Consider the following 50,575-nt stretch of genomic DNA (forward strand, 5'->3'; position numbering starts at 1 on the left):
GTGGGGTGGGGCATGGGTGCTCCTGGGTCGGGGCGGGTGTCGGGGCGCAGCGTAGGCGCTCCGCCGGCTGCGGTGGTATTCGGCGCCGTCGCACATCGACACAGTCCCGCACCCCTCCGGGGCACCGCAGAAACCGCGTGCTACGAAGTCTTTGCTAACTCGCGGGGACCCCATGAACCACCCCTCACCTGCACGGAGTCCCCTTTGTCCACTCACGCCCGCGACGGGTAACCCCGAGTTCACCGAGGTTCCCTTCCTCCGCGTTCTACGCGCGTGGTGTCATGCACCTGCCCGCCACCCCCCATGTGGGCATCAACTCGACTAGGAGTCACTCATGTTGAGGACGTTCCTCGGCCGCGCGGGTGTCGCGCTGGCAGCCGGCGCCACGCTCTTCGTCACGGCCGTCCCCGCCGACGCCGCGACCTACACCGCGTTCGCCTTCTCGCAGGCGGGCACCACGCAGCCGACCATCTACGACTTCATCAACTCGGCCACCTCCTCGCTCGACATGACGATGTACGAGCTGGAGGACACCACCGCCGTCAACGACCTGATCGCCCTGGAGAAGAAGGGCGTCACCGTCCGGGTGGTCCTGGACCGCGCGCACCAGTCGGCCAACGGCTCGGCGTACACGGCCCTGACGAACGCGGGCGTGGGCGTGGTGTGGTCGCCGTCGAGCTTCGTCTACACGCACCAGAAGACGATCACCGTGGACGCCACCAAGTCCCTTGTCCTGACCGGCAATCTGACCTCGCAGTACTACGCGACCGGCCGCGACTACGGCGTCTTCACCGACGACACCCGTGATGTCGCCGCGATCGAGAAGGTGTTCAACGCGGACTACGCCGGAACCTCGATCACCCCGACCGACGGAGACCATCTGCTCTGGTCCCCCACCGACTCACGCAGCCGCCTGCTGACCGTCATCAACGCGGCCACCAAGACTCTGGACGTCGAGGAGTTGGAGTTCAGCGACAGCACGGTGGTCAACGCGATCGTCGCCCGGGTGAAGGCGGGCGTGACCGTGCGGGTGGTGCTGGAGACGCCGTCGAGCTACGCCAGCGAGGTGTCCGCGGTCGAGGCGGCCGGCGGCACGGTCGTCGGCTACTCCGACCCCGACGGGTTCTACATCCACGCCAAGGCCATGGTCGCCGACTACGGTCTGTCCACCCAGGAGGTGGAGGCGGGTTCGATGAACATCAGCAGCAACTCCCTTTCCAACAACCGGGAGTTGGGCATCATCCTCACCGGGACGGGGGTGGCCCAGTCCGTCGCCACCACCATCGAGACCACGTTCAAGAGCGACTACGCGGGCGGTACCGCCGCCTAGGGCCTCCGTGTGTCGTCGGTCGACTCCGAGGTCGGGGGCCTCGGAGTCTGCCGCACAGCCCGTAGGGCGAGGGCGAGTTCGGTGATGCCGCGGGGGTCGGTCAGTGAGCGGCCGGTGCGTTCGGCGATGCGGCGCAGCCGGGTGCGCACGGTGTTGGGGTGGACGTAGAGCTGCTTGGCGGCCTCCTCGGCGGAGCCGCCGCCGTCGAACCAGGCCTCCAACGTGTCGAGCAGCAGGGCGCGTTCGTCGACGGGCAGGGCCTCGATCGGGCCGAGGACCTTGGTGGCGACGCGGGCCATGACGTCGGGTGCTCCGGCGGTGGCGACGGCGAGCGGCGCGTCGTCGAAGACGGTCACGGCGCTGCTGCCCGCGTCGCCGCCGCGCAGGGCGACCTTGGCGAAGCGCAGGGCGTCTCCCGTAGGTCCAGGTCGTCGTAGGCGGGGCTCACCCCCACGCGCCGCTCGGCCCGGTCCCGCAGCACCTCGATCAGGGCGCGCAGGTCCCGCGGGGTGCGCAGGTGCACGATGCCTAGCTGGAGTTCGGGGCGCAGTCGCCAGGCGGACCTGACGGCGCGCCGGGTGAGGAGGGCCGCGATGTCGGGCAGGGCCTGTCTGCCGATCCCGGGTACCTCGGCGGCGACCACGACGAACGGGCCCTCGCGCGGGACGCCCAGGACCTCGGCGGCGGACCACACGGCGTCGGCGTCCATGCTCCGGCCCTCCAGGAGCGCCTCGACCAGTGCCGAGCGCTCCTGGTCGCCGGCGAGGAGGCGTTGGGCGACCGCGTCGTGGTAGCCGGAGACCATGGCCTCGGTGATGCCGTCCTGGATCTCCCACATGGCGGAGGCGGCGGCGACCAGAATGTCGTTGCCCACCAGGGCGGTTGTGGTGGCCTCGGCGACCACGGTCTCCCAGAAGTACTTCACGCCGAGGCGGTAGGCCGTCATCACGCTGGGCAGCGGCACGTTCTGCCGGGCGCGTCGGCGGCCGATGCCGGCCGCGGCCTCGGTGTCCAGCGGCACCTGTCCGGTGAGTGCCTGGAGGGCGTTGCCGACGTGGGTGCGGCAGGCCTCCTCGGGGTCCAGCCAAGGTGAGCCCAAAAGCCGCCACGGGGTGATCTTGAAGCCTTGATCCCCTGCGGCTCCTGTACCACCGTACCCCGGTGCGCGTCCTGGATTCCGGAGTTCTGATCTTCGCAGCGTTGTGGGCCGGGGAGGATCGCGCGTGCGCGTGTGGCGCCTTCGAGGGCTGGCGTCGGGTGGGGTGGGGATGGCCTCGATCGAGCGGACCGCGTACCCGCGGTTCAAGCGGCCGATCACCGCGCGTGAGCTGCATGTGTTCTTCACGCCCAGCGAGGAGGAGCGGGTCTGGGCTGAGGAGGTCACGGACTGTGACGAGCATCAACTTGCTCTGCGGGTGGCGCTGAAGTCGTATCAGCGGATGGCGTGCTTCCCGAAGGTGTATGACGTGCCGGACCAGGTGGTGGAGTTCGTGCGCCGGGCGGTGGGGCTGCCCGAGAGCACGCTGCCGGTGTACGCCTCCGGGCGGACAGCCGAGCGGTACCGGTCGTGGGTGCGGGAGCGGTGCGGGGTGCGTTACGACGGCCCAGCAGCGCGCACGCTCGCTGAGGAGACGATGCGGGCGGAGGCGTCGAAGAACAACCCGGCGGACCTGATCAACATCGCGCTGGAGAAGCTGGTCGAGGCCGGGCTGGGGATACCGCGGTTCTCTACGCTGGACGCGATGGCATCTGCGGTGCGGGGTCGGGTGAACGAGGAGATCCTGGCAGGCATCCAGAACCGGATGGCCGCGGAAGAGCGGCGCCGGGTGCTGGGGATGCCGGATGTGATCGGGCTGGACCGCAAGACGCTGTTCAACGCGCTCAAGCAGAACCCGGGCCGGGCGAGCTGGTCGAACTTCAAGATGCTGAAGGACCACCTGGAGTGGGTGGACGGGCTCGGGGATGCCGGCAAGTGGCTGGAGGGGGTCGCCTCGGCAAAGGTCGCGGACTTCGCCGGCGAGGCGGAGGCCCAGGACGCCGCCACCTTGAAGGACTACACCGTCAGCAAGCGAGTGGCGTTGACCGCGTGTCTGGCGGCCAAGGCCCGAATGCGCGCCCGGGACGACCTGGCCACGATGTTCTGCAAGCGCATGGCTGCGAAGGCGAAGAAGGCCCGCGAGGAGCTGGCCGAGATTCACTCCCAGCAGCAGGAGATCGTGGAAGCACTGATCGGCAACTACCGCACCCTGCTCCAGCATGTCGACAAGGACGGGCCCGCGCAGACCGCCCGGGCGAGGGCCGCCGCGCTGACGAAGCAGGCACTGGACGCGCTGGAGGGCCTGGAGGAGGAGGCCAGCCCTGCCGAGGTCGCCGAGCGGCTGGAGGGTAAGGTCTCACCCGCTTCGTTGCGCCAGCCGCGTGAGCGACCACGCGCCCAGCGCACCCAGCGCCGCCGCCGGCAGGACCCGTGGAACAGGCTCGCTCCGCCGCCGTACGCACCAGACCGCCAGGGCGACGACCGGGGCGAGCAGGGGCGACGGCCTGCACCGTTCCCACGAGGCCGTCGCGCAGTGCCGGAGGCAGCGCGGTCGCCGTGTCGAGGAGTCCCTGCTGGGCCGCGCGGACGATGTCGCGGGTGGCGACGGCCGGCAGCACGGCCACGAGCAGGTTGGCCAGCGACACCAGCAGCCGCCACAGATCGACCGCCCGCCGCACGGTCCGTCGCGGCGGATCGTCGATCACCGGAACCGGGACCGGGACCGGCCGGCTGCCATGGCCTTCGATCCCACTGGTCACGTCAGCTCCTTGTCCACGGGCCGAAGGCCGGAAGGGACCGATGCTCGCGCCGTGACGCGGTCCGTGCATCCGTCAGACGGCTGCACGGGTTTCTGTGACGACGGTAAGGGAGTAAGGAAGTAGCGGATGCAGTCGTATGACAGATCGCGGCAGGGAGGCGCGACTCTAGCCTTCCTGGCGAACCATGGCCTCGGGCGAAGAACGAGGCGACACCCTCGTCTGTGGAAGGTGACCATGTTCACTTCACCCAATGTGCTCCTCTGGCGCGGTCTGCTCGCCGTCGCCCTCGGCGTGGTCTCCGTCGCATGGCCCGGCATCACCGTCGGCGCCTTCGTCGTTCTCTTCGCGGTCTACGCCTTCCTGACCGCGGCGACGGACAGCGCCCGCGCCTTCACCTCCGACAAGGTGGGACCCGTCGTCGGCTGGCTGCTGCTCGCCGCGCTCTCGCTGGTGGCCGGCGTGGTCGCGCTGGCATGGCCCGGCATCACGGCGCTCGCGCTCACGATCTGGATCGCCGCGTGGGCCCTGACGACCGGCGCCATGGAGACAGCCATGGCCTTCCAGCGCGACGAGACGGCGGGTGAGCGGACGCTGTATCTGCTGACCGGCGCGGTGTCGATCGTGTTCGCCTTCTCCCTGTTCGTCCGCCCGGACATCGGCGCCGTCTCCCTCGCCACCGTCTTCGGCCTGTTCAGCCTCGTCTACGGCGTCTCGGCGGTCTTCGCCTCGTTCGAGGAGCGGCGCCGCCGTCACGACGCGAGCCGGCGCGAACCGGTCCGCGCCTGAACTGCGGGCGGCTGACACCCGCGTGGCGCCGGCCGACGGAAACGGCGCCACGCGGCACCGGAGCGGTTCGCTTTCAGTCGAACTTCTCGACCACCGTCTCGAACTGCCGCACCATGGCCGACAGCGACCGTCCGTCGAGATGGTCCATGACCCGCTTGCGGGCGCTCGCGAGGTGGATCGGATAGGCCGACTCGAGCCGCTTCAGCCCTTCCGGGGTGAGGGTCGCGACATTGCCGCGAGCGTCTCCCTCGTAGCGCCGTTTCACGACCTGGCCGCGGCTCTGCAGCGCGTCCACGACACGGGTGATACGGCTCGCCGACAGCGCGGTGGCCGCCGCGAGATCCGCCATGCGGAGTTCCTGGTTCTCGGCCTCGGACAGGCTCATCAGGACGACGTACTCCGTGAGCGTCAGTCCCGTGGACCGCAGCAGATCGTCGTCCAGCGAACGCGGCAGCGAGACGATGACACGCATCAGGGCACGCCAGAAACGCTCTTCCTGTGCGGTCAGGGGTTCCTCGGCAGCGGCCATCCGTGCAGATGAGCGTGCTCAAGCGAGGAACCTCAAGCGGTTGCTACCCGCGGTGCCCACCTGCTCGCCCGGTCCTGTGCCGGTCAGCCGCGCTCTCGGTACAGATCGCGCAGCATGGCGATCTCGGCTCCGTGGTGCAGCACTTCCTGGTTGACCCACCACACGATGTCGATGAACGGCTCCTCCGCGTCGCTGCCGTGCGGATAGGTGCAGTACCCGACGGTGTCGAGCGCGGTGTCGTCGACGCCCAGCACCGCGCCTTCCGCCAGGCGCCGGCGGCGGCGTCGAAGGCCGCGACCGCACCGGCGGCGTCACCGACGACGGGGTGGTCGTCGCGGGTCAGTGTGCGGGTGCCGGCCGTGTGGTCGGCGCGGAGGGTGAGCATCTCGGTGAGATGGCTCAGGCGCCAGGCGAGGGTGGTGAAGGGGGGCGGCCAGGGGTGCGGGTACGACGCGGCGTCGCGGCCCCAATCGCCCTGTCCCGCAAGGAGAGTTGCCCGTTCTCCGGGACCGTCCGCACGTCGTCGCACCGACCAGCAGTCGGGCACCGGTTCCCAGAGGTACTCCACGTCCGTCATAGGCCCGACCCGGGTGTCCGTCCCGTCTCCGCTGTCCATGACGGGCCCTGCCATACGGCCGGACAGGCGCTCGCACGCGAAGTCGAACTGGTCGAGCAGCGGAGCGAGACGGGGTGGGATCACTGGGCACTCCTGGGGGCGAGCCGGTCGGTCGTCGACCCGGAAAGCTAACAGCGTTCCCGCCGGACCACCCCTCAATTACTGGCTGCGGGCGCGCAGTCGGCGCAACATGCGCGGATCCTCGAAGCCGACCGAACGGGCGGCGGTGTCGATCGTGGCGCCGTGGCCGATGAGGTGCTCGGCGCGTTCGAGGCGCAGGGTCTGCTGGTAGCGCAGCGGGGTGAGCCCGGTGGCCCGGGTGAAGAGGCGGGTGAGGGTGCGTTCGCTGACGCCGACCGCCGAGGCGAGGGCGGGCAGGGGCAGCGCTTCGTCGAAGCGGGTGTCGATGAGGTCCTGGGCGCGGTGCACGGTGTCGTCGAGGTGGGAGCGGTGCCGGAGCATCGCGCTGGTCTGCGGGTCGTGGCCGTTGCGACGGGCGTAGACGACCATGTCGCGGGCGATCTGGGCGGCCACGGCGGGTCCGTGCCGGGTGGCGACGATGTGCAGGGCGAGGTCGATGCCGCTGGCGATGCCGGCCGAGGTGATGACCCGGTCGTCCGTGGTGAACAGGACGTCGCGGACGACCGTCGCCTTCGGGTGGCGCCGGGCGAGTTCGTCCTGGACGTCGTGGTGGGTGGTGCAGTGGCGGCCGTCGAGGAGTCCGGCCCGGCCGAGCGCGTCGGCTCCGGCGCAGACGCTGGCCACCGTCCCGCCCCGGGCATGGTGGTCCCGGACGACCCGCAGCGCGGTGGCGCCGATTTCGGGCCCGTCGGCCAGGGTCACGGCGCGCCAGCCGGGTACCACGACCAGGTCCTCGGGACCCAGCTCGGGCCAGTCGAGCCCGGCCGCCAGCGGCAGCCCCTGGGCGCTGGTGACCTGGGGCCGCTCGGCGACGTAGGAGAGCGTGTACGGGTGCCCGAAGTCGGCCGCCGTAGAGAAGACCTGCGCGGGGCCGGCCAGGTCCAGCAGGTGGACTCCGGGTACCAGGAAGAAGACGACGTGGCTCACGATCCGGTCATCATGCCCGATGGGTCGCGGCGGCTTCCAGTTCGTCGACCGTCGCGATGGTGGCGAAGCGGCCGGCGAGGGCGTACTCGGTGCGCCGGATGATCTCCTCGGCGGGGAGGGTGCGGGGGTCGGCCAGCAGCTCGGCGACGGTCTGGTCGGCGGGCGCGTCGCGGTGCGGGATCGGGTTGGTGGCCGTCGCGTCGGTGACGAAGGTGACCCGGTAGCCGAAGTCGCTCGCGACGCGGGTGGTGGTCTCGACGCACTGTTCGGTGCGGATACCGCAGACGGTGAGCTCGCGGACGCCGTGTTCGGTGAGGAGCTGTTGCAGGTTGGTGGTGGTGAAGGCGTTGTGCGAGGTCTTGTGGAGGAGCGGTTCGCCGTCCGCGCGCTCCAGTCCGTCGATGAGGCGGACATGGCCGAGGGCCGGGTCGAAGACGTCGCCGCTGCCGGGCTCGGAGTGCAGTACCCACACCACGAGGTCGCCGGCCCGGCGGGCGAGCTGGACCAGACGGTTCGCCTGTTCGGCGATCTTCGGGTCGGAGATGGTCTCCCACAGCGGGCGGGCGCGGAAGGACTCCTGGACATCGATGACGATCAGTGCTCGGGTCATGTCCCCAGACTGCGCCGTGCGGGTGGGGCGGCGACAGGCCGCATCGGGTCCGGGACCGGACCGATCCGGTCACCGGGAGGCGGCCTGTCGTGCCCTCCCGTCTACCCCAGTTCGACGAGCAGGTCGCCGCCCTCCACCTGCTGGATGCGGTTGATGGCGAGGCGGGAGACCCGGCCGGACTTGGGCGCGGTGATCGCCGCCTCCATCTTCATGGCCTCGATCGTGGCGACGGTGACACCGGCCTCCACCTCGTCGCCCTCCTCCACCGCGAGGGTGACCACGCCCGCGAACGGGGCTGCCACATGGCCGGAGTTGGCGCGGTCGGCCTTCTCGGTGACGGGGACGTCGGCGGCGGCTGCCGTGTCCCGCACCTGGACCGGGCGGAGCTGCCCGTTCAGAGCGGACATCACGGTGCGCATCCCGCGTTCGTCGGCCTCACCGACGGCCTCCAGCTCGATGAGGAGCCGGACGCCCGGTTCCAGGTCGACCGTGTACTCCTTGCCGGGTCGGATGCCGTAGAAGAAGTCCTTGCTGTCCAGGACGCTGGTGTCGCCATAGGTCTGGCGATGCGTCTCGAACTCCCGCGTGGGGCCGGGGAAGAGGAGGCGGTTGAGGGTGGCGCGGCGGTCCTTGTCGAGGGCCGTGCGGTCCTCGGGGCTGAGTTCCTGTACGGGCTTGGGGGCGGCGCGGCCCTGGAGCGCCTTGGTACGGAACGGCTCGGGCCAGCCGCCGGGCGGAGTGCCCAACTCGCCGCGCAGGAAGCCGATCACGGAGTCGGGGATGTCGTAGCGGTCGGGGGACGCCTCGAAGTCGGCGGGGCTGACACCGGCGCCCACCAGGTGCAGGGCGAGGTCGCCGACGACCTTCGACGACGGGGTGACCTTGACGAGGTGGCCGAGGATGCGGTCGGCGGCGGCGTACATCGACTCGATGTCCTCGAAGCGGTCGCCGAGGCCGAGCGCGATCGCCTGGGTGCGCAGGTTGGAGAGCTGTCCGCCGGGGATCTCGTGGTGGTAGACGCGGCCGGTCGGCGAGGCGAGGCCCGCCTCGAAGGGGGCGTAGATCTTGCGGACGCTCTCCCAGTACGGCTCCAGGTCGCCAATCGCCTGGAGGTCTAGGCCTGTTGGACGGTCGGAGTAGTCGGTGGCGGCGACGATCGCCGACAGCGACGGCTGCGAAGTGGTGCCCGCCATGGAGGCCACCGCGCCGTCGACGGCGTCCGCGCCGGCCTGGATCGCGGCGAGGTAGGTNCGTGGGTGTGGAGGTGCACCGGGAGGCCGAACTCGCGGCGCAGCGCGGAGACGAGGGTCGCGGCAGCGGGTGCGCGCAGCAGGCCCGCCATGTCCTTGACGGCCAGGACGTGAGCGCCCGCCTCAACGATCTGTTCCGCGAGCCGGAGGTAGTAATCGAGCGTGTACAGGCGCTCGTTGGGGTCGGACAGGTCCGAGGTGTAGCAGAGGGCGACCTCTGCGATCGACGTTCCGGTGGCGCGTACGGCGTCGATGGCCGGGCGCATCTGGCCGACGTCGTTCAGGGCGTCGAAGATGCGGAAGATGTCGATGCCGGTGGCGGCGGCCTCCTGGACGAAGGCGTCGGTCACCTGGGTCGGATACGGCGTGTAGCCCACGGTGTTGCGGCCGCGCAGCAGCATCTGGAGGCAGATGTTGGGGACGGCCTCACGCAGGGCGGCGAGCCGGTCCCAGGGGTCCTCGGCGAGGAAGCGCAGCGCCACGTCGTAGGTGGCGCCGCCCCAGCACTCCAGGGAGAGCAGTTGGGGCACGGTGTGGGCGACGACCGGGGCCACCGCGAGGAGGTCCTTGGTGCGGACGCGGGTGGCGAGGAGCGACTGGTGGGCGTCGCGGAAGGTGGTGTCCGTAACGCCGATCGTCGGGGATTCGCGCAGAAGGCGGGCGAAGCCCTCGGGGCCGAGTTCGGCGAGCAACTGCCGTGATCCGGCCGGGGGTTCGCCGGTCGGGACCGGCGGCAGCTTGGTGGTGGGGTCGATCAGGTCGGGGCGTTCGCCGTGCGGCTTGTTGACCGTGACGTCGGCGAGGTAGGTGAGCAACTTGGTGCCGCGGTCGGCGGAGTGACGGGCCGTCAGCAGGTGCGGGCGCTGCTCGATGAACGAGGTGGTGATCCGTCCGGCCTGGAAGTCCGGGTCGTCCAGCACCGCTTGGAGGAAGGGGATGTTCGTGGCCACACCGCGGATGCGGAACTCGGCGACGGCACGCCGTGCGCGGTTGACGGCGGTGGTGAAGTCCCGTCCCCGGCAGGTGAGTTTGACCAGCATGGAGTCGAAGTGCGCGCTGATCTCCGTACCGGCATGGGTGGTTCCGCCGTCGAGCCGGATGCCGGAGCCGCCGGGCGAGCGGTAGGCGCTGATCCGGCCGGTGTCGGGGCGGAAGCCGTTGGCGGGGTCCTCGGTGGTGATACGGCACTGGAGGGCCGCGCCGTGCAGGGTGACCGTCTCCTGGGAGAGGCCGAGGTCGGCGAGGGTCTCGCCCGAGGCGATGCGCAACTGCGCCTGGACGAGGTCGACATCGGTGACCTCCTCGGTCACCGTGTGCTCGACCTGGATGCGCGGGTTCATCTCGATGAAGACGTGCTTGCCGTGCGGGTCAAGGAGGAACTCGACGGTGCCCGCGTTGCGGTAGCCGATCTCGCGGGCGAAGCGGACGGCGTCGGCGCAGATGCGGTCGCGCAGTTCCGGGTCGAGGTTCGGCGCGGGGGCCAGCTCGACGACCTTCTGGTGCCGGCGTTGCAGCGAGCAGTCGCGCTCGAAGAGGTGGATGACGTTGCCCTCGCCGTCGGCGAGGATCTGCACCTCGATGTGGCGGGGGTCGACGACGGCCTTCTCCAGGAACACCGTGGCGTCGCCGAACGCGGACATGGCCTCGCGGGCGGCGGCCTCGATGGACTCGCGCAGGGTGGCCGGGTCCTCGACCCGGCGCATGCCGCGTCCGCCGCCACCGGCGACGGCCTTCACGAACACCGGGAAGCCGATCTCCTCGGCGGCGCGCACCAGTTCGTCGACGTCCGTCGAGGGCTCCGAGGAGCCGAGCACCGGCACACCGGCCGCGCGGGCGGCGGCGATCGCCGTGGCCTTGTTGCCGGTCATCTCCAGGATGTGGGCGCTGGGACCGACGAAGGTGATGCCCGCCTCCTCGCAGGCGCGGGCGAGTTCGGGGTTCTCGGAGAGGAACCCGTAGCCCGGGTAGACCGCGTCCGCTCCCGCGCGCTGGGCCGCGCGGACGATCTCCTCGACCGAGAGATAGGCGCGGACCGGATGCCCGGGCCGGCCGATCTCGTAGGCCTCGTCGGCCTTGAGCCGGTGCAGCGAATTGCGGTCCTCGTGGGGGAAGACGGCGACCGTGCGCGCGCCCAGCTCATAGCCGGCGCGGAACGCCCTGATCGCGATCTCGCCACGGTTGGCGACCAGCACCTTGCGGAACATTCCCGATCCCTTCAGCCTGCCGGTGACGTGCACCATGGTGTCGGCGCCGCCCCTATAACGCCATGTGAGCCGGGACACTAGTCGCAAACGTGTCGCGCGAGGCGCTCCACCGGGCCGTCGGTAAAGAAATCGTATGGTCTAGTCCAAAGTGAGCTTTGGTCCAGTCCAATCCATTGACGTGACCGCGACAGCGCCAGAAGCTGATGGCCTCCCCCACTCCCACCGGAGGCACAACGTGACACGTCTTCGTGCATGTCTGGTCGCGGCGGCCGCCGTGACGACCGCCGCCGCGGGCACGACCGCGCTGGTCGCGACCAACGCCCAGGGCGCCACCAGCGCGGCCACCGCGCTCAGCAACCGCTGGTACGCCGCGGCCCCCTACCTGATGCCGACGGACAACAACCCGCCCGACGCCGGCACCATCATGGACGCCACCGGCCTCAAGGCCTTCCAGCTCGCCTTCGTCCTCGCCCCCAACGGCGGCGGCTGCACCCCCACTTGGGGCGGCACCTCACCGGTCTCCTCGGACACGGCCGTCCAGTCGGTGATCAACGCGATCCGCGCCAAGGGCGGCGACGTCTCCGTCTCCATCGGCGGCTACGGCGGCACCAAGCTCGGCCAGGCCTGCTCGGACCCGGCCTCGACGGCGGCGGCCTACCAGCAGGTGATCTCCAAGTACGGCCTGCACGCGATCGACTTCGACCTGGAGGAGCCGGAGTACGAGAACACCGCGGCCATCCACAACGAGATCGGCGCGGCGAAGATCCTCCAGCAGAACAACTCGGGTCTGTACGTCTCCGTCACCACGGCCGGCACGGCGGACGGGACCGGCTGGTTCGGCAAGCAGATGTTGCTGGAGGCGAAGTCGCAGGGGTTCACGCCGAACAACTTCTCCATCATGCCGTTCGACGGCGGCTTCAACGGCGCGGCCTCGCAGACCAGCGCGCTCACCAACTTCAACTCCATCCTCCAGTCCACGTTCGGCTGGGACCAGGCGACCGCGTACGCCCATGAGGGCTTCTCGGGGATGAACGGGCGCAGCGACACCGGCGAGTACTTCACCCAGGCCGACTTCCAGACGGTCCTGAACTACGCCACCAGCCACAACATGGACCGCTTCACGTTCTGGTCGCTCAACCGCGACCGTCAGTGCAGCCCGGTCGACAACGGCGGTACCACGTCCGGCACTTGCTCCAGCGTGGCGCAGAACGCGTGGGACTTCGCCAAGTACTCGGTGCAGTTCGCGGGCGTGACCCCGCCGACCACGACACCGACGCCTACTCCGACTCCTACGCCGACCCCCGGCACCTGCAAGACGGCATGGAGTTCCACGGCCGTCTACACGCAGGGCAACGAGGTGTCGTACGGCAACCACAACTGGGTGGCCAAGTGGTGGACCCAGAACGAGGTGCCCGGTGCCTCCCAGTGGGGCCCCTGGCAGGACGAGGGCGCCTGCTGATCCGGCGGGATCGGCAGGACGTGGGCCGCGACGTCGAGCAGGCCTTGGGAAGGGACCGCTTGGCGTCGCTGTCCGTTGCTAGCGAAGGATGTTGACCGCCCGCGCGACCACCAGGACGACGATCGACACGGAGACCGAGGACTGGCCCATCATCAGCATCTTGGCCCAGCGCGAGAGCGGCATCACGTCGGTCGGGCTGAAGGCCGTGGAGTTGGTGAAGGACAGGTAGAGGTAGTCCAGGAACGCCGGTTCCCAGTCCGGTGGCGCGGTCTCCGGGCTCTGCATCTGGACGAAGAGGAAGTCGGCGTAGGGATGGCTGCCCATGACCCGCGCCATGGGCCCGCCGCGGTCCCACTCCCAGTACCACAGGGCGAACACGATGATGTTCGTCAGCCAGATGCCCCCGCCGGTCAGCAGCAGCGGTCCGGCGGCCAGTTCGTCGGTGCCCCTGACCAGCCCGACCACCAGCCGGACCGCCGCCCATCCGTTGGCCAGGGTGATCACGCCCGTGAGGACCAGGCTCGGCCAGCGCAGCCACCGGGTGCCGGGCTCGATCCGCCGGGGGTTGGCGACGAACAGACCGACCATCAGGACGAGTTCCAGGGCCGGCAGCAGCCAGTACGGCCGGAAGGCGAGCCGGAGCGGCAGCATCAGCTGCACGGCGACCGCCACCAGGATCACGGCCGATACCGCCCACCGTGTCTCCCCGTGCGTCACCCGTCGCCACGCGGGCACCACATCGCGACCGCCGTCCTCCAGCAGCCGCTCGATCCTGGCCAGGCGGCTCGCCGGGTCGTCTCTGTCGTCCGTCATGACACCGATTGTCCCCGGACGGGGGGCGGTTCCATGACGCGCCCCACCCTGGATGGGCCGATCGCGGTCAACCCCGCAGCGGTTCGGCCAGGCGCCCCAACAACCCCGCCACCAGCGCCGTCCGCCCGGGCACCGTGTCGGGGTGGATGAACTCCCCCTGCGCATGTGCCCCGTCGCCGACCGCCCCCATGCCGCACAGCACCGGCAGCCCCAGCGCGGCGACGAAGTTGGCGTCACTGGCGCCGCCGACGGCGGTGTCGCGCAAGGGGGCGCAACCCTGTTCGCGGGCGACCTCGCGGGCGAGGTCGAGGAGCGGGGCGGAGGCCGCGTTGAGGGTCATCGGGGGCCGGTTCCAGGCGTGGTCGATCTCGATGCGGACGCGTGGGTCACTGACCTTGATGGCGTCCAACTCCTGGTCCACCCGGTCCTGTTCGGCCGCGCTGCTCACCCGGATGTCGACACCGGCGGTCGCCTGCCCGGCGACGACGTTGACGGCCGAACCGCCCCTGATGAGCCCGGTGTTGATCGTGGTGCCCTTGTCCGGGGCGGCCACCGCGGCAGCGGCGACCACGAACTCGGACAGCGCGGTGATCGCGCTCGCCCCGTCCTGGGGCGCGAGCCCCGCGTGGGACTCGACACCGGTGACCGTGACCTGGAAGATCCCGGTGCCCTTGCGGGCGGTCTTGACCGCGCCGTGGGCACTCGGCTCCAGCACCAGCGTGACGTCGGCCTTCCGCGCGACCTCCTCGATCACCGGCCGCGAGGACAGCGAGCCGATCTCCTCGTCGCCGTTGAAGAGGAAGGTGACGGTGGGCAGGAGCGCACCGCTCTCCCGGGCCAGCTTCAGGGCCCAAATGCCCTGCGCCAGACCGGTCTTCATGTCGAAGATGCCGGGTCCGCTCAGCCTCTCCCGACCGTCCTCGGCCGGCCCCGGCTGTACCCATCCGGCGAGCGTCCCGGTCGGCCACACGGTGTCGTAGTGCCCGACGAGCGCGACATGCCCGGCGCCCGTGCCGCCGTAGGTCAGGGTGAGCGTGTCGCCGCACTCGCCTCCGAGGTGGCGCTGCTCGTGGTCGGGGCGGCCGAGCCGCTGGACGGTCAGGTCGCGCAGCAGATCCAGGCCGGTCGCGAGGCCGGGAAGGTCGTAGCTGCCGGTCTCCTGGTGGACGAGGGTCAGGATGTCCTCGACGATCCGCGAGGAGACGTCCTGGGCGCGGGTGGTGAGGGCGGCGGGTGCGGGTGACGCGGTCATGATCTGCCTTCTTGTACGACGGTGGGGGCGCGGGTTCAGCCGATGCCGAGCGGGATGCCCAGCAGGTACCAGGCCACGAAGAACGCGACCCAGACGACGACGATCGGGATCGTGCTCCGCTCTTCTCGGCGACGGCGATGCCGAACATCACGGTGAGGATGGTGGCCAGCGGCGGGAAGGCCGCGTAGTTGTCGACGGCTCCTTCGACGGCCATGGTGAGGCCGTCCCCGCTGAGCAGGTTCCGCACCGTGACGGTCTCGTGCGTGCCGGGGTGCACGGCGCTGAGACCGGTCGCCGCCAGGACGGCGCTGAGGACGGCGACGACGCCCGCGAGGATCCAGAACAGCCAGAATGGGTTGGGGAGTCGGTTGCCGATCTTCTCTATCGCCGTCAGGCCCCGGAACGCGGTGCGCAGGACTCTCGACCGGGGCTCGGTGGACGAGGGCTGAGGTTGAGCGGAGGTGACACTCATCGGTACCTCTTGGCGCGATGGGGGGATGTTCCTGCGAACAATGGCACTCAGGTGAGAGATTCTCTATAGCCTGGGCGTAACAGTGGGATTAAACGGCACCTTAGAGTGAGGTCATGACCCGTCCCCTCCTCGACGAGCTCGACCGGCGCCTCATCGGCGCGCTGCATCTGGCGCCCCGGGCCACCTGGGACGACATCGGCGAGATCCTGGCCGCCGACGCCGGCACGCTCAAACGCCGTTACGACCGTCTGCACGAGGCCCACATGGTGCGCGTGATCGGACAGGCCGACTGGGGCGTCCACTCCACGGCGATGCCCGTCCATGTCTTCCTGGACATCACCGGCGAGAGCCCCCTCGCCGTCCTCCACCGCCTCCGCGACCTGCCGCATCTCCAGTTGCTGGCGCAGATCTCGGGCGACTACCCGCTCTACGCCGTCGTGCACGCCCCGTCGGAGGCGGCGACCAGCGAGGCGATCGACCGGTTGTTCTCCGTTCCCGGCGTCCGGCGGGTCAACGCCCTGCCCGCGCTCAGCACCCTGCGCCGGGGCCGGACCTGGGACCCGCAGTTCCTGGACGACACCGAGCGCGCCGACCTGCTGAAGCTCGCCGGTGCCCGCCCCGAGGGCACGGCGACCGCGACGCCCCCGGCGAAGCCGCTCAGCGAGGCCGAGCGGAATGTCGTGGCCCAGTTGCTCCAGGACAGCCGCGCGTCCGCCGCGAGCATCGCCCGCACCGCCGACCTGGCCACCTCCACCGCGCACCGCGTGGTCCGCCGGGTCCTGGACGAGGGCTGGGTCAAGCCGCGGCTGGAGATCGTGTCGGAGTGGCTGGGCTTCCGGACGGCGTTCATCCTCCGGCTGCGGGTGGCGCCGGGCGCGACCCCCGACGTCATGCGCCGGATGGACCGGCTGCCCCAGACGCGGCTCGCCGCGCATGTCGCCAGCGACATGTCGGTCCTCGCCACCGGCCTGGTCACCGACCGCTCCGCCCTGGCGCTCTTCGTCGACGACGAGCTGGCCGGCATCCCCGGACTCCTCGGCGTCAGCGTCGCCGTGATGCTCGCCGAACCCCGCCGCTACTGGCTGGACCGCGACCTGACCACCGGCCTCGGCGCGTTCCACGCACCGACCCTGCTGTGAGCGAACGGCGGGTGGCCCGGCACCGAAGTGCCGGGCCACCCGCCGCGCTCAACTCCCGGTCCGCACACGTCAGCCGGTGCCGAACGCTCCCGTGCTGTAGGCGCACTCCGTGTAGATGTAGCCCGACCTGAGCTTGGCCGTGTCCGAGGCCGGCGTCGCGCTGGAACTGTCGGGACGGTGCACGAAGTACGTCGTGCCGGTCGGCAGACTGATCGTCTTCTGCGGGTAGTTCTTGCCGGAACTGCACGGCTTGAAGCCGGACAGCAGGGTGGTGGTGAGGGAGTACGTGGTGCAGCTTCCGCAGCCCTTGAGGCTGAAGCTCCCGGTCACCGGGCCGGTGTACAGGACGGTGATGTCGTCCGGGCTGTCGTTCTTGACCGTGACGGAGATGCTGCCGCCGGACGCGGTCGTCGGCAGCTTCTTGCCCGCGGCCGGCACCGTCTGCGCGATCTCCGCGGCGATCGCTATCTTCTTGGCCCGGGCCCGGTTCTTGTCGTGCGGGTTGTCCTTCACGAAGGCGTTCATCGTGTCGAGCGCCGAGTCGAAGTCGGCGTCCTTGTACTGCGAGACACCGCACTGGTAGGTACCGGCGGCGGCCTGGCTGTCGGCGCGTCGGGCGTCCGCGCCGAGCGCGTCGGCCACGCCCGCCTGATCGCCCTGGAGGCTGCCGATCTGCCCGGAGAGGGACTTCAACTGCTCGACGGCCGCGCAGGGTTCACTGCCGCGCACCCCTTGGGCCGTCTTGTCGACGGCGGACTTGACGGCCGGTTCGACCTGCTTGGCCTGCGCGGACTGCGGGAACGTGGTCAGCAGGTACCCGAAGTTCGTCGGCCAGTCCGCGCCCTTCGCGCCGAGCGCGGTGGCGGCGCACTCGTACAGGGAGGTGGCCAGCCGGTCGTCCGGCCAGGTGGTCAGCGTGCCCAACTGCTTCTTGTCGATGGTGCCGGGGACGGTCCGCAGATACTTCAACTGGGGTATCGCGTCACAGTAGTTCTTCTGCGTGTAGGCGCCGGCGACCGTCGTGTAGAACGTCTTCAGCCGGTCGGGCACCTTGCCGGCCGCCCGTGAACCGGAGTGCGCGGTGCTCAGATCGTCGTAGACGCCGAGCGCCTGGCGGTAGCGGGGTTCGGCCGTGGAGAACGGCAACGTCCCGTTCTCCGCCACGAGTTGGTCGGCCGTCTCCAGCCGGTCGAGGAGCATCTGCTCGGTCGCCTCGTCACGTGCGTTGTCGTACAGCACGACTCCCCCGGCCGGTACGGCGAGCAGGACCAGGCCCAGCACGAGTGCGAGGGGCAGGGGTGCGGGCCAGGCGATGCGGGTGCGCAGGCCGACCAACGCGCCGTGGACGGCGGCGAACACGAGGAACACGACGTACAGGGCGACGAGGACACCGGAGACGCCGTCCGGGTCCGCGGGCAGCGCCACCAGCAGCAGTACGATCGTCGCGACCCAGCACGCCGCCATCAGCAGCCAGCGGCGCGTCAGCGCGTAACCGAGCCCGAGACCACTGAGGTTGAGAAGTCCGACCACGGCGGATCTGAGTCCGTCCGCTGGCGCGGGCGGCGGAGCGGACGGCATGGGTGGGACGGCGAACCCCTGATAACCCTGATAACCGCCGTACTGATCACCGGACATGATTCTCCCCCCGAACAACTTCGCCCCCGTTACCGTGACTTGTCAGTGTACGGTCGGGTTCACCGCGTGGACAGTGGGTTCCGTGCCGCCCCTCCGCCGCGCAGCACGCGTGACAGTCCCAGCGCCGCCGTCCGTACCGCCGGGGCGAGTTGGGCGGGCCGGAAGCGGTTGCGCGGTACGGCGACGGAGAGCGCGGCGACGGCGGTGTCACCGGCGAAGACCGGGGCCGCGATACAGCTCACGCCCTCCGCGGCCTCCTGCTCCTCGTAGGAGAGACCGGAGACCTGGATCTTCTCCAGGGCCGTGCGCAGCCGGGCCGGGTCGGTGATCGAGTGCGGGGTGAGGCTCGGCAGCGGCCGGGACAGCACCTCCTCCGTCAACTCGGCGCCGGAGAAGGCCAGAAGGGCCTTGCCGACGGCCGTGCAGGTCAGCGGGAGGCTGCCGCCGATGCGGGAGGGCAGCCGCAACGCCTCGTGGCCGTGGATGCGTTCGAGGTAGACCACCTCCATGCCTTCGCGGACACCGAGGTGGATGGTCTCGCGGGTGGCCTCGATCAGGTCCTGGAGGAACGGCAGGGCCGTCTCGCGCAGATCGCGCCGGTGCGGCACCAGCGAGCCCAGCTCGAACAGCTTCGCGCCGAGCAGATAGCGCGGGCCCGAGCGCTCCAGCCAGCCCAGCCGGACCAGGTCGGCGGCCAGCCGGTGGACCGTGGGCTTGGGCAGTCCGGTGCGCTCCGAAAGTTCCGACAGACGGTACGGTTCGCCGCTCGGGCTGAAGCAGTCGAGGATGAGCGCGGCTTTCTCCAGCATGCTGCCGTTCTTCTCCTGCATGCTGCCGCTCTCGTTGTTCCGTGTCACGGAACAAACATTGTCCCCTTGCGGGGATGCTGTCTATACCGACGGGTGTACCCGCACCGCACCGATGGGTGTATCCGCACTGCCGCTCCCCCAGGAGGTAACCCGTGTCCACCGTGCCCGACGGCGCCCGCCCGGACGCCGTGTCCCCGGCCGTGGTCAAGGCCGCCGACCTGCTGGCGGAGGCCACCCGTACCGGGGTCGCCTGTCCGCCGGTGAGCGATCTGCTCGACGGTGGCGACCTGGAGACCGCCTACGCCGTGCAGCAGCTGAACGTCCGGCGTGGGGTGGACGCCGGCCGCCGGATCGTCGGCCGCAAGATCGGTCTGACCTCCCCCGCCGTGCAGCGTCAACTGGGCGTGGATCAGCCGGGCTTCGGCGCGCTGTTCGCGGACATGGCGGTGCCGGACGGCGGCGAGGTGCCGCCGGGCCGGCTGCTCCAGCCGAAGGTGGAGGCGGAAGTCGCGCTGGTCCTCGGCCGGGATCTGCCGGAGCGCGAGTGCACGATCGTCGATGTGCTGCGCGCGGTCGACTTCGCGCTGCCCGCGCTGGAGATCGTCGACAGCCGGGTGCGGAACTGGGAGATCTCCCTGGTCGACACAGTCGCGGACAACGCCTCCTGCGGTCTGTACGTCCTGGGCGCCACCCCCGTACCGCTGACCGCCGTGGACCTGCGCGCGGTCACGATGACCATGAGCCGGGGCGGCGAGACCGTCTCCGAGGGCACCGGCGCCGACTGTCTCGGCAGCCCCCTCACCGCGGCGGTCTGGCTTGCCTCCGCCCTCGCCGAGCGGGGCGACCCGCTGCGCGCGGGCGACCTCGTGCTGACCGGCGCCCTCGGCCCGATGACGCCCGCCGCCCCGGGAGACACCTTCGAGGCACTCATCTCGGACCTGGGCTCGGTACGGGTCCGCTTCGCCACGGAAGGGAACGGCAAGTGACGACCAAGGTCGCCATCATCGGCTCCGGCAACATAGGTACCGACCTCCTGATCAAGGTCCTGCACCTCTCCGACACCCTGGAGATCGCCGCGCTCGCCGGCATCGACCCGGACTCCGACGGCCTGGCCCGCGCCCGCCGCCTCAAGGTCGCGACGACACACGAGGGCGTCGAAGGACTGATCAAGTTGGACGAGTTCGCCGACGTCGACCTCGTCTTCGACGCGACCTCGGCCGGCGCCCACCGCCACCACGAGGAGGTGCTACGGCCCCTGGGCCGCACCCTCGTCGACCTCACCCCGGCCGCCCTCGGCCCGTACGTCGTCCCGCCGGTCAACGGCGAGGCCCACCTCGACGCCCCGAACGTCAACATGGTCACCTGCGGCGGCCAGGCCACGATCCCGATCGTCGCCGCGGTGGGCGCGGTCTCACCGGTCCACTACGGCGAGATCGTCGCGTCCATCGCCTCGCGCTCGGCCGGGCCCGGCACCCGCGCGAACATCGACGAGTTCACCGAGACCACCTCACGGGCGATCGAGGCGGTCGGCGGCGCCGCGCGCGGCAAGGCGATCATCGTCCTCAACCCGGCCGAACCCCCGCTGATCATGCGGGACACCGTGCACTGCCTGGTCTCCGACTGCGCGACCGAGGCGGTCACCGCGTCCGTCGAGGAGATGGTCGGCCGAGTCCAGGCGTACGTGCCCGGCTACCGGCTCAAGCAGAAGGTGCAGTACGACAAGGTGGCGGCCGACGACCCGCTGCGCAGCCTCGCGCCGGGCACGGGCGAGCTGCTCAAGGTGTCGGTGTTCCTGGAGGTCGAGGGCGCCGCCCACTACCTCCCCGCCTACGCCGGGAACCTCGACATCATGACCTCGGCCGCCCTGCGCACCGCGGAACGCATGGCATCACGCACCGGCAAGGAGACCGCCAAGTGACCCCGTCCCTCTACGTCCAGGACGTCACCCTCCGGGACGGCATGCACGCCGTGCGCCACCGCTACACCGTCGACCAGGCCCGCGCGATCGCCGCCGCCCTCGACAGCGCCGGAGTGGCCGCCATCGAGATCGCGCACGGCGACGGTCTTGCCGGCTCCAGCATCAACTACGGCGTCGGCGCCCACACCGACTGGGAGTGGATCGAGGCCGTCACCGACGTCGTACAACAGGCCGTCCCCACAACGTTGTTGCTGCCCGGCATCGGAACCGTCCACGACCTCAAGCAGGCCCACGCCCTGGGCATCCGCTCGGTACGGGTCGCCACTCACTGCACCGAGGCCGACATCTCCGCCCAACATATCGCGGCGGCGCGGGAGTTGGGCATGGACGTGGCCGGGTTCCTGATGATGTCCCACATGGCCGAGCCGGCCGAACTCGCCCGCCAGGCCAAGCTGATGGAGTCCTACGGCGCCCACTGCGTGTATGTCACCGACTCCGGGGGCCGGTTGACGATGGACGGGGTACGGGACCGCTTCCGCGCATACCGCGAAGTCCTCGCCCCGGAGACCGAGTTGGGCATCCACGCGCACCACAATCTCGCACTGGGCGTGGCCAACACGGTCGTCGCGGTCGAGGGCGGCGCGATCCGCGTCGACGCCTCCCTCGCGGGCCAGGGCGCGGGCGCCGGCAACTGTCCGCTGGAGGCGTTCGTCGCGGTCGCCGACCTCATGGGCTGGAAGCACGGCTGCGACCTGTTCCCCCTCATGGACGCGGCCGACGATCTCGTACGACCGCTTCAGGACCGCGAGGTACGGGTGGACCGCGAGACCCTCAGCCTCGGCTACGCGGGCGTCTACTCCAGCTTCCTGCGCCACGCCGAGACCGCGGCGGCCCGCTACGGCCTCGACACGCGCAGCATCCTGGTCGAGGCCGGGCGGCGGGCGATGGTCGGCGGCCAGGAGGACATGATCACGGACATCGCGCTGGACCTGGTGGCGGGTGCGGAGGGCTGATCCCGGTCAGGGGGCGATGTCCATCCGCTGGGTGCCGATGACCGACAGCAGCCGCAGGGCGCTCTCGGACGGTGAGCCGGGGACGGTGGTGTAGATCACGACCCGCTGATCCCGGTCCGCGATGTCCAGGACATCGCAGTTGACGGTGACCGGGCCCACCAGCGGGTGCTGGAAGGTCTTGCGGAAGGTGGGCGCGGCGGTCACGTCGTGCGAGTTCCACAACTCGGTGAACTCCTCGCTGCCGGCGAGGAGTTCGGCCACCAGATCGGTCAGCTCCGGGTCGTGGGGGTAGCGGGCGGCGGTGGCCCGCAGATCGTGGGCGGCGCGGCGGGCGAACTCGTCGGCGTCCGACACTCCGTACAGCCGCCGCCCCTCCGGACGCGGTCCGAGGAAGACCCGGCGCACCAGGTTGCGGTCGCGCCGGGGAAGCGCCGAGAAGTCCTCCATGAGGGCGGCCGCGAGTTCGTTCCAGGCGATCACCTCGTACGTCGCGGACATCACGAACGCGGCGGCCTGCGGCAGCCGGTGCACCAGGTCGAGGATGCTCTGCCGCACCTCGCGCGAGGGACCGGGCGGGAGGCTCGGCGGCACGCCGGCAAGGTGGTGGAGGTGGTCGCGCTCGGCGTCCGTCAGGCGCAGGGCGCGGGCGAGCCCGGCCAGTACCTCGCGCGAGGGATGCGGGCCGCGGGCCTGCTCCAGCCGTGTGTAGTACTCGGTCGAGATGTACGCCAGTTGCGCCGCCTCCTCGCGGCGCAGACCGGGGGTACGGCGGCGCGGTCCGGCCGGCAGCCCCACATCGGCGGGGGTGATCCGCTCACGCCTGCTGCGCAGGAAGTCGCCAAGTTCTCGTCGATCCACACCCCCAGTGTGTACGGGCGCCGGCCTCTCCAGCCAGGTACTGCCGATGCCTGGATGAGCCGTGGAGATCGGCGCAGGCTCGCTGCCATGGACAACACACCCACTCCTCCCTTCCCCGGCCTGCTGGCCGACAAGGTCGCCTTCGTCACCGGCGCCGGACGCGGAATCGGCGCGGCGGCGGCACGGCTGTTCGCCCGCGAAGGCGCCCGAGTGCTGCTCGCGGCCCGCACGGAGGCCGAACTGAAGGCGGTCACCGAAGAAATCCGGGCGGCCGGCGGCACCGCTGACTACGTGGTGTGCGACCTGGCCGACGCGACCAGTGTCCGCACGGCCGTCGACCGCACCGTGGACCTGTACGGCCGACTCGACGTGGCCTTCAACAACGGCGCCACGATCCAACGCCCCGGCCCGATGGACGAGTTGCCCGAGAGCGACTTCGACCACGTCTACGACGTGAACCTCAAGGGCGTCTGGCTCGCCATGGTCGCCCAGGTCGCAGCGATCCGGGCCACCGCCAGAACCGGCGCCATCGTCAACAACTCCTCCGTCGGCAGCCTGATGGGCAACCCCGAACTGCCCGTCTACGGCGCGATGAAGCGCGCGGTCAACAGCCTCACCGAGTCGGCCGCCGTCACCTACGGCCCGGAGGGCATCCGCGTGAACGCCATCGCCCCCGGCAACACCCTCACCGAGATGATCCGGGCCTGGGAGGCGGAGTCCCCCGGCCTCCAGGACCGCCTGACGGCGCACACTCCCCTGCGTCGCGCGGCCGACCCCGACGAGATCGCCCAGGCGGCGGCCTGGCTGCTCAGTGACCGCGCGTCCTTCGTGACGGGCACGGTCCTGCGGGTCGACGGGGGCGCGCGGGCCTGAGGATCTCGGGCCTGAGTGTCCGGCTCCGCTAGACGGCGGGCTCCCGGCGGTTGTGGCGACGGATGACCAGCCACGTTATCCAGCCGACTCCGATGATGAACCCGAAGCTGATGATGCGGTAGAGCACGACCGTGGCGATCGCGGTACTGGTCGCGACGCCGCCCGTGACCAGTCCGAGGATCAGCGCGCTGTCGATGAGGCCGAGGCCGCCGGGGATGATCGTGAGGGTCCCGGCGGCCATGCCCGCGCAGAAGGCGAGCAGCAGTTGGGCGTTGCTGATCTGCGTGTCGCTGATGGCGTGGAAGCACAGCCACAGACAGCCCGCGTCGAGCAGCCAGTTGAGGACGGCGAAGACGGCGGCGGCGACGGCGTGCCGGGGTTCGAGCCGGGCGGTGCGGAGCTGCTCGACGAAGCCGCGGACGCGGTCCAGGCCCTGGGTCTCGGGGACGTGCCGCAGCCGGTTGACCCGGGCCAGCGCGGCGCGGGTGGCCGGCTCGACCTTCTCGGGGTGGCGGGTGATGCGCCGGATGCCGACGGTGAGCAGCAGGACGGCCAGGCCGAGGGTGACGAGGCTGTGCCACTGGAGGCTGCCGTCGGAGGCGATCGCGGAGATCGCGGTGACGACGGCCAGGGCCGCCGCGGAGAGCAGGCCGGACAGCGCGATGCACCAGGACGCGACGGCGGGCGTGGCTCCGAAGCGGCGCATCTGCTGGTAGTTGAAGTGGGTGGAGAAGGCCGGGCCGCCGGGCAGCGTGACGCTGAGCGAGTGGGCGGCGTAGGCCAGGGCGACGTGCTTCTGGATCGGCACGATCACCCCGGCCGAGCGCAGCAGTCGGCGTTGCATGCGCGCGTAGCAGCCCATGGCGGCCACTTCGGCGACGAGCGCGACGGCGAACCAGTTCAGCCGGGGTGCGCGCAGTTGCGACAGCGCGGCGGCCAACGACGGCCAGCCCAGGACCAGTTCGACGCCGAACAACGCGAGCAGGACCGTGATCACCACTGGTCGCAGCCAGCGTCGGGTGCGATGCGGCGCCGCGTCGGCCGGTTCGATGGCGGTGGTGTCCGGAGCGTGCACAGGCAGGACCGTCGATTTCGTGAAGGGGGCTTCAGCCGTCGGGGACTCCGGCTCCGCCCGATGCGGGGCCGGTGTTCTCCGAGCGGGCGAGGGAGCGGGTGCCGGGGCGGAACGCGTCCAGTTTATGCATGATGGTCCGACCGGCCCGCGGTTGCCCCCGGATGCCGATACCGAAGGGGCCGAGGCCGCACGGGACTTCTGGACCGAGTCCGCGTGCTCGTGGCCCCGGCCGGCTTCCGTCGTCGGCGCCGCATGCGCCTGGCCTCGAACGGCCTCCGCCGGGGCGCCGCGTGCTCTTCGTCGCGTCCCGCCTCCGCCGTCGGCACCCTACTCTGCTCGCCGCCTCCGGCATCCGACGATGGAAGCGCATGCCCTGGCCCCGGCCCCGGACGGTCTCGTCGGCACCGCATTCTCCTCGTCGCGTCCGGCATCCGCCGCAAGCACCCCATGCCCTGGACCCGGCCGGACTCCCCGTCGGCGCCGCATGCCCGTTGTCGCGGCCGGCTTCCTACGCCTTAGGCTCCGCGTGCTGCTGCTCGCGGCTGTTCTCCGCCGCCGTCGCCGACTCCCCGTGCTCCTGTTCACGGCCGGCCTCCGCCACCGTCCGCTCGGGCTTGTCCGCGGTACGCCGGCCCGGCAGTACCGCGAGGACGATCATCGTGCCGGCGGCCATGATGATCCCGCCGACGAGGCTGGTCTGTGCGACACCGTGGGCGAAGGCCTCGTGTACGGCGTCCACCAGGGCCTGTGCCTGCTGCGGTCCGGCGGACGGTGTCTTCGCGATCTGCTGGGCGACCGCGAGTCCGCCGCCGACCGAGTCCTTGGCGGTGTCCAGCGCGGCGGCGGGCAGCTGGCCGCCGACCAGGTCGGTCAGCCGGTCCTTGTAGGTGGTGCCCAGCAGCGAGCCGAGGATGGCGATGCCGAGGGAGCCGCCCAGCTCCAGCGCGGTGTCGTTGGCGCCGCCGCCGACGCCCAGCTCGCTCTCCGGGAAGGAGCCCATGATCGTGTCCGTGGCCGGGGAGACGCTCAGCCCGATCGCGAAGCCCAGCAGCAGCATCGTCGGCAGGAAGGCGCCGTAGCCAGAGGTCTTGTCGACCTGGGTGAGCAGCAGGACGCCCACGGTGCCGAGCACCATGCCGGTCACCACCATCGGCTTCATGCCCAGCTTGGGGGTCAGCCGCCCGGTGACCGCGGCGCCGGCGAACACGGCACCGGCCAGCGGCAGCAGTCGTACGCCCGTCTCCAGCGCGTTGTAGCCGAGGACGAACTGCAGGAACTGCGTGGCGTAGTAGATCGCGCCGAAGGTGCCGAAGAAGAAGAACAGGACCGCCGTCATCGAGCCGCTGAAGGGACGGTGGGCGAACTTGCGGACGTCGAGCATGGGGTGCGGGTGGCGCAGCTCCCAGGCCACGAAGGCGGGCAGTCCGACGGCGGCGACGACGGCCGCGGTGACCGGACCGGCGCCCCAGCCGAAGTGCGGGCCCTCGATGATCGCGTAGACCAGGCTGCCGACCGAGACGATCGAGAGCAGACCGCCCACGTAGTCGATGCGGTCCGTCGTGGCCGCCTTGGACGGCGGTACGAGGACCAGGGCGCCGACCACCGCGACGAGGGCGATGGGGACGTTGATCAGGAACGTGGAGCCCCAGGCGTGGTCCTCGAGGAGCCAGCCCGCGACCAGCGGGCCGACGGCGATGGCCAGGCCCGAGGTCGCGGTCCAGGCCGTGATGGCCCGCGCCCGCTCGCGCCTCGGGAAGATCGCGACCAGCAGGGACAGCGTGGCCGGCATGACCACGGCCGCGCCCACCCCCATCACCGCGCGGGCGGTGATGACCAGTCCCGTCTCGTGCACCAGGCTGCCCATCACCGATCCGCCGGCGAAGATCACCAGTCCGGTGACGAGTGCGCCGCGACGGCTGTACTTGTCGCCGATCGAGCCCAGCACGAGCATCAGAGCGGCGTACGGGACGGTGTAGCCGTCGATCACCCACTGGAGATCGCTGCTGCTCAGGCCCAGGTCCGTGGTCATGTCGGGGGCGGCCACGATCAGCGAGGTGTTCGCCATGACCACGATCAGCAGGCTCAGGCAGAGCACGATCAGGGCGGACCAGCGCCGTGCGTACGGCCCGGTCATCTTGTCGACGGGTGTGGTGGCGAAGAGCGGCATCGCAAGCTCCTAGGAGGACATTAATTGCTCACTGATGTGCAGGCTAGTTTATTGCCCATTGGTGTGCAACTATGCCGGAACGGACCAGCCGTACCAGGAGGTGTCGAGGTGACCGGCCGCAGCAGCGCCAAGGCGCGCGCCACCCGCGCCCGCATCCTGGAAACGGCCCGGCGGGAACTGGGCCGCGACCCCGACAGCAGCCTCGGTGACATCGCGCAGGCGGCGGGCCTGGCCCGGCGCACCCTCTACGGCCACTTCGCCGGGCGGGCCGCACTCGTCCACGGCCTCGCGGCGGACGCCGGGGACGCGGTACGGCGGGCGAGTGCCGCCGGCCGGGCGCCGACGCCGGACCCGGTGACCGCCCTGGCCCGCTTCGTCCTCACGCTCTGGCCGGTCGGAGACCGTTACCGCATGCTCATCGCCCTCGCCCACCGCGACCTCGGCCCCGACGCGGTCGACGCACTGCTCGGCCCGGCCCGTGACACGGTCGCCGGGATCCTCGCCCAAGGACAGCGGCAGGGCGACTTCCACACCACCGTCCCGCCGGTCCCCCTCACCAGGGCCGTGGAGGCACTCCTCCTGTCGCTGCTCGACTGCGTCAACTCCGGCCGCTGGACCGACGACGGCACCGCCGCCGCCACCGCGGCCCTGATCGCCGCGGGCGTCGGACCCGACCTCGCGGCCACCACGGTTCACCGCCTCCGACCTTCGTCCCCTTGAAGGAGACCCATGCACGCGTACGACCACGCCGACACCGCGTTCCCCGCGGACGGGCACCCGCCCCGGAGGAACCGGCGCCCCGTCGCCGTCGCCGTCGGCGCACTGATCGCACTGCTCCTCGTGCCCCTCGCGGTCGACCGCTTCGCGAGGGAGCGGGTGGAGTCACGTACGGCCGAGGCGTTCCAGGAGGGCATGCGCACCCCGTCGGCGCCGGCGGTCCATGTGCGGGGCTTCCCGGTGCTGACGCAGTTGATGTCCGGCACCCTGCGGCACGTGGACATCACCGCGCACGACATACCGGCGAGCGAGGCCACCGGCCCGCTGCCGGTGTCCGAACTCTCCCTTCGCCTCGCGGAGTTGAGGAAGTCCGACGACGACACGGAGGCGCTGGCCCGCTCGGCGGAGGCGACCGCCCTGCTGTCCTACCCGGACCTGTCCGACACCCTGGGATGGGAGATCTCCCGGGGCACCCGTCCCGACCAGGTGCGCGCGAGCGTCCCCTTGCCCACCGGTGACGCCGTCGCCGTGACGGCCACCGTCTCGGTACCGTCTGGCAACCGCATCGCCTTCAAGGACTTCCGGGTCACGGGCGGTCTGCTGCCCGGGGTGGGAGGAGCGGCTCTCGGCCGGGTCTTCGAGCGGCCGATCCAGCTCCGGAACATCCCTCAGGGCCTGCGCCTGCGGTCCGTCACCTCGACGGAGAGCGGGCTGGTCGCCCGTCTGACGGGCGAGTCGGTCGCCTTCCGATCCGCCGACGACGCGCGGAGCGGCGGGACCTCGCGGAGCAACTCGTCGTACAGCAAGGGCATTTGACCGTCAGTCCGCCGCGGGCGCGACCTCGTCCACGACGACCCGTGCCTGCTTCTCCGGCACCCCGGCCGCGATGAGCGAGGCGACCGCCGCCCGGGTCCCGTCGTCCTCCAGTTCCCCGGAGTTGACCTCTTCGAGCAGGGCGATCGTCATGGCTTCCAGGCCTGCGGACAGCACGGCGGGCGGCAGTTGGGTGTGGAAGACGCCGTCGCGCTGTCCGCGGTCCAGGATGGTGGTGGCCGCGCGGCGGGCCGGGGCCAGGATCTCCGTGACGCGCTCCTGGCCGAGGTCACGGCGGGCCAGCGCCAGGAGGAGCCGATAGCGGTCCCCCACGGTCCACATCGACAGCACGAAACGCGCGAACGACCGGTCGGCCGACTCGGCCCCCGGACCGGACGGCGCCGGGTCGGCGGACAGCACGCCCCGCAGGGCCTCCGACGCCTCCTCGGCCAGCGCCTCCAGCAGCGCCTCCCGGCCGGGGAAGTGCCCGAACAGGGTGCGTCGTACGACACCGGACGCGCGCGCCAGTTCCTCCAGGGTGATGTCCGGGTTCCGGCCGAGTTCCCGGCGGGCGGTGGCCAGGATGCGTTCCCGGTTGGAGCGCGCGTTGCTTCGCTGGGGGACACGGGCCGGGGGCTTGGTCACGGACAACCTCGGTGAAGTGCGGGGACTACGGAGCGGGGGCGAGCGGTACGTCCAGTCTGGCACGCGCCCTCGGCCCCCTCACGTCACGGCACCGCGGGCGCCGGACGATCTCTCCCCCGTCCGTCAGTAGTAGGGGCGCAGATAACGGTCGAGCCGGGACTGGGCCTTGCTCACGCTCAGCCCGAGCGCGTTGCCCAGCGCCTCGTCCGACACGTCGTCGGCCTGCGCGCCGTAGGCCGCTTCCTTGCCCACCCGCCCCGCCATGCGCTCTAGCATGGCCACCGCCTTCAGCGCGGCCACCGGCGCCGTGTCCGCGAGCGCGTCGAGCCGCTCCGCCAACTGCTCCATCAGCTCGGAGAGTTGCTCCGGCAACGGGACCGTACGGCGTTCGACGGCGCTGATGTGGTCCCACCAGTCCTCGTACGCGTCGGAGGTGTCCAGATCGTCGAGATCGTGGTCCTCCACCTGGTCCCAGTCGATGGGGTGGCTCTCCCCGCGCCAACCACACGCGCACGAAGCCCTCCAGCCCGCCGCCTCCGGGCGGCCCAGCCGGCCGTTGTAGGCCCACCACTCACGCGTCTCCAGGCCACAACTGCCGCTGCCCACATCGATGTACACCGACTTCGGCTCACTGCCGTCGGCGAGGACCGCCCCCACGATGCCCTCGTGGGACTCCCCGAACTCCTCACTCCGCCACGCCACAACTCCCCCTTCCGGCAACCCCGCGACGGCCGGGCCGGCACCGAGGTGCCGGCCCGGCCACAGTACGAGGGTGCCGCGGAACGGACGTCCGGGGAGGGTGAAGTCACCCAACAACCCGGTTCGTTGGACCGGAAGGGCCGGAGGAGCCCGTCAGGCGACCGCGGGGTCGAGCAGCCCCGCGCGCAGGCGGCGGAGCATCCGGCTGATGAGCCGGGACACATGCATCTGGGAGATGCCCAGTTCCTCGCCGATCTCGGCCTGGGTACGCTCCTCGACGTAGCGCATGTGGATGATCTTCCGCTCGCGCTCGTCCAGTTGGGCGATCAGGGGGGCCAAGGAGCTGAGGTCGTCGACCAGTTCGAGCCCCGGGTCGTCCGCACCGATGACATCGGCCAGCACGGTCTCGCCCTCGGCGCCCGCGTCGGAGCTGAGTGCCGCGTCCAGCGAGGAGGAGGTGTAGCCGTTGGACGCCTTGCGGGCCTCGATGACCTCTTCCTCGGTCAGGCACATCAGCTCGGACAGTTCCCGCGTGGTGGGCGAGCGGCCGAGGCGGGACCGCAGTTCCTCGGTCGCCTTGGCCAGCTCGACCCGGGCCTCCTGCAACCGCCGGGGCACGTGGACGGCCCAACTGGTGTCGCGGAAGAAGCGCTTGATCTCGCCGACGATGTAGGGGACGGCGAACGACGTGAACTCCACCTGCCGCGAGAGCTCGAACCGGTCGATCGCCTTGATGAGTCCGATCGTGCCGACCTGGACGATGTCCTCCATCTCGTTGTTGCTGCGGCTGCGGAAGCGCGCGGCCGCGTAGCGCACGAGGGAGAGGTTCATCTCGATCAGGGTGTTGCGCACGTACTGGAACTCGTGGGTGCCTTCCTCCAGCGAGGTCAGCCGGTCGAAGAACTGGCGCGAGAGCTCCCGCGCGTCCTTCGGGCTCACCTTCGACGGCTCCGCGATCAGCGGGAGAGGCCCCCCGGCCGTCACCCGCTGCTCTGCCGTGGCGTGTACCTCCACTGCCGTCACGGCTGCCATGTCGCCCACCCCATTCGTCGAAGGAACTTCCGTCATGAGGCCCCTGCCCCGCTTCTCGCGACTCACTCCCCCTGATTCCGAGAAATTCGGGGCGCGCACCTCGTTCCGCGGAGAAGGACCCGCCGAAGTGCCCGCGGTCTACGCGCTCTTGCGGCCGACGCCCGCGTAGACCCAGTACTCGGAGGGGTTTTCCGGGATCTCGTCCGCCGGGTCCGGGCGCCACAGGGGGACGTAGGTCAGACCGGGTTCGACGAGGTCGAAGCCGTCGAACAGGCCGAGGATCTCGTCGTGGGAACGGGCGGTGACCGGTGAAGTGGCCTTGGAGCTGTACAGCTTGCCCACGGCCGCCGCGGTATCGGGACGGTCCTGGTTGGTGGCGTGACTCAGGGCGAGCCAACTGCCGTCGGGCAGCTCGTCGCGGAAGGCGGCGACGATGCCGGCCGGGTCCTCGGCGGGCGTGACGAAGTGCAGGATCGTGATCATCAGTACGGCGACGGGCTGCTCGAAGTCGATCAACTTCCGTATCTGCGGCGCGGCCAGGACATCGGCCGGTCTGCGGATGTCGCCGTCGACGATGTCCGCGTCCGGGTTGTCGGCGAGGAGAGAGGTGCTGTGGGCGACGGCCACCGGGTCGTTGTCGACGTAGACCACCCGGGCTCCGGGGCTCGCCGCCTGCGCGACCTCGTGGACGTTGCCCTGGGTCGGGATGCCCGAGCCGAGGTCGATGAACTGCCGTACCCCGGAGGCGACCAGGAAGCGGACGGCCCGGCCGAGGAAGTCGCGGTTGGCGCGGGCGAGGGTGCGTACCTGGGGGTCGATCGCCGTGAACGCGGCCAATGCCTCGCGGTCTATGGCGAAATTGTGTTCACCGCCCAACATCGCGTCGTACATTCGAGCGACGCTCGCTTTGTGCGGATCGATCCCCTGCGGCAGGCCACCACGGTCCGGCACCACAACTCCCCTTCGCCCGAAGATCTTTGACACGTCATCATATAGTTGCCGACGAAAGCACGGCAGACCGCTTGTCCCCACGCCACGCGGCCGGTGCTCCACCCGGAAAGGCACGACCCTGCGGAACCAACCGCGCAGTCACCACGGTGACGCACCCCCTGCCGGGCCCCCACGCCGCAGGCAGGCCTTCGCCCCCGCCGCGGACGTGATCGGCTCGGAGCTCGACCTGCGGCTGACCGGCAGCCATGTCGTGCACGCGCTGACGCCCGGGTTCTGCGACGCGGCGTCGGTGTATCTGCTGGAGCGCTGGGTGCTGGAGGAGAACGCGTATCCCGCCGTGGATCCGCCGCAGATCGAGGCGCGCCGACTGGCGGTGCGGGTGGGCGCCGAGGCGGCGGAGAGCTGGGACGGCATGCTGCCGGTCGGTGAGGTGGTCGTCTTCCCGCGCGAGACCCCGTACGCACGCGCCCTCGCCTCCGGGCACTCGCAGGTGCTCGACGGGGTGGACAAGCACACCTCCGATCGGCTGCTGGCCTCGGCGGGCGGCGACGCACAGCGCATAGACGATCTGCTGCACACGGCGTCGTTCCTCGTCGTGCCGCTCCAACTGCGCGGCGCCACCGTCGGGTTCATCGCCTGCACACGCGGCCCGGAGCGGGATCCGTTCCTGCCCGTCGAGGCCGTGGCAGTGGAGTCGCTGGCGGCCCGGGCCGGGGTGGCCCTGGACAACGCGCGCCGCTACGAACGCGAGCGGCGCACCGCGCTGGCCATCCGCAACAGCCTGCTCCCGGACCCGGCCCAGGCCTTCCCCGGCTGCCGTATCGCCCACGGCTATCTCCCGGCCGGCCAGGGCAACATCATCGGCGGCGACTGGTTCGACGTCCTGCCCCGCCCCGGCGGCCGGGTCGGTCTGGTCGTCGGCGACGCGATGGGCCACGGCCCCGAGTCCGCCGTGGCCATGATCCAGTTGCGGACGGCCGTGCGCACCCTGGCCCGGCTCGACATGGAACCGGCCGAACTCATGCGCCGCCTGGACGAGTTGGCCTACGACACCCCGGGTGCGTCGTTCGCGACCTGCATCTACGCCGAGTGGGACGCCCGGGCGCACACCTGCACCCTGGTCGGCGCCGGCCACCCTCCGCCGCTGCTGCGCGGCCCGGACGGACCCGCCCTGCCGGTCACGCTCGTCAGTCCGGGACTGCCGCTGGGACTCGGCACGGGCAACTACGAGGCCACGGTGCTGACCATCGACGAACCGGCTCTGCTCCTGCTGTACAGCGACGGGCTGGTCGAGTCGCGGCACGCCGACATCGACCAGGAGATCGCCGGTCTGGCCCGGGCCCTCGACACGGCCGCCGCCGAGCCCACCGGGACCGACGACCCGGAAGGGTTCCCCACGTTGTGCGCGCGGCTGCTGCGCGCGCCGTCCGCTGCCCCCGGGGCGGACGACCGCACGCTGCTGCTGGCCGAGTTGACGCCCGCGACCACCTGAACAGGCCGCGGGCGTCCTCGCCCCCTCCACGTGTCCGGCTTCAGCAGCCGGTGGACAGTATCGCCCACACGGCCTTGCCGCCGGTGAGCGCCGATCTCTCGACCCCCCACGTCTCCGCGATCGCCTGCACGATGAACAGTCCGCGCCCGCTCTCGTCGTCGACGCACGGCACACAGCGGGTGAGGTCGCCGCCCGTGTAGTCGTGGTCGTGGACCTCGATGCGCAGACTACGGTCGGTGACGAGCCCGACACCGCACAGGAGCCGCGCGCTGGGCGTGTGACACACCCCGTTGGTGGCCAACTCGGAGATGAGCAGCACCGCGTCGTCGCGCACCTCCTCGGGCAGGCCCCACTTGGCCAGTTGCGCACCCATGACGTGCCGGGCGGTCCGGACGCCGGAGCGGTGGGCCGGAAGTTCCAGCCAGTGCGCCAGGTCAGGGCTCGCGACGTCTAAGAGCTGCGGGGAGGGAGTCGTGTGGGGGGACACGGTGGTTCGCCTTCCATCGGGGGCGGGCGCAGGCGGGAGACGCACAGCATCAGCAACCGGCCTGCCGGACTTGGGGAGTTCCGGCGACGGGCCTAGATCGCTCACACAAGTAACTATGCCCATAGCTCAGTTCAAGCTGCAACCGACTCCCTGATAATTTCAGAACGACGGTTTCTGTCTGGCGGCATCAGCAAGTCGCTGTCAGACTAAGGCCGGTGACAGTCCCTCAGGAGGTTGGGCGTGAGCGAGGCTCGTTCGGGCACCGGCGCCGGTGCACCCACTGTTCTCCGCATGATCCTCGGCCGACGGCTGCAGGACCGGCGGCAGGGTGCGGGCGTGTCCCTGGAGAGCGCCGCCAAGGCCCTGCGGGTGACCTCCCTGACCATCCGCCGGCTGGAGAAGGCCGAGGTCGGCCTCAAACCGCTCTACGTCGAGAAGCTGCTGGAGACCTACGGCGCCGACCGCCAGGAGATCGAGGAGTTCGTCGCCCTCGCCGAACGGGCCAACGAGCCCGGCTGGTGGCACGCCTACCGCGATGTGCTGCCCGGCTGGTTCACCGCGTACGTGAGCCTGGAGACCGGCGCCAGGACCCTGCGCACCTATGAGCCGCACTACGTCACGGGACTCCTCCAGACGTACGACTACGCGCGGGGCGTGCTGAGCGGCGGCTTCCCGAACGACAACGACGAGGATCTCGAACGGCGGGTGCAGTTACGTCTGCGCCGGCAGAGTCTGCTGGAGAGGCCGGACGCGCCCACGCTGTGGGCGGTGCTGGAAGAAGCCGTGCTCCACCGGGTGGTGGGCGGTCCCGCGGTCATGCGGGACCAGATAGACCGGCTCCTCGAGGTTTCGGAACTGGACCACGTCAGTGTCGACATCGTCCCGTTCTCGGCGGGTGCCCACGTCGGGGCGTGCGCACCCTTCACCTATTTCCGGTTCAGGGAACCGGAGCTGCCCGACGTCGTCTACAGCGAGATCCTCTCCGCCTCCATGTACCTGGACCAGCGATCCGATGTCGTGGCCCATCTGGAAGCGCACAACAGGATGTCGCTGCTGACCTCCTCCGCGGACAGCAAGGCGCTCTTGAACCGCATGCGCAAGGAGTACTCATGACCACCACCGACGACAAGGTCTACAACGGGATGCCCGCGTCGAACCTCGGCGAGCAGGGCTGGGAGTGCCCCTGGAGCGGTCCCAACGGGGGTCAGTGCGTGGAGACGAAGCAACTGGCCGACGGGCGCGTCGCGTTGCGCCAGTCGACCGATCCCGCCGGACCCGCGCTGATCTACACGCCCCAGGAGATGGCCGCGTTCGTCGACGGGGTCAAGCGGGGCCTGGCCGACCATCTGATGGCCGGCTGAACCAGAGCACGGGCGTGGGGACTTGAAGCCGACTCGGCTGCGACCTGCCCGAGACGCCGACGTACACCTATTGAGAGGGAGAGCATGACCAACGCCCACGCCGCGCGGGACATCGACACCAGCAGGCCGCACTCCGCCCGCATGTACGACTACTACCTGGGCGGCAAGGACCACTTCGAGGTCGACAAGCAGGCCGCCGAGGCGGTCTCGAACATCTTCACCGGTGTCTTCGTCGCCGCCCGGGAGAACCGCGCGTTCATGCACCGCGCGACCCGTGTCCTCGCCCAGGAGCACGGCATCCGCCAGTGGCTCGACATCGGCACGGGCATCCCCACCGAGCCGAATCTGCACCAGGTCGCCCAGTCCGTGGTGCCCGAGGCCCGGGTGGTCTACGCCGACAACGACCCCCTGGTCCTGAAGTACGCCGAGCGCCTGATGCGCAGCACCAAGCAGGGCCGCACCGCGTACGTCCAGGCGGACGTCAACGACCCCGAGACACTCCTCAACTCCCCCGAAGTCGCCGAGGTACTCGACTTCGACCAGCCGATCGCGCTGTCCCTGAACGCGCTGCTGCACTTCGTCACCGACGAGCAGGACCCGTACGGGATCGTGGACCGACTGCTGTCGGTCCTGCCGTCGGGCAGCGCCCTGGCGATCAGCCATGTCACCGCGGACTTCGACCCCGAGCCCTGGGCGAAGGTCGTCGCGATCTACGAGGAGGGCGGGACGTCGGTGAAGGTTCGTACCCGGGACGAGGTCGCGCGTTTCTTCACCGGGCTCGATCTGCTCGACCCGGGCCTCGCCGTCGGCCACCGCTGGCGCCCCGACCCGGTGAGCGAGGACCGTGACGAGGCGGACGCGCCCACGGACGCCAAGGTCAGCCTGTGGACCGGGGTGGGCATCAAGCGGTAGCCCCGCCATGGGGAGCGGGCCACGTTACGTGCGGGCCCAACGGCGTTACGTGCGGGAAACCTTGACGAGGGCGGTGCCGGATGCCACGATTCCGGCGCCGCCATGTTTGCGTAAACATTCGGATGGAGCAGCGTGTTTACGCAAACATCCTCGCGCGGCCGGTGACGGAGAGAGGGAGGAGGCCACCGGCGAGCAGCGCCCACCACGCCTGCACTCCCCCAACTCCACCGAGCCCACCGGGATTTGGGACGACGAGCCGATGTCATCCGTCCCGCCCGGTATCTGTTCCGACGGCCGCTCAGCCGCGCGCAGGCCTCGCCATGCGCCGAGTCGCCATTCCTGAAAGGGCAAGTCGATGCGCACCATCCCCGCCAGAACCCGTCTGCGGGCCACCTTCGTGGCCGTCGCGATCGCCGCGGTCACCGGCACCACGCTGGCCGGCAGCCCCGCCTCCGCCACGCCGAGCACGAACACGTCCCAGTTCAAGGGCGTCAACTGGGCCGACCCGCGCGACAATTACGCCGACGACCCGGTCGTCCTGTCCGGACTGTCGCTCACCGACACCTACGCCCAGACGTACGCCAAGGCGACCCGCGTCATCGCGGCGTTCCGCGCCAACCTCGGCGCCAACACGGTGCGGCTGCCCATCAACCCGTACACGGTGAACGGCAGTTACTGGAAGTCGTACCGCGGTGTCATCGACGCGGCGACGGCGCAGGGCTTCAAGGTCATCGTCTCCTACTGGGAGGGGACGGGCGCCAACAAGGACGGCTTCATCGACGACCCGGCCACGTACTGGCCCATGTGGGACACCGTGGTGAAGGCGTACCGGCACAACGAGCGCGTCTACTTCGAGCCGATGAACGAGCCGCACGGCTACACCGACGCCGAGTGGGCCGACCTCGCCGCCAAGTGGCTGGACACCTACCGCTCGGTGCCGCGCAACCGGGTCTTCGTCAGCGGCGCCGGCTACAACGACCACGTCACCACGGTCTGTGCCGACCCGCGCCTGAAGGGCACTTACCTCTCCCTCCACCACTACGGCTTCTGGAAGGACTACGCCACCTACGACCAGTGGGTGAGCGACCTCAAGGTACGTCTCGGCGACTGCGCGAACCGCACCGTGGCCGACGAGTTCGGCGCCCCGATGACCACGGGCCTGAACTACAACGTGCCGACGCCCGCCGACAATTCGGTCAACTTCATCCAGGCCGACACCGACACCTTCCGCAAGCTCGGCATGGGGTCCGTGTACTGGCCGGGGCTGCGCACCGACGACACGTACTCGATCCAGAAGCTCATCGGCGACGCGGCCCGCCCCTGGCTGGTCACCACCAACCAGTCCGGCGCCGACCGCCTGGCCTGGGCCTGGGGACGCGGCAAGCCCGTGAAGTCCTGAACCGACGGCCTGATCCGATGCCCTGATCCGTGCCCGCATCCCAACGGGGCACGGATCAGGGCGCGTTCGGCATGCACTCAGGGTCAGGCGTCTCCCGCCCTGACGCCCGCGACCTGACGCATTTCCGAGATTCTGCCGTCGGTGAGGGTGAAGACGGCCATCACCCGGAGTTCCCGCCTGCCGTCCGCCGCACCTTCGCGGTCTCGTCCGTGGATCAGGATGTCGTACTCGACGACGACGTCGTCCCCCGACTCCAGGTACGTGTAGTACGGCTCGCGGATCTCGACCTCCGCGTACTGCTCGGGATAGATCCCGAAGTGCTTCCGCAGCTCGTCGATTCCGGCGGCCCTGACCTGACCACCGGTGACGATGCGTGCGTCGTCCGCCCAGAACCGGTGAATGTCGTCGAGGGTGCCGTGGTTCTCGGCGTCGCACAGGCCGGATATCCACGTGTACATACCGTGGAAGAAATCCCGATGACGCACAGTCGCATTCATGGCCGGGAACGGTCCTTTCACATCCCACAACTCCTTGGTCATCGACCAAGACCGGATCGAGACCGTAGCGCGCCACTTGGTCACTGCACAAGGGGATCCATCGCGGCGCCTCGAAGGGATCCGGCCGGGAGTGGGCGGAGGCCGCGCTCGAGCGTGGCGACCGGGTCGCCGCGACCAGCCCTTCCGCGGCCGCCTTCGACGACCTGGTCGACAAATACGGCGATGCGGTCCTGCCGCTCCGACTCGACGTCGCCGACCGCGCGGCCTCATTCGAGGCCGTACAGACGGCAGTTGAGAGGTTCGGCGGCCTTGGCGTCGTCGCCAACAACGCGGGTTACGGCCTCTTCGGCATGACCGAGGAAGTGACCGAGCAGCAGGCCCGCGAACAGATCGACGTCAATCCGTTCGGCGCGCTGTGGGTCACCCAGGCGGTACTCCCCCACCTGCGCGCCCGCGGGTCCGGCCACATCATCCAGGTGTCCTCCATCGGCGGCGTCACCTCACTGCCCGGACTCGGCCTCTGCCACGCGTCCAAGTTCGCCCTGGAGGGCTTCAGCGCGAGCCTCGCCGCCGAGGTGAAGGGCTTCGGCATCCACGTCACCCTGATCGAGCCGGCCGGGCACGACACCGGCTGAGCGGGACCCTCCGCGGTCCAAGCCGAACGCCTTCCGGCCTACGACGACTTCCGCGGCGCCATGACGGGCATCTCCGCCCGACGCGGCGACCCGACGGCGACACTCACGGCGATCCTCACCGTCGTCGACGCGGAACAGCCCCCCTCCGGATCTTCTTCGGCCGGGGCCCGCTGGAACTTATCACCAAGGAGTACCGGGCCCGGCTCGACGAGTGGCGGGAGTGGGACGAGGTGTCCACCGCCGCGTTCGGTTCGTAGGGCCCGACGGCCCGCCCTCGATCACAGCGCGGCGAGCGCTACGACGCCCCTCAACTCCCGGCGTGCGGCCGAGGTTTGGTGGTCGGGGCGGAGCTCAGGATCTGGTCGATCCCGAAGTCGAAGCGCTCGCCGTAGTCGATCGAGAGGTAGTCCTCGAGCACCGAGTGGAGGCCGGGGAAACGCCGGGCGTCCACCGATTCCCGCGCGCGGTCGTGGAACGCGGCTGATGTGCGGGGGCAGCCTTCGAAAAGGATCGTCACCACCCGCTCGGAAAAGGCCAGCGTGTTCGGTTCGACAGGAAAGGTACCGGCGACGAGCAGGGCGCCGTCACGGTGTCCGAGCATGGCCTGCCGCAAACGCCGGAGCAGTTCGGCCACTTGCTCGCGCCGGCCGCCGTGCGGGTTGCCCAGGTCGACCTCGCCCATGATGGATTCCGCCATCAGGCCGAGCAGTCGTTCCTTGGTCCGGATGTGCCACATGACCGTGTTCATCCGGACATCGAGTTCGGCCGCGATCGCCCGAGCGGAGAGTTTGGCGATGCCGTCCCGTTGCAGCACCTCGAACGCCGCCGACGGAAGCGACCACTCACAGGGTCGCGACCACCTCGATCTCGACGATATACCCCTCCGCGAACAGGGTCTCCACACCCGCGCACGTACTGGCGGGCGGCGTCTCTCCCGCTCCCCGGCAGCCGGCGATGAGCGCGATCAACTCCGCCGAGTTGTCGGTGTCGTACCCGACGAGATGGATCGTCTCCTTGATGATTTTGCCACGGCTCGAACCGCCGGCGGCAAGGACCGCGTCGATGTTCTCGTAGGCCTTGGTGAATTGGGCCGCCAGATCGCCTCGCCCGACGAGTTGCCCTTTCTCGTCCCACGCGACCTGCCCGGACGCATAGATGAGCCGGAGGTCGGGAACGGCCAGACCGTGGGAGATCATGCCGGTGAGGGGCGGGAGTTCAGCGGGATTCAACGCAACGGGTGACGGCATCGTGAGTCTTCCTTCTTCCTGGAATCAACGATGCGCACCCCGCACGTTCACACAGAACTCAGCGCGAGTCCGCCGCATTGCGACGTGACGCCGGAATGGGGTGCCGCATCGGAACGGTTGCCGCTGTCGACGCGATCAGCACGGTCACGACGGCATCGTCCTTGTTGGTGAGACGATGCTCCTTCGACGAGTCGAAATGCACCGAGTCACCGGTGTCGAGCTGAAGCGACACACCCGAGATGTCGAGAGTGATCGCCCCTGACAGCACATGCAGCCATTCCTCGCCGACATGCCGGGCGGTCTTGGTGTTCTTGCCGGCCGTCAATTCGACCCGGATGACGGACATGGTCTCCCGAGGCCCGCTCAGTACGGTGTAGCGCCCGTCCTGCCCGTCGCGCGTCATCGCCGCGTCGGCGCGCACCAGATGGAAGTCGCCCTGATCGGGTTCCTGCACCAACTCGCTGATGGATACGCCGTAGACGCGGGCGATCTGCAGCAGGCTGCCGATGGACGGCTTGCGTACACCCTTCTCGAGGCGCGAGAGATGCGCCGAGGAAATGCCGGTCTGTTCGGCCAGTGTCGTCAGGGTGATACCTCGCTCACCTCGCATGTCCTTGAGGCGTTGGGCAACCCAGAGATCAGTGTCCTCGATCGGCATTCCCGCACAATAACATGCCTCTGAGGCAATAGACCGGGCCTCTCGGGTACATCGGACGGCCTCCGAACTTCCTTGTCCGTACGGGGTCGGCTAGACGAGTTTCAGCAGTTCCCGCTCAAGTGTCTGCGGGTTCGTCAGCAGGCCGACATGGGTGACTTCGGACAGTGCGACGACCCGGAATCCCCGTTTCTCCGCCGAGGCGGCAATGTCGGTGAAGAGGGCCTGATCGGCGCAGTAGATGTAGGTGACCGCCCGTTCGGCGAGCACGTCCTCACTGCCCGGACCGAGCGGCTCCTCGTGGGTGAACCGCGGCATCGGTGTCAGCCGGCCCGACAGCCACGCCACCCCGTCGTCGTCCGCGCCGAGCATCGCGGGGTCGAGCGGTGCCACCTCCCACTCGGCGGGCCCCGGCGACTCGGCGAACGCCGGCTCCAGCCACGGCAGCATCGTGAACGCCGACTCGCCGGTCACGGGGGCGAACGCGTCCGCGTACACCACCTGGCCGACCCGCTCGGGGGCGAGCGCGGCGGCTCCCGTGATCACCATCCCGCCGTAGCTGTGCCCGACGAGGATCGCGTCCTCCACCCGCTCGAACTCCAGGAGTTCGGCGACCTCCCGCGCGTGGAGGCTCAACCCGACCTCCGGCGAGGAGAGTTGGCGCCGCTCGGCGAGGCCTTCACCATGCATCGGAAAGGACGTCCCGATGTCCATCACCACCGGCAGCGATGACATCGACTTCGACGACGCCGAGGAACTGGACATTCCTCGGCTGGCGGAGAGCCGCGAGACCATCGAGGCCGAACGCGCCCATCGCAAGCGGCAGTTGGCGGCGGCGTTCCGGATCTTCGCCCGCTACGGGTTCGACGAGGGCATCGCCGGACACATCACCGCGCGGGACCCCGAGTTCCCCGACAGGTTCTGGGTCAACCCGTACGCGGTGCCCTTCTCCAAGATCCGCGTCAGCGACATGCTGCTCATCGACGAGGAGGGCCGCGCCGTCGAGGGCGAACGCCGGACCAACAAGGCGGCCTTCTGGATCCACTCCTCCATCCACCAGGCCCGTCCGGACGTCGTGGCGGTGGCACACGCCCACACCATCCACGGCAGGGCGTTCGCGTCACTGGACAAGCCGCTCGACCCGATCGTCCAGGAGTCCTGCGCCTTCCACGACGACCATGTCGTGTTCGACGAGTACAAGGGCCTGGTGCTGGAGCGCACCGAAGGCGAGCGGATCGCCAACCGGCTCGGCGACCGACGGGCGGCCATTCTCCGCCACCACGGCCTGCTGACGGTCGGACGGTCCGTCGAGGAGGCCGCGTGGTGGTTCATCACCATGGACCGCGCGTGCCAGATGCAGCTCCTCGCCGACGCCGCGGGCACACCGCGCATCATGACCGAGGAGGAAGTCAACCTGGCGCACCGGCAGTTCAGCAACGCCAACATGGCACGGCACAACTTCAATCTCCTGGCCGACCTGGTGGTGGAGGAGGAACCCGACGTCCTGGGCTGAGACCCCGAGGTGACCACGCATCCGGCACGTAGTGCTTTCCGTCACCCCGGCGCTCCTCCGGAGGCAGGTTCCGCCGCGGCGTCTCGACCGGTCCTACGACGAGACCACGCGCCCGCCGCCAACCGGCCCGGGCCCGCGGGTGGTAACGCCGCTCGAACGGCACCAGGTGCCAGCCGAGCGCGACGGCACGTCCCACCAGCCACAGCCCGACCGCGCTCCGACGCGACCAGCGGTATCCCAACTTGGCGCGCACCGCGGGCGGATACATCCCGACGGTGAGCCAGACGAAGGGCCGGGTCAGCGGACCGCGGACCACCCGCCACACCACGTCCGGCAGCCACTTCAGAAAAGGCGGCTTGCCGATACGGCGGATGTCCAGCACGGCGCGTGCCGCCCGGTTGTCCTCCAGGACGTCGGCGCACATCCGCTCGAAGTACGCGGTGAATCCCGCCCAGTCGGCCGGAACGGACCGGTCGCTCACCCCGTACAGCCGGTACCACTGAAGACCCTCGGCGTAGAAGCGCTCCTTCTCCTCCTCCGTCAGCGCCCGCCCGAAGTACTCGCACATCAGCACCGGGACCATGATGAAGGTCGCGTGCGCCCAGAAGAAGGTGCCCGGGTCCAGGGCGTGGTAGCGCCGGCCCTGGCGGTCGGTGCCCTTGATGTCGACGTGGTAGTCGCGCACGGCACGGGCGGTGCGGGCCGCGTCCGGGCCGTCGTAGATCACTCCGGCGATCGGGTAGAGGGAGCGCAGCAGCCGTTCCCAGCGCTCCTCGAAGAAGTGGGAGTGTTCCTCGACCCCGGCGCCGAGGGCGGGATGCATGTTCTGCATCGACCCGGCCCAGAGGCTGATCAGCATGCCCCGCCAGTCACTGAAGTACCGCCAGACCAATGACGACGGACCGAGCGGCTCGGGCGCCGACGGATCGGCGGGTGTGGTCACGGACCGCTCCTGACTGCCGGGGTGTCCTCCTAGTGATACCCGGAGCAGGGCGCGGCACCCGTCTCGCGCCCGCCGGTGCGAAACCCAATATCTACGTCGGCGACATGAGAAATGAAATTAACGACCGCACACGGCCGATCGCGCCGTGCTACTATTGATCTCAGTTGCAGTTGTGGTTGCCAAACCCTTCAGATGCCCACACCGGCCCCCAGGGACGGTGGAGCATTTTTTTGTGTGTCCGGTTTCTTTCCGGCGGGGTGATCATCACGGCGACACGGAGTCCGCACGCTGCGGGCTCCGCTGACCGCCCCGAAGGAGAACAAAATGGCCAGTGGCACCGTGAAGTGGTTCAACGCGGAAAAGGGTTTCGGCTTCATCGAGCAGGACGGTGGCGGCGCTGACGTCTTCGCCCACTACTCGAACATCGCCGCCCAGGGCTTCCGCGAGCTGCAGGAGGGTCAGAAGGTGACCTTCGACATCGCGCAGGGCCAGAAGGGCCCGACGGCCGAGAACATCGTTCCTGCGTAACGACGACGTTTACTTCGCAGCTGGGGCCCGCACCTTGGGGTGCGGGCCCCAGCTCGCTGCATTTTCCAAGCTCTCGGCGATATTCCGCCGAAGCCACCGGCTCGTTCTTGCGATTCTCTGCGCCGTTCATTCACCGCGGGAATTCCTTGATACGTGCCATATCAAGGAAGGTTCCACATTTTGAACCGCGCACGTACGAATGACCGTTTCTCGCGAAAGCGCAATGGAAATCCGGAATCCGGAAAGAGCGGCGGCGGCTACCGCTCGGCGGCTCCGTCCGGCAACCGCTCCAGCGCTCCGCGCCGCTCCAAGGGCGGCGGCGGCCGACCGGTCGCCCTGCAGGGCGAGTTCGCGCTGCCGAAGACGGTCACCCCCGGCCTTCCCGCCGTGGAGTCGTTCGCCGAACTCGACATGCCCGCAAAGCTGTTGGCCGCGCTCGGCCACGAGGGCGTGACCGTCCCGTTCCCGATCCAGGCGACGACACTCCCCAACTCCCTCGCCGGCCGTGACGTACTCGGTCGCGGTCGCACCGGCTCCGGCAAGACCCTGGCCTTCGGCCTTGCGATGCTGGCCCGTACGGCGGGCCGTCGCGCCGAGCCGCGTCAGCCGCTCGCCCTCGTCCTCGTCCCCACCCGCGAACTGGCCCAGCAGGTCACCGACGCGCTCACCCCGTATGCCCGCGCCGTCAGCGTGCGCATGACCACGGTGGTCGGCGGAATGTCGATCGGCCGCCAGGCCGGCGCCCTGCGCGGCGGCGCGGAGGTCGTGGTCGCGACGCCGGGACGGCTCAAGGACCTCATCGAGCGCGGCGACTGCCGGCTGGACAGCGTCTCCATCACCGTCCTCGACGAGGCCGACCAGATGGCCGACATGGGCTTCATGCCGCAGGTCACCGCGCTGCTCGACCAGGTGCAGACGGGCGGCCAGCGGATGCTGTTCTCCGCCACCCTGGACCGCAACGTGGACCTGTTGGTCCGCCGCTACCTGACCGACCCCGTCGTCCACTCCGTCGACCCCTCCGCGGGCGCGGTCACGACGATGGAGCACCACGTCCTGCACGTGCACGGCACGGACAAGCAGCGCGCGACCACCGAGATCGCGGCGCGCGACGGCCGGGTCATCATGTTCCTGGACACCAAGCACGCGGTGGACCGACTGGTGAAGCACCTGCTGAGCAACGGCGTCCGCGCGGCCGGTCTGCACGGCGGCAAGTCCCAGCCGCAGCGCACCCGCACGCTCGCCCAGTTCAAGGACGGGCATGTGACGGCGCTGGTGGCGACCAACGTCGCGGCGCGCGGCATCCACGTCGACAACCTCGACCTGGTCGTCAACGTCGACCCGCCCACCGACCCCAAGGACTATCTGCACCGCGGCGGCCGTACGGCCCGTGCGGGCGAGTCCGGCAGTGTCGTGACCCTGGTCACCCCCGACCAGCGCCGTGACTTCACCCGGCTGATGACCATGGCCGGCGTCACGGCCGAGGTCACCTCGGTGCGGTCGGGCGAGGAGGAGCTGACCCGGATCACGGGTGCCCAGGCTCCGTCCGGCGTCCCGGTCGTCATCCAGGCTCCGGTGGTGGAGCGCGAGCGCACCCGCCGTAGCCCGTCCTCCTCGTCGTCGCGCGGCCGTCGTGGCCGTCCGGCCGGCGAGGGCGGCCGGTCGTCCGCCGGTGGTGCGGCGCGACGCGGCGGCAGTGGCAGCGGTAGCGGCAGCCGGGGGCAGCGACGGTCGTCCTTCGGTCCTGCGGCCTGAGGACCAACTCGGCGCCTTCGGGCGCCCGTTCCGCCCCCGATCCTCCTTCTCTCTGTGAGGCAACATGCGCTGTGTCATCGCCCGGTATCCCTTCGACCTCACCAAGATGGGAGTCCTGGAGACGATGAAGGGCATCAAGCCCGAGCTGATCACGGGTGAGTCCGTGACCATCGGGCGGCGCCGCTACCCCGTCAAGCAGGTGGGGCAGGTCATCACCCGGCAGGACCCCCGTGACTTCAACAGCGGCGAGGTCATCCGGGCCATGACGCGGCTCGGCTTCACCTGCCACGGGCTGCCCGAGGTCGTGCCCGTGCACGTCCTCACCCCGCTGGAGAACGCGTCCGCGCTGCTGGGCAGCGGCGCGACCCAGGACGTGTCGGAGACCGTCTAGAAGCGACACCAGTACAGCCGGAAGGGGCCCTGCCGACGCGCGTCGGCAGGGCCCCTTCCGTCGTTCCCCGGGCCGGGCGGCACCCCTCTTGAACGGGCTGATGAACAGCGGGTTAGCATATGAGCGCCGTCTAGCTCGAAAGAGAAACCTGTGCCTGTCAACGAGGACTCGTTCACCAACTGGAAGACCCGCGAGGAGATCGCGGAGTCGATGATCCCGATGATCGGGAAGCTGCACCGCGAGCGGGACGTCACGGTCCTGCTGCACAGCCGCTCACTGGTCAACAAGTCGGTGGTCAGCATCCTCAAGACCCACCGGTTCGCCCGCCAGATCGACGGCGAGGAACTCTCCGTCACCGAGACCCTCCCCTACCTGCGGACGCTCACCACGCTCGACCTGGGCCCCTCCCAGATCGACATCGGCATGCTCGCCGCGACCCACCGGAGCGACGAACGCGGCCTGTCCGTCGAGGAGTTCACCGCCGAGGCCGTCGCCGGCGCCACGGGCGCGAACAAGATCGAGTGCCGCGAGGGACGCGACGTCGTCCTCTACGGCTTCGGCCGCATCGGCCGCCTGGTCGCCCGCCTCCTCATCGAGAAGGCCGGCTCGGGCAACGGACTGCGGCTGCGCGCCGTCGTCGTACGGCAGGGCGGCGGGCGGCCCGTCGAGGATCTCGTGAAGCGCGCCTCGCTGCTGCGCCGCGACTCGATCCACGGCCCCTTCCAGGGCACGATCACCGTCGACGAGGCGAGCAACACGATCGTCGCCAACGGCAACGAGATCAAGGTGATCTACGCCGGGGACCCCTGCGAAGTCGACTACACGGCGTACGGCATCAAGGACGCCATCCTCATCGACAACACGGGCAAATGGCGTGACCGGGAAGGACTTTCGCAGCATCTGCGGCCCGGGATCGACAAGGTCGTACTGACCGCGCCCGGCAAGGGCGACGTCCCCAACATCGTGCACGGCGTCAACCACGACACGATCAAGCCGGAAGAGCAGATCCTGTCCTGCGCGTCCTGCACCACCAACGCGATCGTGCCGCCGCTGAAGGCGATGGCCGACGAGTACGGTGTGCTGCGCGGCCATGTGGAGACCGTCCACTCGTTCACCAACGACCAGAACCTGCTGGACAATTACCACAAGGCCGACCGTCGCGGCCGGTCCGCACCGCTGAACATGGTGATCACCGAGACCGGTGCCGCCTCCGCCGTCGCCAAGGCGCTGCCCGACCTGAAGGCGCCGATCACCGGCAGCTCGATCCGGGTCCCGGTGCCGGACGTGTCGATCGCGATCCTCAGCCTGCGACTGGGCCGCGAGACCACCCGCGCCGAGGTCCTCGACCACCTCCGCGAGGTCTCGCTGACGTCCCCGCTGAAACGGCAGATCGACTTCACCACCGCCCCCGACGCCGTGTCGAGCGACTTCATGGGCTCACGGCACGCCTCGATCATCGACGCGGGCGCCACCAAGGTCGACGGCGACAACGCGATCCTCTACCTCTGGTACGACAACGAGTTCGGCTACTCCTGCCAGGTCGTCCGGGTCGTCCAGCACGTCTCCGGGGTCGAGTACCCGACCTACCCCTCACCGGCTGTCTGAGGCCTTCTGCCCCGGCGCGCCGAACGTGTGACGGCCCGGCCACCCCCAAGTGAGGGCGGCCGGGCCGTCGTCGTCACAGACGTGCACCCAGGTGCGCTGTGTCAGCGTGTACTGCGCTTACCTCGGTACAGCACCACGAACCCGGCGACGAGCAGCAGCGCGCCGGCCACCGCGGGCCACAGATTCGCGCCGGTCTCCGCCAACCCGCCCTGCGCCTGCGGCTGGTTGGGGCCTACGGCCGCGTAGCTCTCCCCGCCCGAGGACGAGTCGGGCGGCGTCGCCGCGGGGGTGCCGACCTGGCCGCCGGAGCCGTTGTCCGAACTCCCCTGCGTCTCCGTCGACTTGGACCCTTCGGTCTTCGTGTCGGCCTTGGGGACCGAGACGGCGGTCGTCAGGTCACCAGGGTCGGTGGTCTGCGTGTCGGTGGGCTCTGGGGCGTTGGCCCCGGTGTCCGGAGCGCTCGTCGCGGGATCCGCGGTGGGCTGGTCACCGTTGCCGCCGTTGTCGCCGTTCCCGGCGTTGCCGCCGTTCCCCTCGTTGCCGCCGTTCCCGGCCGGCTCGTCGGTCGCGGTGTCGGTGGGTGCCGCCGTAGCGGTGTCGGTCGCCGTCGGGGACGCGGACGGTTCACCCGAGCCGCCACCCGCGCCCTGGCCACCGCCGGAACCGTCACCCGAACCGCCGCCGGAGCCCGAACCGTCGCCCGAACCCGGGTCGTTGTCCGTGCCGGCGCCGCACTTCTCGCCGTTGTTGATGCAGTCGACCATGTCCTTCATCAGGCCCTCGTCGAAGACGTTGATGAAGTCGCCGTGGTCCGTGACGGGCTTGTGCTGCTGCTCGGGGAAGGAGTCCACCGCGAACAGCGGAGTCGTCTTGCCGCCGTCCTGGAGGCTCGGCGCGTCGACGTCGTAGACGATCCGCTGCACCAGTTGCGGGATGGCCTCGAAGCCGGCCGGGCAGGAGCCGTCGGCGGCCTCGAAGGCCACGTGGGTGCGGTGGTTGGCGCTGTCGATGTTGCGGCCGTCCCAGCAGCTCTGGAACTTGAAGGTGCGCACCACGTCACTGCCCGCCGGGCACAGCGGGTACTTGTCCTTGAGCTGCCGGTCCTCGAAACCGGTGCAGCTCCAGGAGGCGTTGGCGTTGGCCGGGCCGTTCACGAAGGCCTTGGCGTCGCCGGTGATGATGCGCAGCAGGCGCGGCATCGCGACGACCTTGCTCTGCGGGTTGCCGACGAACGTCAGCGTGGCCGCCTTGGCGGTCACGATCTGACCGGAGTTGCCCTCGGTGCCACCGCCGGGCTTGTCGGCGTCCTGCTCCTGCTTGCCGTTCTGCAGGCGCAACACGGGCCAGTAGTACGTGGACTTGTCGCCCGGGTTCTCACAGCTAGTGTCGGCATTGGCCAGGTCCTGGTCGCTGGCGAAGGCGTTGTTGGACTGGTTGCCGATGTAGTCGTGGAAGTGGTGGGCGCCGTTGGTGACGCCGGGAGCGACGATCACGTTGTCGGAGTTGAACAGGCCGTTCTCGTTCACCCCGCAGGCGGTGACGAACGTGCCGCGCGAGGCATTGGCCTGGTCCTGCGGAGTGTTCACGTTCGGCTGTACGGAGGTGATGTCCGCGTAGTCCGAGGCGACGGGCCCGTTGGTGGACTGTTGCTGGCCCTGGCCACCCTGGTCGCCGGTGCCGGCACTTGCACTGGGACTGGCGCTCTGGTCGTCGCCGTTGCCGTTCTGGTCGCCGTTCGTGGGGGCGATCAGCGTGCAGCCGGCGAGCGCGTCGAGTCCCTCCGGGCGGTCACCGACCCGTGCGATGGCGTCGCCGATCCGCCCGAGGGTCGCGGCCCGCTTCTCCTTCAACGGATTCATGATCGCGTTGTCGGCGAAGGACGCGTCCTGGCGTATGGACTCCTGCGAGTCCTTCAGTTTCTGGTAGGCCTCGGTTATCTGCTGGTCCAGAAGCGCGAGTTGGTTGTCGACCTCGGTCTTCGCCTCGTCCGGGACCGTCGTCAACTGGGTGCCCACGTCCGGGCAGTCGATCGTCGCGCCGTCCGACGCCGCGTCCGGGGAACCCTGTTGGGCCGTGTCACCGCCCCAACCGCCTTCGGACGCCGACGCGTAGACGTTCGCCGCCACCAGTCCTCCGCCGCCCAGCATCAGGGCGACTGCTGCCATCGTCGCGCGTCGTGCGCCTGTGGGGCGTCTGCGCGTGTTGCGTGCCAAGGAAGTTGCTCCTACACGTATCGGTCGGCCCGGATCGTCCCGGCATGGAAATCCCCCGACCCAATACGGAACCGGACCCCGGTGTGTTCAACCGTCCCGAAAATTCATAGCGACCTCATATGGATCACCCGGCCCGGCGGGCCCATGAACCCTCTCCGCACCAGGTGAAGTGTCTGAGAGAGGTAAAGGTCACAAAAACGTATCGGACATATCGCGCTTCAACCTTCACACGAGGCACACACGTTGGCTAAGTTGGCGCTCAGGCCGTACGACCTACTCCGGCGATCAGCGCCGGGCCGCGCGGCTTGCGCCGAGTCCGGCGTGTCGCTCGCGACAGCCGGAGCCGGGGACCCAACCGACTTGGGGTGAATCGACCCAACTGCCCTTCCGGGCTAGGGTCGTAGGGCAAACCTTCCGTGATCGCCGCCCGAACCCGACAGCTAACTCGGTAGGCGCGATACGGAAGGAGCACGTCTGCCATGCCGGCAGAACGAGGTACGCGCACCGGAGGCAGTGGCCCCACCGTGGAAGACCGACCCAGCCGTGACGAAGTCCAGCGGCGGATCAACTCCCTTTACGACAGGGCCGAGACGGCCACCGGAAATTACAACGCCACGCGTGCGATGTCCGGGAAACCGCGCAAGCGTGTCGAGTCCCGCCCCAGTGCGCCGCGTCCTTCCGACCCCGCCATCGACGCCGTCACCCGGCAGTTGTTCGACCGCGCCCGCGCTCAAGTGGGCCCGACCGTACCGGCGATCCTGCCGCCCGGCAGGACTCCCGCCCGTCCGGCCGAGTCCCGCCCCGAGCGGTCCGAGCGACGCCCCGAGCCCGAGGGCGCCGGCCGCGCACTCGAAGCGCAGCCCGGCCGCGCCGTCGCCGAACTGACCGCGGGGACCACCGCGGCACCGGAGCTCGCCGCCCCGCAACTCGCCGCCCCTATGGCGGAGTTGACGGCAGGACCGATCGCAGCGCTGCCTCCCGCCGCGCCGCAGACACCTCAGCCGCAGCAGACGGCTCAGGCCCAGATGCTTCAGATGCCTCAGGCGACCGTCCTCGACCTGCCGCCCGTGCCGGCCATCGAGGTGCCGCCCACTCCCGTAATGGCGGCACAGCAGTTCGCTCCCGCGGCCGCCCCGGCGCCGGTCTTCGACCCGCTCACCGCGAGCCTGGACCTGCTCCCGTACATCGCCGCACCGCGCACGGACCCCGCCCCGGCGGGCGCCACCTGGCCGCCCCCGGAGACGGCCTGGTCCGCCCCGGAGACCACCTGGTCCACCGGCCAGTTCCCCATGGTGACCGAGCAACAGCCCTGGTCGACCGGGCAGATACCCGTGGTGGCCGAGCAACCGGCCTGGTCCACCGGGCAGATACCCGTGGTGGCCGAGCAACCGGCCTGGTCCACCGGGCAGATACCCG

At 70.1% G+C, this 50,575-nt stretch carries 46 protein-coding genes, 4 pseudogenes and 1 riboswitch; of the genes and pseudogenes, 23 read left to right on the forward strand and 27 right to left on the reverse strand.

The features are described 5' to 3' along the window. Nucleotides 1–334 precede the first annotated feature (334 nt). Nucleotides 335–1,330 (forward strand): phospholipase D-like domain-containing protein, encoded by a 996-nt coding sequence (locus JHN63_RS20505; protein ID WP_200682565.1) that lies wholly within the window; start codon nt 335–337, stop codon nt 1,328–1,330. On the opposite strand, the gene JHN63_RS52830 is transcribed toward JHN63_RS20505, so the two are convergent. Both JHN63_RS52830 and JHN63_RS52835 read right to left on the reverse strand, forming a co-directional pair. Next, nucleotides 1,327–1,686: a helix-turn-helix domain-containing protein gene (locus JHN63_RS52830; RefSeq protein ID WP_307781931.1), complete on the reverse strand. Its 360-nt coding sequence runs from the start codon at nt 1,684–1,686 to the stop codon at nt 1,327–1,329. The two genes, JHN63_RS20505 and JHN63_RS52830, sit on opposite strands and share 4 nt — an antisense overlap. Next, complete coding sequence (locus tag JHN63_RS52835; protein WP_234477441.1) at nt 1,683–2,429, reverse strand: hypothetical protein; 747 nt, start codon at nt 2,427–2,429, stop codon at nt 1,683–1,685. Before JHN63_RS52835 ends, JHN63_RS52830 begins: the two co-directional genes overlap by 4 nt. Before the next feature lie 169 nt (nt 2,430–2,598). Here JHN63_RS52835 and JHN63_RS20515 point away from each other — a divergent pair, with 169 nt between their 5' ends. Beyond that, complete coding sequence (locus JHN63_RS20515) at nt 2,599–4,224, forward strand: DUF4158 domain-containing protein (protein ID WP_200682566.1); 1,626 nt, start codon at nt 2,599–2,601, stop codon at nt 4,222–4,224. A 136-nt stretch (nt 4,225–4,360) separates the two neighbouring features. Beyond that, on the forward strand, nt 4,361–4,912 hold the full coding sequence (locus JHN63_RS20520) for an HdeD family acid-resistance protein (RefSeq protein ID WP_200682567.1): 552 nt from the start codon (nt 4,361–4,363) through the stop codon (nt 4,910–4,912). Between the two features lie 73 nt (nt 4,913–4,985). Here JHN63_RS20520 and JHN63_RS20525 read toward each other — a convergent pair whose 3' ends face one another. From JHN63_RS20525 to JHN63_RS20545, 5 genes and pseudogenes are all read right to left on the reverse strand, one after another. Next, the gene (locus JHN63_RS20525; RefSeq protein ID WP_200682568.1) at nt 4,986–5,441 is read right to left on the reverse strand and encodes a MarR family winged helix-turn-helix transcriptional regulator; all 456 of its coding nucleotides are present in this window, start codon (nt 5,439–5,441) and stop codon (nt 4,986–4,988) included. A gap of 83 nt (nt 5,442–5,524) precedes the next feature. Then, a pseudogene (locus JHN63_RS20530) lies at nt 5,525–6,141 on the reverse strand (DinB family protein). A 75-nt stretch (nt 6,142–6,216) separates the two neighbouring features. Continuing rightward, nucleotides 6,217–7,125, reverse strand: a complete 909-nt coding sequence (locus tag JHN63_RS20535; protein ID WP_200682569.1) for a GlxA family transcriptional regulator — start codon at nt 7,123–7,125, stop codon at nt 6,217–6,219. 10 nt (nt 7,126–7,135) lie between these two features. Next, nucleotides 7,136–7,735, reverse strand: a complete 600-nt coding sequence (locus JHN63_RS20540) for an isochorismatase family protein (protein ID WP_200682570.1) — start codon at nt 7,733–7,735, stop codon at nt 7,136–7,138. 101 nt (nt 7,736–7,836) lie between these two features. Next, nucleotides 7,837–11,189, reverse strand: a pseudogene (locus JHN63_RS20545) (pyruvate carboxylase). 235 nt (nt 11,190–11,424) lie between these two features. Between JHN63_RS20545 and JHN63_RS20550 the strand changes: the two are divergent. Further along, nucleotides 11,425–12,648 (forward strand): chitinase, encoded by a 1,224-nt coding sequence (locus tag JHN63_RS20550; RefSeq protein WP_200682571.1) that lies wholly within the window; start codon nt 11,425–11,427, stop codon nt 12,646–12,648. 78 nt (nt 12,649–12,726) lie between these two features. Here JHN63_RS20550 and JHN63_RS20555 read toward each other — a convergent pair whose 3' ends face one another. The 3 genes and pseudogenes from JHN63_RS20555 to JHN63_RS20565 form a co-directional block, all read right to left on the reverse strand. Then, on the reverse strand, nt 12,727–13,461 hold the full coding sequence (locus JHN63_RS20555; protein ID WP_200682572.1) for a hypothetical protein: 735 nt from the start codon (nt 13,459–13,461) through the stop codon (nt 12,727–12,729). Between the two features lie 67 nt (nt 13,462–13,528). After that, entirely contained in the window at nt 13,529–14,713 is a 1,185-nt protein-coding gene (locus tag JHN63_RS20560) for a M20 family metallopeptidase (RefSeq protein ID WP_200682573.1), read from the reverse strand. A 115-nt stretch (nt 14,714–14,828) separates the two neighbouring features. Continuing rightward, nucleotides 14,829–15,185, reverse strand: a pseudogene (locus tag JHN63_RS20565) (AbgT family transporter); the annotation flags it as partial. Between the two features lie 113 nt (nt 15,186–15,298). Here JHN63_RS20565 and JHN63_RS20570 point away from each other — a divergent pair. Further along, complete coding sequence (locus tag JHN63_RS20570) at nt 15,299–16,324, forward strand: Lrp/AsnC family transcriptional regulator (protein ID WP_200682574.1); 1,026 nt, start codon at nt 15,299–15,301, stop codon at nt 16,322–16,324. A gap of 69 nt (nt 16,325–16,393) precedes the next feature. Here JHN63_RS20570 and JHN63_RS20575 read toward each other — a convergent pair whose 3' ends face one another. Next, the gene (locus JHN63_RS20575; protein WP_234477442.1) at nt 16,394–17,959 is read right to left on the reverse strand and encodes a hypothetical protein; all 1,566 of its coding nucleotides are present in this window, start codon (nt 17,957–17,959) and stop codon (nt 16,394–16,396) included. 59 nt (nt 17,960–18,018) lie between these two features. After that, a complete protein-coding gene (locus JHN63_RS20580; RefSeq protein ID WP_200682602.1) occupies nt 18,019–18,768 on the reverse strand; it encodes an IclR family transcriptional regulator in 750 nt (249 codons plus the stop codon). A gap of 152 nt (nt 18,769–18,920) precedes the next feature. Here JHN63_RS20580 and JHN63_RS20585 point away from each other — a divergent pair, with 152 nt between their 5' ends. Genes JHN63_RS20585 through dmpG form a run of 3 tightly spaced genes read left to right on the forward strand, consistent with a single transcriptional unit; the run spans nt 18,921 to nt 21,699 of the window. Then, the gene (locus tag JHN63_RS20585; protein ID WP_200682575.1) at nt 18,921–19,754 is read left to right on the forward strand and encodes a 2-keto-4-pentenoate hydratase; all 834 of its coding nucleotides are present in this window, start codon (nt 18,921–18,923) and stop codon (nt 19,752–19,754) included. Then, the gene (locus JHN63_RS20590) at nt 19,751–20,686 is read left to right on the forward strand and encodes an acetaldehyde dehydrogenase (acetylating) (protein ID WP_200682576.1); all 936 of its coding nucleotides are present in this window, start codon (nt 19,751–19,753) and stop codon (nt 20,684–20,686) included. Before JHN63_RS20585 ends, JHN63_RS20590 begins: the two co-directional genes overlap by 4 nt. After that, nucleotides 20,683–21,699 carry a 4-hydroxy-2-oxovalerate aldolase gene (gene dmpG / locus JHN63_RS20595; protein WP_200682577.1) on the forward strand — a complete coding sequence of 339 codons (1,017 nt, stop codon included), beginning with the start codon at nt 20,683–20,685 and terminating at the stop codon, nt 21,697–21,699. The genes JHN63_RS20590 and dmpG overlap by 4 nt, the downstream gene beginning before the upstream one ends. Nucleotides 21,700–21,705: 6 nt before the next feature. Here dmpG and JHN63_RS20600 read toward each other — a convergent pair whose 3' ends face one another. Beyond that, on the reverse strand, nt 21,706–22,557 hold the full coding sequence (locus JHN63_RS20600; protein WP_200682578.1) for a helix-turn-helix transcriptional regulator: 852 nt from the start codon (nt 22,555–22,557) through the stop codon (nt 21,706–21,708). A gap of 87 nt (nt 22,558–22,644) precedes the next feature. Between JHN63_RS20600 and JHN63_RS20605 the strand changes: the two genes are divergently transcribed. After that, nucleotides 22,645–23,430, forward strand: a complete 786-nt coding sequence (locus JHN63_RS20605) for an SDR family NAD(P)-dependent oxidoreductase (protein ID WP_200682579.1) — start codon at nt 22,645–22,647, stop codon at nt 23,428–23,430. Between the two features lie 28 nt (nt 23,431–23,458). Here JHN63_RS20605 and JHN63_RS20610 read toward each other — a convergent pair whose 3' ends face one another. Both JHN63_RS20610 and JHN63_RS20615 read right to left on the reverse strand, forming a co-directional pair. Then, nucleotides 23,459–24,505 carry a YbhN family protein gene (locus JHN63_RS20610; protein WP_200682580.1) on the reverse strand — a complete coding sequence of 349 codons (1,047 nt, stop codon included), beginning with the start codon at nt 24,503–24,505 and terminating at the stop codon, nt 23,459–23,461. A gap of 508 nt (nt 24,506–25,013) precedes the next feature. Continuing rightward, nucleotides 25,014–26,672: an MFS transporter gene (locus JHN63_RS20615; RefSeq protein WP_200682581.1), complete on the reverse strand. Its 1,659-nt coding sequence runs from the start codon at nt 26,670–26,672 to the stop codon at nt 25,014–25,016. 108 nt (nt 26,673–26,780) lie between these two features. Between JHN63_RS20615 and JHN63_RS20620 the strand changes: the two genes are divergently transcribed. Both JHN63_RS20620 and JHN63_RS20625 read left to right on the forward strand, forming a co-directional pair. After that, entirely contained in the window at nt 26,781–27,392 is a 612-nt protein-coding gene (locus tag JHN63_RS20620) for a TetR/AcrR family transcriptional regulator (RefSeq protein ID WP_200682582.1), read from the forward strand. Between the two features lie 9 nt (nt 27,393–27,401). After that, the gene (locus tag JHN63_RS20625) at nt 27,402–28,205 is read left to right on the forward strand and encodes a DUF2993 domain-containing protein (RefSeq protein WP_200682583.1); all 804 of its coding nucleotides are present in this window, start codon (nt 27,402–27,404) and stop codon (nt 28,203–28,205) included. Nucleotides 28,206–28,208: 3 nt separating this feature from the next. Here JHN63_RS20625 and JHN63_RS20630 read toward each other — a convergent pair whose 3' ends face one another. The 4 genes from JHN63_RS20630 to JHN63_RS20645 all read right to left on the reverse strand — a co-directional run bounded on the left by JHN63_RS20630 (nt 28,209) and on the right by JHN63_RS20645 (nt 31,532). After that, on the reverse strand, nt 28,209–28,847 hold the full coding sequence (locus JHN63_RS20630) for a TetR family transcriptional regulator (RefSeq protein WP_200682584.1): 639 nt from the start codon (nt 28,845–28,847) through the stop codon (nt 28,209–28,211). A gap of 123 nt (nt 28,848–28,970) precedes the next feature. Next, a complete protein-coding gene (locus JHN63_RS20635) occupies nt 28,971–29,549 on the reverse strand; it encodes a hypothetical protein (RefSeq protein ID WP_200682585.1) in 579 nt (192 codons plus the stop codon). Nucleotides 29,550–29,699: 150 nt separating this feature from the next. Further along, nucleotides 29,700–30,578, reverse strand: coding sequence for a SigB/SigF/SigG family RNA polymerase sigma factor (locus JHN63_RS20640; RefSeq protein WP_234477443.1), 879 nt, complete (start codon nt 30,576–30,578; stop codon nt 29,700–29,702). A gap of 138 nt (nt 30,579–30,716) precedes the next feature. Then, a complete protein-coding gene (locus tag JHN63_RS20645) occupies nt 30,717–31,532 on the reverse strand; it encodes an SAM-dependent methyltransferase (RefSeq protein ID WP_307781934.1) in 816 nt (271 codons plus the stop codon). A gap of 202 nt (nt 31,533–31,734) precedes the next feature. Here JHN63_RS20645 and JHN63_RS20650 point away from each other — a divergent pair, with 202 nt between their 5' ends. Then, complete coding sequence (locus JHN63_RS20650; RefSeq protein WP_307781932.1) at nt 31,735–33,021, forward strand: SpoIIE family protein phosphatase; 1,287 nt, start codon at nt 31,735–31,737, stop codon at nt 33,019–33,021. A gap of 40 nt (nt 33,022–33,061) precedes the next feature. Here JHN63_RS20650 and JHN63_RS20655 read toward each other — a convergent pair whose 3' ends face one another. Then, nucleotides 33,062–33,394, reverse strand: coding sequence for an ATP-binding protein (locus tag JHN63_RS20655; RefSeq protein WP_374222930.1), 333 nt, complete (start codon nt 33,392–33,394; stop codon nt 33,062–33,064). A 354-nt stretch (nt 33,395–33,748) separates the two neighbouring features. Here JHN63_RS20655 and JHN63_RS20660 point away from each other — a divergent pair, with 354 nt between their 5' ends. From JHN63_RS20660 to JHN63_RS20675, 4 genes are all read left to right on the forward strand, one after another. Continuing rightward, a complete protein-coding gene (locus JHN63_RS20660) occupies nt 33,749–34,621 on the forward strand; it encodes a helix-turn-helix transcriptional regulator (RefSeq protein ID WP_200682588.1) in 873 nt (290 codons plus the stop codon). After that, nucleotides 34,618–34,869 carry a DUF397 domain-containing protein gene (locus JHN63_RS20665; RefSeq protein WP_033279707.1) on the forward strand — a complete coding sequence of 84 codons (252 nt, stop codon included), beginning with the start codon at nt 34,618–34,620 and terminating at the stop codon, nt 34,867–34,869. The genes JHN63_RS20660 and JHN63_RS20665 overlap by 4 nt, the downstream gene beginning before the upstream one ends. Nucleotides 34,870–34,953: 84 nt before the next feature. Next, nucleotides 34,954–35,781, forward strand: coding sequence for an SAM-dependent methyltransferase (locus tag JHN63_RS20670; RefSeq protein ID WP_200682589.1), 828 nt, complete (start codon nt 34,954–34,956; stop codon nt 35,779–35,781). A gap of 355 nt (nt 35,782–36,136) precedes the next feature. Then, nucleotides 36,137–37,180 carry a glycoside hydrolase family 5 protein gene (locus tag JHN63_RS20675; protein WP_200682590.1) on the forward strand — a complete coding sequence of 348 codons (1,044 nt, stop codon included), beginning with the start codon at nt 36,137–36,139 and terminating at the stop codon, nt 37,178–37,180. Nucleotides 37,181–37,263: 83 nt separating this feature from the next. Here JHN63_RS20675 and JHN63_RS20680 read toward each other — a convergent pair whose 3' ends face one another. After that, complete coding sequence (locus tag JHN63_RS20680) at nt 37,264–37,638, reverse strand: nuclear transport factor 2 family protein (protein WP_234477445.1); 375 nt, start codon at nt 37,636–37,638, stop codon at nt 37,264–37,266. Between the two features lie 134 nt (nt 37,639–37,772). On the opposite strand from JHN63_RS20680, the gene JHN63_RS20685 reads away from it, so the two are divergent. Then, nucleotides 37,773–38,312, forward strand: a complete 540-nt coding sequence (locus tag JHN63_RS20685; protein ID WP_307781935.1) for an SDR family NAD(P)-dependent oxidoreductase — start codon at nt 37,773–37,775, stop codon at nt 38,310–38,312. A 307-nt stretch (nt 38,313–38,619) separates the two neighbouring features. On the opposite strand, the gene JHN63_RS20690 is transcribed toward JHN63_RS20685, so the two are convergent. The 4 genes from JHN63_RS20690 to JHN63_RS20705 all read right to left on the reverse strand — a co-directional run bounded on the left by JHN63_RS20690 (nt 38,620) and on the right by JHN63_RS20705 (nt 40,904). Beyond that, the gene (locus JHN63_RS20690; RefSeq protein ID WP_307781933.1) at nt 38,620–39,126 is read right to left on the reverse strand and encodes a TetR/AcrR family transcriptional regulator C-terminal domain-containing protein; all 507 of its coding nucleotides are present in this window, start codon (nt 39,124–39,126) and stop codon (nt 38,620–38,622) included. A 28-nt stretch (nt 39,127–39,154) separates the two neighbouring features. After that, nucleotides 39,155–39,559 carry a RidA family protein gene (locus tag JHN63_RS20695; RefSeq protein ID WP_200682592.1) on the reverse strand — a complete coding sequence of 135 codons (405 nt, stop codon included), beginning with the start codon at nt 39,557–39,559 and terminating at the stop codon, nt 39,155–39,157. A 58-nt stretch (nt 39,560–39,617) separates the two neighbouring features. Further along, entirely contained in the window at nt 39,618–40,217 is a 600-nt protein-coding gene (locus JHN63_RS20700) for a helix-turn-helix domain-containing protein (RefSeq protein ID WP_200682593.1), read from the reverse strand. 90 nt (nt 40,218–40,307) lie between these two features. Further along, nucleotides 40,308–40,904 (reverse strand): alpha/beta fold hydrolase, encoded by a 597-nt coding sequence (locus tag JHN63_RS20705; protein WP_234477446.1) that lies wholly within the window; start codon nt 40,902–40,904, stop codon nt 40,308–40,310. Between the two features lie 16 nt (nt 40,905–40,920). Here JHN63_RS20705 and JHN63_RS20710 point away from each other — a divergent pair, with 16 nt between their 5' ends. Then, entirely contained in the window at nt 40,921–41,727 is an 807-nt protein-coding gene (locus tag JHN63_RS20710) for a class II aldolase/adducin family protein (RefSeq protein ID WP_200682595.1), read from the forward strand. On the opposite strand, the gene JHN63_RS20715 is transcribed toward JHN63_RS20710, so the two are convergent. Further along, nucleotides 41,675–42,670, reverse strand: a complete 996-nt coding sequence (locus JHN63_RS20715; RefSeq protein ID WP_200682596.1) for an oxygenase MpaB family protein — start codon at nt 42,668–42,670, stop codon at nt 41,675–41,677. The two genes, JHN63_RS20710 and JHN63_RS20715, sit on opposite strands and share 53 nt — an antisense overlap. Nucleotides 42,671–42,994: 324 nt before the next feature. Here JHN63_RS20715 and JHN63_RS20720 point away from each other — a divergent pair, with 324 nt between their 5' ends. The 4 genes from JHN63_RS20720 to JHN63_RS20735 all read left to right on the forward strand — a co-directional run bounded on the left by JHN63_RS20720 (nt 42,995) and on the right by JHN63_RS20735 (nt 46,946). Further along, nucleotides 42,995–43,198, forward strand: coding sequence for a cold-shock protein (locus JHN63_RS20720; protein ID WP_019056860.1), 204 nt, complete (start codon nt 42,995–42,997; stop codon nt 43,196–43,198). 180 nt (nt 43,199–43,378) lie between these two features. Next, complete coding sequence (locus tag JHN63_RS20725; protein WP_200682597.1) at nt 43,379–44,950, forward strand: DEAD/DEAH box helicase; 1,572 nt, start codon at nt 43,379–43,381, stop codon at nt 44,948–44,950. 64 nt (nt 44,951–45,014) lie between these two features. After that, entirely contained in the window at nt 45,015–45,341 is a 327-nt protein-coding gene (locus JHN63_RS20730; RefSeq protein ID WP_200682598.1) for an SCO5918 family protein, read from the forward strand. 150 nt (nt 45,342–45,491) lie between these two features. Then, complete coding sequence (locus tag JHN63_RS20735; protein ID WP_200682599.1) at nt 45,492–46,946, forward strand: glyceraldehyde-3-phosphate dehydrogenase; 1,455 nt, start codon at nt 45,492–45,494, stop codon at nt 46,944–46,946. 101 nt (nt 46,947–47,047) lie between these two features. On the opposite strand, the gene JHN63_RS20740 is transcribed toward JHN63_RS20735, so the two are convergent. After that, nucleotides 47,048–49,111, reverse strand: a complete 2,064-nt coding sequence (locus JHN63_RS20740; protein WP_200682600.1) for a DUF1996 domain-containing protein — start codon at nt 49,109–49,111, stop codon at nt 47,048–47,050. Nucleotides 49,112–49,457: 346 nt separating this feature from the next. Next, a riboswitch (cyclic di-AMP (ydaO/yuaA leader) is annotated at nt 49,458–49,630 on the forward strand. A gap of 152 nt (nt 49,631–49,782) precedes the next feature. Between JHN63_RS20740 and JHN63_RS20745 the strand changes: the two are divergent. Continuing rightward, nucleotides 49,783–50,575, forward strand: a pseudogene (locus JHN63_RS20745) (peptidoglycan endopeptidase); the annotation flags it as partial.

Origin of the sequence: Streptomyces sp. MBT65, assembly GCF_016612545.1 — a bacterium.
Taxonomy (GTDB): Bacteria; Actinomycetota; Actinomycetes; order Streptomycetales; family Streptomycetaceae; genus Streptomyces.

Excerpts from the sequence above, each read along its gene's own strand:
- JHN63_RS20525 (WP_200682568.1), bottom strand. The coding sequence starts at position 5,441 with ATGGCCGCTGCCGAGGAACCCCTGACCGCACAGGAAGAGCGTTTCTGG.
- JHN63_RS20670 (WP_200682589.1), top strand. The coding sequence starts at position 34,954 with ATGACCAACGCCCACGCCGCGCGGGACATCGACACCAGCAGGCCGCAC.
- JHN63_RS20505 (WP_200682565.1), top strand. The coding sequence starts at position 335 with ATGTTGAGGACGTTCCTCGGCCGCGCGGGTGTCGCGCTGGCAGCCGGC.
- JHN63_RS20640 (WP_234477443.1), bottom strand. The coding sequence starts at position 30,578 with ATGGCAGCCGTGACGGCAGTGGAGGTACACGCCACGGCAGAGCAGCGG.
- JHN63_RS20665 (WP_033279707.1), top strand. The coding sequence starts at position 34,618 with ATGACCACCACCGACGACAAGGTCTACAACGGGATGCCCGCGTCGAAC.
- JHN63_RS20700 (WP_200682593.1), bottom strand. The coding sequence starts at position 40,217 with ATGCCGATCGAGGACACTGATCTCTGGGTTGCCCAACGCCTCAAGGAC.
- JHN63_RS20705 (WP_234477446.1), bottom strand. The coding sequence starts at position 40,904 with ATGCATGGTGAAGGCCTCGCCGAGCGGCGCCAACTCTCCTCGCCGGAG.
- JHN63_RS20710 (WP_200682595.1), top strand. The coding sequence starts at position 40,921 with ATGTCCATCACCACCGGCAGCGATGACATCGACTTCGACGACGCCGAG.
- JHN63_RS20570 (WP_200682574.1), top strand. The coding sequence starts at position 15,299 with ATGACCCGTCCCCTCCTCGACGAGCTCGACCGGCGCCTCATCGGCGCG.
- JHN63_RS20655 (WP_374222930.1), bottom strand. The coding sequence starts at position 33,394 with ATGGGTGCGCAACTGGCCAAGTGGGGCCTGCCCGAGGAGGTGCGCGAC.
- JHN63_RS20615 (WP_200682581.1), bottom strand. The coding sequence starts at position 26,672 with ATGCCGCTCTTCGCCACCACACCCGTCGACAAGATGACCGGGCCGTAC.
- JHN63_RS20560 (WP_200682573.1), bottom strand. The coding sequence starts at position 14,713 with ATGACCGCGTCACCCGCACCCGCCGCCCTCACCACCCGCGCCCAGGAC.
- JHN63_RS20580 (WP_200682602.1), bottom strand. The coding sequence starts at position 18,768 with ATGCTGGAGAAAGCCGCGCTCATCCTCGACTGCTTCAGCCCGAGCGGC.
- JHN63_RS20515 (WP_200682566.1), top strand. The coding sequence starts at position 2,599 with ATGGCCTCGATCGAGCGGACCGCGTACCCGCGGTTCAAGCGGCCGATC.
- JHN63_RS20680 (WP_234477445.1), bottom strand. The coding sequence starts at position 37,638 with ATGTACACGTGGATATCCGGCCTGTGCGACGCCGAGAACCACGGCACC.
- JHN63_RS20605 (WP_200682579.1), top strand. The coding sequence starts at position 22,645 with ATGGACAACACACCCACTCCTCCCTTCCCCGGCCTGCTGGCCGACAAG.
- JHN63_RS20555 (WP_200682572.1), bottom strand. The coding sequence starts at position 13,461 with ATGACGGACGACAGAGACGACCCGGCGAGCCGCCTGGCCAGGATCGAG.
- JHN63_RS20740 (WP_200682600.1), bottom strand. The coding sequence starts at position 49,111 with ATGGCAGCAGTCGCCCTGATGCTGGGCGGCGGAGGACTGGTGGCGGCG.
- JHN63_RS20695 (WP_200682592.1), bottom strand. The coding sequence starts at position 39,559 with ATGCCGTCACCCGTTGCGTTGAATCCCGCTGAACTCCCGCCCCTCACC.
- JHN63_RS20720 (WP_019056860.1), top strand. The coding sequence starts at position 42,995 with ATGGCCAGTGGCACCGTGAAGTGGTTCAACGCGGAAAAGGGTTTCGGC.
- JHN63_RS20625 (WP_200682583.1), top strand. The coding sequence starts at position 27,402 with ATGCACGCGTACGACCACGCCGACACCGCGTTCCCCGCGGACGGGCAC.
- JHN63_RS20575 (WP_234477442.1), bottom strand. The coding sequence starts at position 17,959 with ATGTCCGGTGATCAGTACGGCGGTTATCAGGGTTATCAGGGGTTCGCC.
- JHN63_RS20540 (WP_200682570.1), bottom strand. The coding sequence starts at position 7,735 with ATGACCCGAGCACTGATCGTCATCGATGTCCAGGAGTCCTTCCGCGCC.
- JHN63_RS20730 (WP_200682598.1), top strand. The coding sequence starts at position 45,015 with ATGCGCTGTGTCATCGCCCGGTATCCCTTCGACCTCACCAAGATGGGA.
- JHN63_RS20675 (WP_200682590.1), top strand. The coding sequence starts at position 36,137 with ATGCGCACCATCCCCGCCAGAACCCGTCTGCGGGCCACCTTCGTGGCC.
- JHN63_RS20520 (WP_200682567.1), top strand. The coding sequence starts at position 4,361 with ATGTTCACTTCACCCAATGTGCTCCTCTGGCGCGGTCTGCTCGCCGTC.